Source organism: Bacillus sp. UNC322MFChir4.1 (assembly GCF_000746135.1).
In the GTDB taxonomy this organism is placed as follows: domain Bacteria; phylum Bacillota; class Bacilli; order Bacillales; family Bacillaceae_G; genus Bacillus_A.
This window is the reverse complement of record NZ_KN050813.1, coordinates 1-57,671: the sequence shown is the minus strand read 5'-3', so window position 1 is coordinate 57,671 and position 57,671 is coordinate 1. Positions and strand designations below refer to the sequence as shown.

48 protein-coding genes, 2 riboswitches and 1 other annotated feature (1 of these 51 running past the window's edge) are annotated in these 57,671 nt (G+C 36.7%); of the genes, 34 read left to right on the top strand and 14 right to left on the bottom strand.

The features are described 5' to 3' along the window. The 3 genes from BR72_RS23325 to BR72_RS23315 all read left to right on the top strand — a co-directional run. Nucleotides 1-785: the 3' portion of an ATP-binding protein gene (locus BR72_RS23325; protein WP_035437694.1), read on the top strand. The gene continues 451 nt to the left of window position 1, outside the view; only the last 785 of its 1,236 coding nucleotides appear in the window; its start codon lies off the left edge, out of view; the stop codon is at nt 783-785. 322 nt (nt 786-1,107) lie between these two features. Continuing rightward, nucleotides 1,108-2,220 carry a PRK06851 family protein gene (locus BR72_RS23320; RefSeq protein ID WP_035437693.1) on the top strand — a complete coding sequence of 371 codons (1,113 nt, stop codon included), beginning with the start codon at nt 1,108-1,110 and terminating at the stop codon, nt 2,218-2,220. Between the two features lie 362 nt (nt 2,221-2,582). Next, nucleotides 2,583-3,359, top strand: a complete 777-nt coding sequence (locus BR72_RS23315) for a nucleotidyltransferase domain-containing protein (RefSeq protein ID WP_035437692.1) — start codon at nt 2,583-2,585, stop codon at nt 3,357-3,359. Nucleotides 3,360-3,571: 212 nt separating this feature from the next. Here the strand turns inward: BR72_RS23315 and BR72_RS23310 are convergent, their stop codons facing one another. Next, nucleotides 3,572-5,098, bottom strand: coding sequence for an FAD-dependent oxidoreductase (locus tag BR72_RS23310; RefSeq protein ID WP_035437691.1), 1,527 nt, complete (start codon nt 5,096-5,098; stop codon nt 3,572-3,574). Nucleotides 5,099-5,630: 532 nt separating this feature from the next. Between BR72_RS23310 and BR72_RS23305 the strand changes: the two genes are divergently transcribed. Continuing rightward, nucleotides 5,631-6,710 (top strand): Delta(10) desaturase DesB, encoded by a 1,080-nt coding sequence (locus BR72_RS23305; RefSeq protein ID WP_035437690.1) that lies wholly within the window; start codon nt 5,631-5,633, stop codon nt 6,708-6,710. Between the two features lie 171 nt (nt 6,711-6,881). Here the strand turns inward: BR72_RS23305 and BR72_RS23300 are convergent, their stop codons facing one another. The 5 genes from BR72_RS23300 to BR72_RS23280 form a co-directional block, all read right to left on the bottom strand. After that, nucleotides 6,882-7,568: an amino acid ABC transporter permease gene (locus BR72_RS23300; protein WP_035437689.1), complete on the bottom strand. Its 687-nt coding sequence runs from the start codon at nt 7,566-7,568 to the stop codon at nt 6,882-6,884. A 339-nt stretch (nt 7,569-7,907) separates the two neighbouring features. Next, nucleotides 7,908-8,693 carry an ABC transporter substrate-binding protein gene (locus BR72_RS23295; RefSeq protein ID WP_035437688.1) on the bottom strand — a complete coding sequence of 262 codons (786 nt, stop codon included), beginning with the start codon at nt 8,691-8,693 and terminating at the stop codon, nt 7,908-7,910. Nucleotides 8,694-8,710: 17 nt separating this feature from the next. Continuing rightward, entirely contained in the window at nt 8,711-9,433 is a 723-nt protein-coding gene (locus BR72_RS23290; RefSeq protein ID WP_035437687.1) for an amino acid ABC transporter ATP-binding protein, read from the bottom strand. A gap of 656 nt (nt 9,434-10,089) precedes the next feature. Beyond that, nucleotides 10,090-10,470, bottom strand: coding sequence for a VOC family protein (locus tag BR72_RS23285; RefSeq protein ID WP_035437686.1), 381 nt, complete (start codon nt 10,468-10,470; stop codon nt 10,090-10,092). 305 nt (nt 10,471-10,775) lie between these two features. Then, complete coding sequence (locus BR72_RS23280; RefSeq protein WP_081904987.1) at nt 10,776-11,945, bottom strand: MFS transporter; 1,170 nt, start codon at nt 11,943-11,945, stop codon at nt 10,776-10,778. A 373-nt stretch (nt 11,946-12,318) separates the two neighbouring features. Here BR72_RS23280 and BR72_RS23275 point away from each other — a divergent pair, with 373 nt between their 5' ends. From BR72_RS23275 to BR72_RS27390, 14 genes are all read left to right on the top strand, one after another. Further along, entirely contained in the window at nt 12,319-13,593 is a 1,275-nt protein-coding gene (locus BR72_RS23275) for an aspartate aminotransferase family protein (protein ID WP_035437684.1), read from the top strand. Beyond that, entirely contained in the window at nt 13,590-14,537 is a 948-nt protein-coding gene (locus BR72_RS23270; protein ID WP_035437681.1) for an inositol monophosphatase family protein, read from the top strand. The genes BR72_RS23275 and BR72_RS23270 overlap by 4 nt, the downstream gene beginning before the upstream one ends. Continuing rightward, on the top strand, nt 14,515-15,561 hold the full coding sequence (locus BR72_RS23265) for a zinc-dependent alcohol dehydrogenase (RefSeq protein ID WP_035437679.1): 1,047 nt from the start codon (nt 14,515-14,517) through the stop codon (nt 15,559-15,561). Before BR72_RS23270 ends, BR72_RS23265 begins: the two co-directional genes overlap by 23 nt. 536 nt (nt 15,562-16,097) lie before the next feature. Continuing rightward, nucleotides 16,098-16,547, top strand: a complete 450-nt coding sequence (gene argR, locus BR72_RS23260) for an arginine repressor (protein WP_035437677.1) — start codon at nt 16,098-16,100, stop codon at nt 16,545-16,547. A 649-nt stretch (nt 16,548-17,196) separates the two neighbouring features. Further along, nucleotides 17,197-18,429, top strand: a complete 1,233-nt coding sequence (gene arcA, locus BR72_RS23255; RefSeq protein ID WP_035437675.1) for an arginine deiminase — start codon at nt 17,197-17,199, stop codon at nt 18,427-18,429. Between the two features lie 30 nt (nt 18,430-18,459). Continuing rightward, nucleotides 18,460-19,458, top strand: coding sequence for an ornithine carbamoyltransferase (argF, locus tag BR72_RS23250; RefSeq protein ID WP_035437673.1), 999 nt, complete (start codon nt 18,460-18,462; stop codon nt 19,456-19,458). A gap of 84 nt (nt 19,459-19,542) precedes the next feature. Then, entirely contained in the window at nt 19,543-20,958 is a 1,416-nt protein-coding gene (arcD, locus tag BR72_RS23245) for an arginine-ornithine antiporter (RefSeq protein WP_035437671.1), read from the top strand. Nucleotides 20,959-20,994: 36 nt separating this feature from the next. After that, the gene (gene arcC / locus BR72_RS23240; protein WP_035437669.1) at nt 20,995-21,936 is read left to right on the top strand and encodes a carbamate kinase; all 942 of its coding nucleotides are present in this window, start codon (nt 20,995-20,997) and stop codon (nt 21,934-21,936) included. Between the two features lie 265 nt (nt 21,937-22,201). Further along, nucleotides 22,202-22,891, top strand: a complete 690-nt coding sequence (locus tag BR72_RS23235; protein WP_035437667.1) for a Crp/Fnr family transcriptional regulator — start codon at nt 22,202-22,204, stop codon at nt 22,889-22,891. A 305-nt stretch (nt 22,892-23,196) separates the two neighbouring features. After that, complete coding sequence (locus BR72_RS23230) at nt 23,197-24,861, top strand: glycoside hydrolase family 13 protein (RefSeq protein WP_035437666.1); 1,665 nt, start codon at nt 23,197-23,199, stop codon at nt 24,859-24,861. A 193-nt stretch (nt 24,862-25,054) separates the two neighbouring features. Next, on the top strand, nt 25,055-26,695 hold the full coding sequence (locus BR72_RS23225) for a PTS transporter subunit IIBC (protein ID WP_035437665.1): 1,641 nt from the start codon (nt 25,055-25,057) through the stop codon (nt 26,693-26,695). Between the two features lie 3 nt (nt 26,696-26,698). Next, nucleotides 26,699-27,490: an endonuclease/exonuclease/phosphatase family protein gene (locus BR72_RS23220; protein WP_035437664.1), complete on the top strand. Its 792-nt coding sequence runs from the start codon at nt 26,699-26,701 to the stop codon at nt 27,488-27,490. Between the two features lie 258 nt (nt 27,491-27,748). Then, complete coding sequence (locus BR72_RS23215; RefSeq protein WP_035437663.1) at nt 27,749-30,385, top strand: YhgE/Pip domain-containing protein; 2,637 nt, start codon at nt 27,749-27,751, stop codon at nt 30,383-30,385. A 55-nt stretch (nt 30,386-30,440) separates the two neighbouring features. Continuing rightward, entirely contained in the window at nt 30,441-30,575 is a 135-nt protein-coding gene (locus BR72_RS27390) for a hypothetical protein (protein ID WP_256217134.1), read from the top strand. 36 nt (nt 30,576-30,611) lie between these two features. On the opposite strand, the gene BR72_RS23210 is transcribed toward BR72_RS27390, so the two are convergent. Beyond that, nucleotides 30,612-32,801, bottom strand: a complete 2,190-nt coding sequence (locus BR72_RS23210) for a DNA topoisomerase III (RefSeq protein WP_035437661.1) — start codon at nt 32,799-32,801, stop codon at nt 30,612-30,614. A gap of 414 nt (nt 32,802-33,215) precedes the next feature. Further along, nucleotides 33,216-33,325, top strand: a riboswitch (TPP riboswitch). A gap of 71 nt (nt 33,326-33,396) precedes the next feature. On the opposite strand from BR72_RS23210, the gene thiM reads away from it, so the two are divergent. Then, nucleotides 33,397-34,203 (top strand): hydroxyethylthiazole kinase, encoded by an 807-nt coding sequence (gene thiM, locus BR72_RS23205; protein WP_035437659.1) that lies wholly within the window; start codon nt 33,397-33,399, stop codon nt 34,201-34,203. Between the two features lie 18 nt (nt 34,204-34,221). After that, nucleotides 34,222-34,878 carry a thiamine phosphate synthase gene (thiE, locus tag BR72_RS23200; RefSeq protein ID WP_035437657.1) on the top strand — a complete coding sequence of 219 codons (657 nt, stop codon included), beginning with the start codon at nt 34,222-34,224 and terminating at the stop codon, nt 34,876-34,878. A gap of 53 nt (nt 34,879-34,931) precedes the next feature. On the opposite strand, the gene BR72_RS23195 is transcribed toward thiE, so the two are convergent. From BR72_RS23195 to BR72_RS23175, 5 genes are all read right to left on the bottom strand, one after another. Then, nucleotides 34,932-36,245 (bottom strand): anaerobic C4-dicarboxylate transporter family protein, encoded by a 1,314-nt coding sequence (locus BR72_RS23195; protein ID WP_035437655.1) that lies wholly within the window; start codon nt 36,243-36,245, stop codon nt 34,932-34,934. 437 nt (nt 36,246-36,682) lie between these two features. Beyond that, nucleotides 36,683-38,212, bottom strand: a complete 1,530-nt coding sequence (galT, locus tag BR72_RS23190; RefSeq protein WP_081904984.1) for a UDP-glucose--hexose-1-phosphate uridylyltransferase — start codon at nt 38,210-38,212, stop codon at nt 36,683-36,685. Then, the gene (locus tag BR72_RS23185) at nt 38,209-39,378 is read right to left on the bottom strand and encodes a galactokinase (RefSeq protein ID WP_035437653.1); all 1,170 of its coding nucleotides are present in this window, start codon (nt 39,376-39,378) and stop codon (nt 38,209-38,211) included. The genes galT and BR72_RS23185 overlap by 4 nt, the downstream gene beginning before the upstream one ends. A gap of 88 nt (nt 39,379-39,466) precedes the next feature. Beyond that, nucleotides 39,467-40,498, bottom strand: a complete 1,032-nt coding sequence (locus tag BR72_RS23180; protein ID WP_035437652.1) for a galactose-1-epimerase — start codon at nt 40,496-40,498, stop codon at nt 39,467-39,469. Between the two features lie 20 nt (nt 40,499-40,518). After that, nucleotides 40,519-41,967, bottom strand: a complete 1,449-nt coding sequence (locus BR72_RS23175) for a glycoside-pentoside-hexuronide (GPH):cation symporter (RefSeq protein WP_035437651.1) — start codon at nt 41,965-41,967, stop codon at nt 40,519-40,521. Nucleotides 41,968-42,210: 243 nt separating this feature from the next. Between BR72_RS23175 and BR72_RS23170 the strand changes: the two genes are divergently transcribed. From BR72_RS23170 to BR72_RS23120, 11 genes are all read left to right on the top strand, one after another. Beyond that, nucleotides 42,211-43,116 (top strand): AraC family transcriptional regulator, encoded by a 906-nt coding sequence (locus tag BR72_RS23170; RefSeq protein WP_035437650.1) that lies wholly within the window; start codon nt 42,211-42,213, stop codon nt 43,114-43,116. A 50-nt stretch (nt 43,117-43,166) separates the two neighbouring features. Then, nucleotides 43,167-43,269, top strand: a riboswitch (TPP riboswitch). 106 nt (nt 43,270-43,375) lie between these two features. Further along, the gene (locus BR72_RS23165; RefSeq protein WP_035437648.1) at nt 43,376-43,696 is read left to right on the top strand and encodes an MTH1187 family thiamine-binding protein; all 321 of its coding nucleotides are present in this window, start codon (nt 43,376-43,378) and stop codon (nt 43,694-43,696) included. Next, entirely contained in the window at nt 43,644-44,444 is an 801-nt protein-coding gene (locus BR72_RS23160; RefSeq protein ID WP_035437647.1) for an ABC transporter permease, read from the top strand. Before BR72_RS23165 ends, BR72_RS23160 begins: the two co-directional genes overlap by 53 nt. Beyond that, nucleotides 44,441-45,433, top strand: a complete 993-nt coding sequence (locus tag BR72_RS23155) for an ABC transporter substrate-binding protein (protein WP_035437645.1) — start codon at nt 44,441-44,443, stop codon at nt 45,431-45,433. The genes BR72_RS23160 and BR72_RS23155 overlap by 4 nt, the downstream gene beginning before the upstream one ends. After that, nucleotides 45,430-46,179: an ABC transporter ATP-binding protein gene (locus BR72_RS23150; RefSeq protein WP_035437644.1), complete on the top strand. Its 750-nt coding sequence runs from the start codon at nt 45,430-45,432 to the stop codon at nt 46,177-46,179. Before BR72_RS23155 ends, BR72_RS23150 begins: the two co-directional genes overlap by 4 nt. Nucleotides 46,180-46,591: 412 nt before the next feature. Continuing rightward, on the top strand, nt 46,592-48,130 hold the full coding sequence (locus BR72_RS23145; protein ID WP_035437643.1) for an ABC-F family ATP-binding cassette domain-containing protein: 1,539 nt from the start codon (nt 46,592-46,594) through the stop codon (nt 48,128-48,130). 156 nt (nt 48,131-48,286) lie between these two features. After that, entirely contained in the window at nt 48,287-48,658 is a 372-nt protein-coding gene (locus BR72_RS23140; RefSeq protein WP_035437642.1) for a DnaJ family domain-containing protein, read from the top strand. Between the two features lie 200 nt (nt 48,659-48,858). Continuing rightward, nucleotides 48,859-49,107, top strand: a complete 249-nt coding sequence (locus tag BR72_RS23135) for a hypothetical protein (RefSeq protein WP_197059968.1) — start codon at nt 48,859-48,861, stop codon at nt 49,105-49,107. Nucleotides 49,108-49,469: 362 nt separating this feature from the next. After that, nucleotides 49,470-49,613 carry a hypothetical protein gene (locus tag BR72_RS23130; protein ID WP_035437640.1) on the top strand — a complete coding sequence of 48 codons (144 nt, stop codon included), beginning with the start codon at nt 49,470-49,472 and terminating at the stop codon, nt 49,611-49,613. 79 nt (nt 49,614-49,692) lie between these two features. Then, nucleotides 49,693-50,277: a TetR/AcrR family transcriptional regulator gene (locus BR72_RS23125; protein ID WP_035437638.1), complete on the top strand. Its 585-nt coding sequence runs from the start codon at nt 49,693-49,695 to the stop codon at nt 50,275-50,277. A gap of 64 nt (nt 50,278-50,341) precedes the next feature. Beyond that, nucleotides 50,342-51,538: an MFS transporter gene (locus BR72_RS23120; RefSeq protein WP_035437636.1), complete on the top strand. Its 1,197-nt coding sequence runs from the start codon at nt 50,342-50,344 to the stop codon at nt 51,536-51,538. A 240-nt stretch (nt 51,539-51,778) separates the two neighbouring features. On the opposite strand, the gene BR72_RS23115 is transcribed toward BR72_RS23120, so the two are convergent. Then, on the bottom strand, nt 51,779-53,065 hold the full coding sequence (locus BR72_RS23115; protein ID WP_035437634.1) for an MFS transporter: 1,287 nt from the start codon (nt 53,063-53,065) through the stop codon (nt 51,779-51,781). Nucleotides 53,066-53,161: 96 nt separating this feature from the next. Further along, the gene (locus tag BR72_RS23110) at nt 53,162-54,475 is read right to left on the bottom strand and encodes an alkaline phosphatase family protein (protein WP_035437632.1); all 1,314 of its coding nucleotides are present in this window, start codon (nt 54,473-54,475) and stop codon (nt 53,162-53,164) included. Nucleotides 54,476-54,606: 131 nt separating this feature from the next. On the opposite strand from BR72_RS23110, the gene BR72_RS23105 reads away from it, so the two are divergent. From BR72_RS23105 to BR72_RS23095, 3 genes are all read left to right on the top strand, one after another. Then, the gene (locus tag BR72_RS23105) at nt 54,607-54,882 is read left to right on the top strand and encodes a YesK-like family protein (protein WP_035437630.1); all 276 of its coding nucleotides are present in this window, start codon (nt 54,607-54,609) and stop codon (nt 54,880-54,882) included. A gap of 104 nt (nt 54,883-54,986) precedes the next feature. Beyond that, nucleotides 54,987-55,191 (top strand) — a binding site (T-box leader). A gap of 44 nt (nt 55,192-55,235) precedes the next feature. Beyond that, complete coding sequence (gene proS / locus BR72_RS23100; RefSeq protein WP_035437787.1) at nt 55,236-56,666, top strand: proline--tRNA ligase; 1,431 nt, start codon at nt 55,236-55,238, stop codon at nt 56,664-56,666. Nucleotides 56,667-56,915: 249 nt separating this feature from the next. Beyond that, nucleotides 56,916-57,671: SH3 domain-containing protein (locus BR72_RS23095; RefSeq protein ID WP_035437628.1), on the top strand; the 756-nt coding region annotated here is incomplete at its 3' end.

Sequence of the window (57,671 nt, the reverse complement as noted above, 5' to 3'; positions counted from 1 at the left end):
CACCGATTGTAATTGTACCTATTGTGCTATGTGTAAGTTTTGCGATGATTGCGTTTATTCTGTTAACACGTTTTCAATCGTACGTACGTACAATTAAAAACATGTTTGAAGAAGCGCAACAAGTTGAAAAATTAGCAGTCATCGGAAAAATGTCAGCTACGATTGCACATGAAATACGCAATCCGTTAACATCATTAAAAGGCTTTACGCAGTTGCAGAGAGAAAAACACCCTGAAGATGCAAAGTGCTATAACATCATGGTGCAGGAGATCGAACGTATAAATGCGATTGTTAGTGAATTAATGGTTCTTGGAAAACCGAAACAAAGACACTACGCATTACATAATATAAAAGATATTTTATATTATGTGATTTCGATTGTAGAACAATCAGCTTCTCAACATGGGATTACCATATTGGCATTTTTTGCTAAAGAATTACCTTCTATACAGTGTGATGAGAAACAGATGAAACAAGTATTTCTTAACATTATTAAAAACGCGATCGAGGCTATGCCTAGCGGCGGTAATATTAGTGTGGAAGCGAATGTAGTTCATAGTGATCAAATTGTAGTGAGTGTGATTGATGAAGGGTGCGGGATGGACCAAGAGAAAGTAGATAAAATAGGTGAAGCTTTTTATACGACAAAGGAAAATGGAACGGGTTTAGGTTTAATGGTTACACAAAAAATTCTTGAAGAACATCAAGGTGAAATGGAATTTGAAAGCAAACTTGGTATCGGGACAAAGATCAATATTAAGCTGCCGATAGGAGAAGTGAATTAAATATACGTGGAAAAACTCTATTTTGGAAAAGATTAATCAAAATAGAGTTTTTTTGTTGTTTTATAATTGATATTCACATAAATATATCCGTTTTACTCTTTCAACATCTAGGGCTCTGCTATGCAGAATAAAACATGATTCTCGTTTGCTTTGTCTTTATGTTTTAACGTTGCCCGTGGCAGAAGGCCCTAACCGCATCTATGCATGGCTAGGTGCTCTCGCCCATCTAAAAAGAAAGAGGTTTTGTGGGTATTCACCTATTGCTTCTTACTTGCATATCGTAACTTATGTAGTGAAACTGCTTACAAGGGAGTGAAAGGCAGTGACAGGAAACATAAAAAACTATTATGCCGGCGGTAATACAGCAAGGGGATTTTACAGTTTGTATGAAGAGAATGTAACGGGATTAGACCGATTGTTTATTCTAAAAGGTGGGCCTGGAACGGGAAAATCTTCACTGATGAAGGTGATTGGCCGTGAGTGGGTACAGAAAGGGTACGATATTGATTTTTTACATTGTTCATCTGACAATCATTCAATTGATGGTGTAATTATTCCGTCGTTAAAAGTAGGGATTGTTGATGGAACAGCACCACATGTGATTGAACCGACAATGCCAGGTGTTGTTGAAGAGTATGTAAACTTAGGTAGTGCTTGGGACTCTGCTGAGCTTAGGAAACATAAAGGTGAGATTGTAAACTATACATCAGAAGCGACTAAGGCGTTTCAGTCAGCTTATGCGTGTTTTAAGACGGCGCTAGAGGTTCATGACGAATGGGAGAAGTTTTATATCGATCACATTGATTTTGAAAAAGCAAATGAATTAACAAAACAACTTGTGCAGCAACTTTTCACTGATAAAACGTGTACGAAAAAAGCGAATGTGAAGCATCGTTTTTTAGGAGCAGCAACGCCGAAAGGAGCAGTTGATTTTGTTCCGAATTTAACAGAGGATGTACCGAAGCGTTATTTTATAAAAGGAAGACCTGGTTCTGGGAAATCGACAATGTTAAAGAAATTAGCGGCGGCAGCTGAAGAGAAAGGTTTTGATGTTGAGATTTATCATTGCGGCTTTGATCCAAATAGTCTTGATATGGTTATTGTTAGAGAACTTGGGTTTGCCATTTTTGATAGTACAGCACCGCATGAATATTTTCCAACTCGTGAAAGTGATGAAATCATTGATATGTATGAGCTTATTATTGAGCCGGGAACAGATGAGAAATATGCAGTAGAAATTCAAGATGTATCGAGACGCTACAGAGAGAAAATGAATGAAGCGATGTCCTATTTAGCAAAGGCAAAATCTGTGCGTGATAAGCTAGAGAAAATTTATATTGCGGCGATGGATTTTGAAAAAGTGGATGCATGCAAAGAGGAGATTCAAGCTGAGTTTGAGCGGATTGCAGAACTTGTTGCTGAGCAGCAAAGTTAATCCAAAAGGCACATAAGTGCCTTTTGGATTAGTGCTTTTTTCCGTTATCGACCGTTCTTTGGAATATATCGGCGCTTTTCACAATATATCGACCACTTTTTAGAATATATCGACGCTTTTCACAATATATCGGCGATTCGACACAATATAAAGACACCTCGATGATATTCGACATACAGGTGGTCGATTTGCTGAGTTGAATCATACCGAAAAGTGGACTTTTTAGTTAGCCTCTTTTTAAAATCGTACTTTCTTCTAAAGTTGTCGATAATGGAGTTGTATACGTTTTTAAATAAGACAAAGGAATCTTATTATATTTGTCGAATTTCCAGGGAAATGATCAGAAAATGAGAGTGATACATATGAGAGAAACAATCCAGTTAGAATTAAAAAGAATTGAGAAAGAGAATGATGTAAAAATCTTGTTTGCAGTTGAATCAGGGAGCCGTGCGTGGGGATTTCCATCAAAAGATAGCGATTATGATGTGCGCTTTGTGTACGTACATCGATTGGAATGGTATTTATCAATTGAGCAGAGGCGGGACGTTATTGAGTATCCAATTAACGACGCCCTTGATATAAGCGGTTGGGAACTCCGCAAAGCACTGCAGCTATTTTCTAAATCGAATCCGGCTTTGTTAGAGTGGATCAATTCACCAATTGTATACATGAAGGCATCAGATCTTTCGGAGCATTTGCAGGAAATGAGTAGTCAGTTTGATCCAAAAGCAACGGTATATCATTATTTACATATGGCATCTAAAAACTATCGCGCATTTTTGCAAGGTGAAGAAGTAAAGTTGAAGAAATATTTTTATGTATTACGTCCGATACTGGCGTGCAAATGGTTAGAAAAGAAAGGGATACTGCCACCTGTTGAATTTGAAAGATTGGTGAATGAATTAACATTAGATGCCGCACTGTTACAAGAAATCGAGGAACTGCTTAAGAAGAAAAAAGCGGGTATCGAGCTGGATGTAGGCCCGAGAATTACGTTACTAAATGAATTTTTAGAAGAACAGATTACCTATTATGAAGAGTATGTAAAAAGTCTAGAAAAGAAATCAGTTATAGATATTGAAAAGTTAAATGTACTGTTTCAAGATATGTTACATGAAAGTTGGAAAGAGCACGGATAATTCGTGCTCTTTTTTATAAGAGAAATGTTCTTTAGTTCATTCTTAGATTTTCGACATACAAATTGCTGTTAAGAAGAAAAACCGTGCCGCCACTTGCTTGTTCCTTTTGTTTAAAACCTCGCATGTGGCAGAAAGAGGACTTGACCGCTTCTATGCACGGCTAGATGCTCTTGTCCTCCTCAAAAAGGAAGGGGGTTTTTATGCCTTTTATATTATATATCCTCAATTCTTTTTAATGCTTCATCTGCTGGCCCTTCAATTACCTCTCCTTCAATTGAAAAACGTGAACCGTGACAAGGACAATCCCATGTGCAGTCACCGCTATTCCACTCCACTTCGCAACCTAAGTGTGTACAAGTTGTATCGACAATGTGAAGTTTGCCGTCGTCATCTTTATATGCGCCGGCACGTTTTCCGTTTACATTTACAACAGAACCTTCTCCGTTTACGAGATCTTCTGGTTTGCGAAGAGCAAATTCCAGTTTTCCTTCAATTAAATGTTTTGCTACGTCGAGGTTTTGTGTAACAAACGTTTTTAAATCTGGATTCGTATGGAATCGTGATGGTGCGTAAAGTTCTTTATAGGGACTATCGATTTTCATAATGGATGCTTTTAGCAATAAAGCTGCTGCGACTCCATTTGTCATACCCCATTTGCGGTAGCCGGTTGCTACAAAAATATTAGGGTTACTTTCATTAATGTGCCCGACATAAGGAACTTTATCGAGTGTAATTAAGTCTTGTGTTGCCCATCTGTATGGAATTGCCTCTATACCAAAGGTTTCTTCGCCGAATGTTTGCAGCGCTTCGTAATGGTTCATCATGTTAATGCCTTGTCCCGTTTTATGACTTTCACCACCAATTAACACGAGTTTTTCGCCATTCATTGTGGTGTAGCGGAGGGATCGTTTTGGGTTATCGACGCTTATATACATTCCTCCTGGATACTCTTGCTTTGTTTTTACGCCAAGGACATACGAGCGTTCTGCGTACATTCTAGCGAAGAAGAAGCTGTTTGCATCATAAAAAGGAAAGTGAGAGCAAGAAATAATGTAACTACAAGTGATTCGATGTCCAGCTTTTGTAATCACTTGCTGATAAGATCCTTTTTCTACATCAATTGCATTTGTATTTTCATATATAACGCCGCCATGTTCAATGAACTGTTCGACAAGCGCTGCTAAGTAGCGAAGCGGGTGGAACTGAGCTTGATTCTTTATAACAAGTGCCGCCTTTATAGGAATGGGAAGTGGGATACTTTCTACGTATTCGCCAGGAATATCAAGCTTTTTGTATGCCTCTAATTCTGTTGTTAATTTGTGTAGATTATCGGTTTCGTTTGTATATAGATAAGCATCTTCTTCCGTGAAATCACATTGGATATTGTGCTGCTGAATGGTATCTTTTATAAATTGCAGTGCTTCATTGTTTGCCTCGTAATACAATTTTGCTTTTTCTTCTCCAAAGTGATCAATGAGTTCATTGTAAATAAGATCATGCTGCGTTGTAATCTTTGCGGTTGTATGTCCGGTAGTTCCGTTTAAAATGTTGCCTGCATCAATTAAAGCAACTTTGATTCCTTCTTTTGCGAGCAGGTAGGCTGTTGTGATGCCGGTGATGCCTGCTCCGACAATGGCAACTTCAGTTTTTATGCTCTCTGTTAGTTTTGGGAAGGTAGGCAAGTGAATAGAATCACGCCAATATGGTTCTGGAAATTTTGGGAGTTGGTTATATTCCAAGAAAATGCACCTCGTATTCTAATAAGTTTATATTACTTAATTTTTCCAATAACGAGAATTTCATGTGCTAAAAATAAATTATTTTAAAATAGTTTATTAATGGGGTTTTTAGATAGGGATTTCATTTGGGTTTGGCTGACATCATGGCAGATAAATAAGATAGAGTATAGTATTTTTCACAGAATGGAATAGTAAGCGAAGTGAAGATGCTGGAATGATGGGAAGTATAAAAGGTGATAAATAAGCGTTTTTTCTTTAGTAGCATAGGAAGTAATTATGAAAGTATAACCAACTTTTATGACCTAGTAATAAAATCTATTGACAATATAGAAAGCGTACTGATATGATTCAACTTGTGGAAAGGTTGATAAAGGGTAAAAAGAGAAATGTTTTTCAATGAATAATAATTGTAAGAGTGAGTGAGCATAATTTTCTGTGAGAGAGAAAATTTATAATAATAGTATTATCAATCTGGAAACACCAATCGTTATATGCAAAGTGCGTAAGCGCGGCAAGAGAAGGGGGCAAAAGAATGAAGGATCTTCATACGTTTGGCTGGTATGCAGCACGTGTATCACCGCATTTGCCAAAAAAGGCATTTAAACCAGTTCCGGCTCGTTTGTTTGGCGGACTAGCCTACTTATTGATTACGGTAGCAGGTTTTTTGGCAATTGGCTTATTTAATTTGAATGCGTGGGCTAATCTTGGAATTGCAATCGTTTTAGGGTTGTGTTTTGCTTCTATGGGATTTCTTGGACATGAAATTTTGCACGGTACAGTAGTAAGAAAAGCTTGGTTACGAGATTTTCTTGGGGCAATCGCGTTTATGCCATTATCAACTGGACCGAAATTGTGGAGAAAGTGGCATAATTTGACTCACCATGTACATACACAACATGAAGAGCATGATCCAGATGCGTGGCCAACGATGGATAAGTTTAAGAAAAGCAAATTTTTACGATGGGTATATCGCCTTCCGTTACATGTTCGTTCCTTCTTTAGCTTTTTGTCGTTAACACTTCAATTTACAGTGCATTCGTCTCGTATGTTTTTCCTTTTTATCAAGGAATTTAAGCCATCAACTCAAAAATCTGTATGGCTTCAGCTTCTTTTACCATGGACAGTGTGGATTAGTTTATTGTTTATTATGGGTCCTGCAAAATGGTTTTTTGCTTATGTTATTCCATTATTAATTGCAAACGCTATTGTAATGGGATATATCGCAACAAATCACCGTTTGAATCCAATTGTTCCTGTAAACGATCCGCTTGCAAACTGTTTATCGGTAACAGTGCCGCGCTGGGTAGACGTATTACATTTTAACTTTTCATATCATACAGAACATCACTTGTTCCCAGGTATGAGCTCGAAATACTATCCATTAGTAAAAGAGAAAATTAAAGAAATGTGGCCGGAGCGCTATCATGAAATGCCGATGGGGAAAGCATTAGCTGCGCTTTGGAATACACCGCGTGTGTATTATCAAGGTAGTGAGTTAGTTGACCCGCATAAGGCGCATGTATATGGCTCTTTAGGGAATGGGTTAGATCCTGCGAATATTGAATATCGCCAGGAAAAGATAGAAGATTCAAAAGTTGTGAAGAACGGCTAAAATATAAGTTTTAAGTATGATATAAAAGCCCCCTTTTTTAGGAGGACGAGAGCACCTGGCCGTGTTTAGAAGCGGTCAGGTTTTGCTTTGTATTGCAACGATATATAATATAGAACCTTCATGTTTTTTATAGAATGATAAAAGCACGAGCTCGTAGAGAGTTCGTGCTTTTTACATAGGAATCTCTTTTTGTTTCCCGGCTTGTGTGTAATTCGTATTTTTTCGTGCTAATTTTTTTTCAAGAAGATGTACAAAGTACGTGAAGAGAAGGACAAGCGAAAGGTAATAGACGCTGACAATCATATATGTGTCGAGCTGCTGAAAGTTTGCGGCAGCTTCAGAAAGCCCAGTGCCCCATAGTTCTGACATTCCTACATAAGCAACGAGAGAGGAGTCTTTTAAACCAATAATAAACTGATTGCCAAGCGGCGGAAGCGATAAACGGAACGCTTGTGGCAAAATAATTCGCCGCATTGCTAATGGATATGCCATTCCTAAAGAGCGGGCTGCTTCAAGTTGACCGCGGTCCACGGATTGAATAGAGCCTCTAAAAATTTCTGTAATATAAGCACCGTTATGGACAGCAAGAGCAATTGCCCCTGCCCAAAAAGGCGATAATACAATAATAGATGTAATTCCAAAATAGAGGATCATAATTTGTACAACTAGCGGTATCCCGCGAATAATTGCAATGTATACATGGGCGATTCCATTTAAGACTTTACTATTGGAAATACGAAAAAAGGCAAATAATAATCCAATTAAGCATCCAAGTAATAAGGACGTTATGGTTAGTTGCAGTGTAATGACAACTGCTTTTAGGAACGTTGGATATGTAGATATGAAAATATCAATCATCGTTATCACCTCTATATCGTTTTTTTTACTATGGTAACCATGCCCCACTGAAAGATGTGGGGCACTATTTGTAAAAAATCTAGTAACTACTCAGCCATACATTTCATTTAGAAGTTTGGTAAGGGATATGATTCCAGCGAAAATACGTCCTTTATTACTTATAATTGCTGCCATGAAGATAAAAATGGACCTACACCTCGCTGTCTTTCTTTGTTTTAAAGCTTTGCGCGTGGCAGGAAAAGGCACTGACCGCTCCTATACATAGCCAGGCCCTCCTAGACCATTTAAAAAAATGCTTTTCTGCCTTTTTTTCATAGAGTGACTGAGTAGTTATAAGATCTATTTCTCTTTCTCACCTAAAATGTTACGGCCAAACCACTTTTTACTGATTTTTTCATAGGTGCCGTCTTGAATGATTTCATCCAGTGCTTTATTTAATTTCTGTAGTAATTCTTTGTCGTCTTTCCGAACAGCAATGGCCATTTCATCAAGGGATAATGGTTTTCCAGCGTCTTTTATATTTGCTTTTCCTTCTTTCATCATGCGAAGACCTACCATTTGATCTGTTACAACAGCATCAATTCGTCCTGGTTCTAAGTCCATAAGAGCGGTAATATCACTATCGTATTCGGTAATTTGGTCTGTTTGTTTGGCAATAAGTGTTTTGAATGTACTTGCTTTCACAACACCTACTTTTTTTCCTTTTAAATCTTCAGCGGAGGAGATGGATTTGTTCGTTTTTGTAACGAAAATTTGGGCGCCGGAACGATAATACGGATTTGTAAAGTTAACTGCTTTTAGACGATCTTCTGTGATGGCCATACTTCCTAAAATCACGTCATATTTTTTTGCTTGCAATCCTTGGATTAATGTTTCCCAAGGATTTGTGACAGGAACAGCCTTCATGTTCATTTTCTTAGCAAGAGCTTCACCGATTTCGACGTCAAAACCGACAAGCTTACTATTTTCTTTATAGTTAAATGGTTTATACAAGCCGCTCATTGCGTAGCGAAATTCTTTCTTTCCATCAGTTGATGAAGTACTACTTTCTTTACTACAGGCTCCTAATAATAAAGAAGCGCATAATGTAATCGCCGCGATCATTTTAAACATATTTCGCTTCATAAAAGCACCTCCATTTTTTATAAAATGTTTCGTAAAAATTGCTTCGCACGCGGATTTGCCGGAGCGGTGAAAAATTGTTCTGGGGCTGCATCCTCTACGATTTGTCCGTCATCCATAAAAATAATGCGGTCAGCTACTTCACGGGCAAATCCCATTTCATGCGTGACGATAATCATCGTCATACCTTCTTTGGCGAGGTCTTTCATAACTTGTAGTACTTCTCCGACGAGTTCAGGATCGAGGGCTGAGGTAGGTTCATCGAATAACATAATTTTTGGATTCATTGCGAGTGCTCTTGCAATAGCAATTCGCTGTTTTTGACCACCAGATAAAAGATCGGGTGTTACATTCGCTTTATCTTTCAATCCAACCTTTTCTAGTAATTCGTAGGCAATGTTTGTTGCTTTTATTTTATCTAACTTTTTGACGTGAATAGGAGCTTCAATGATGTTTTCTAATGAGGTCATATGAGGAAATAAGTTGAAATGTTGAAAAACCATACCGACATTTTCACGGACTTTGTTTAAGTTTGTATGTTTCAGATGAATTTGTTCTCCCTGTATCGAAACTTCTCCATTATCATACACTTCCAGGAAGTTTAAACAGCGGAGTAATGTACTTTTCCCTGAACCACTCGCACCGATTAAGACAACAACTTCCTTTTCTTCTACGTGTAAATTGACGTTTTTTAATACGTGTAAAGACCCAAAGGATTTTGTAAGATTTTGAACTTGTATCATGCATCCCCCTCCAACGAAATATAGATGTATAAAAATAACTTATTTCTGTTAATTAGTCATAAATTGTCAAATTCCTTTATTTTTGTAAAAAAATCAAAAGGCTATCGGTTGTCGCATATAAATAGAAAACAGGAAAATTTGTTATTTTTGAAAGTAGAAGTGAAGAATAACTCGACTAATAGTATTTATATAGAAAGTTTAGATGTGATGAGGATGAAAAGAAAAATGAGGAATTAAAACGAAGAAGAAAAAGCGATTAAATTGTCAAATTTAGAGAGCATATGTGAAGCCCTAGAATGTTAACCAGGTGACATTCTAGATTATAAGAACTTAAATCGAGGGGAATATATCACGATGCCCTCTCAAGCTAAGAACGTAATAAAACAACCTTTTCAAAAAGGGTGATGACATAAGCCTCAAAAGCACAAGTCAACATAAAGTAATGAATTAAAGTTTATATACGTAAAAGGCTTTCGGTTATTAAAAAACAATTTCATTAATTATCGTAATGCCTCTTATCAGCAGCCAAGGTGTGCAACAACTAAAAAAGGTCCCTTAGACGCGTTATAAAGGGACCTTTTTTAGTTTTCATAGTTGTTTATAAAAATTCATCTCATGTTTTGTGAAATTCTAAGTTGATGAGCATGATGCGAACCTTAGATTGTTATTTCAATTTGATTTCCTTCTGGATCACTTACTACACTTTCATAGTATCCATCGCCAGTAAAACGAGGTTCACTTAATATAGGATAGCCAGCTTCTCTTAATGTTCCCGTTAATTGATTTACGTTATTCTTGTTTCCGGCAGAAAAGGCTAAATGAGCATATCCAGTAACTTCATTTTTCGGTTTATTCTTTACTCCTTTCTTTCGCATAATTTCTATACGTGCCCCCGTTTCAAATGTAATAAAATAAGATTCAAATTGTTTTGTTTCATTACGATATAAATTATTAGCTTTACCTTTAAAATATTTAGTATAAAATGAGCGCATTAATTCTAAATCATTTACCCAAATAGCTATATGTTCAATCTTCATTATCTTCACCTTTCAATTCAAAGTCTTATTTTGATTTTCTTATAAAAGAAGGAAATCAAAAAATGCCATAAGTGGAAAATTAAATTTCTAATCCAAAAAAATTGTTCGTTTTTTTACACTTGGGGGCAAGGGATTTTCTCAAGTTGATGGGCATGATAATTAAGGGAGTAATTCTTTTATTTCGATACTAATCACGTATATCTCTTAAGAATTTACTCGCAGGGACTTTTATTTTCTTTTTATTTATTAAAGCCATATTTAAGATTATAAAACTTAATTAAGACTAATAAACAAATTTTATATGTTTAACCTTTATGGTTTTGGTCTAATTCTTTAATAAAGGATAATTGCTTAGTTCCTAATAATTGTATACCAATTATTAGCATTAGCATTATGAACATGATGCTGGCAAAAAACCAAAAAGAAATATGGACAGGATAAGTATCCATGCTGTGTCCAATCATAACAGGGATTACGGATCCGCCAAATCCGTTCATAGCTAATAATATACTAGTTGTTTTTTCTGTCTGACCTGGAAAATATTTATTGGTAATAATTAAAGCAATAGCAAACATTGCTGCCATACATAAACCTAGTAAGAAGCAAAGAAAGAAGCCAATCCAAATATTGTTATTTAATCCGAAGGCTATAAGAACTAATAAGCCCCCAATATTTATAAATAGTAAGAAAGAATTATAGGTAAATTTTTCTGAAATGCTCCCCGTTAATGCACGTCCTATTACCATTGCTAGCCAATAAATTGTTACAGTCACGGTGGCCAGTGAATTTGAAATACCCCATTCCTCTCTAAATATTGAAGGTAAAAAATGAACAATAGATACCTCACTCCCACCATAACAAAAGAAATAGATGGCTGAAAATATAATAATGGGAACGGTCTTTTTTGTGTAAGAACTGATCTTCTGATTAATGGGGGAGGCATCCTTTTTATTTTTAATAAGATACCCATTAATTGTGCCAAAAGATGCGAGTTTCCAACCAAGCATAACAAGAAAAGAAGAAATACCTAAGAGGAAGAATGCATATTCCCAGATACCGTTACTTATTAGAAAGCTAGAAAAAAGAGGCATGAATAGTGCTCCCAGTCCAAATGCAACTTCTAGTTTTCCCATTGCCATAGCTTGTTTTTCTTGGAATGTTACTAAAATAATAGTACCGATACAAGATTCGGCTAATCCAGCACCATATCCTGCTAATGCAACGAGAGGGAAGAGCAAATGCCAATCTGGTAAAAAAAATATAAATAATTCAAGGCTAATTAGAAATAATCCAATGACTACAACATGCTTCCTCCCTAGTTTCTGAACTAAAAAGGGCATGCTAATTACCCCAAGCAGAAAACCAATGAATTGACTAAAAATAAGTACACCGCCATTACTATAGTTTTGTTTATAGTGAGTTAATATTTCAGGTAGCAGTGCACCAATGACAACTAAAGTAAATGCAATTATCATGTAAGAAAAAAAGCTAATCCATAACAAACGATTTTTCAATTATACCGCCTCCTTAGTAACAAGCATATTTTGATAAGATTGTGAAACTAATACGGTTAATTATTTAACAATTTCTAATTATACTAAAAAATAACAAAATATTTTAATTATTTTATCGATTGTAACTTTCTCAATATGTTTACGTTATTTTAACTTGTGATGGAATAATTTACAGTATATTATAATTTTGTTATTTAATAACATTTTTAAAGTTGTAGCACTTATGAGATGCAATCATACTCAACTATTGGTTCGTTAGGAGGGCCCCCTAACGTAATGAGTGTGCTCATGATTATTATTTTGACATTAATAAAATAATAGGAGTGTTGTAAAGATGAATGGAAAAGTTAAAAATCCAACAAGTCCTGATAGCCTTTACTATAAAGTTGATGATGTTGTTATGGAGAGAGGCGAAGGAATCTATCTTTATGATCAGGATGGGAGTAAATATTTTGACTGTGCATCAGCTACATTTAACTTAAATTTGGGCTATAGCAACAAAGAGGTAATTGATGTAGTGAAAAATCAAATGGATAATCTTATACACGTTACTTCTTCGTATCAGACAGATGCTGTAAACACATTAGCACAAAAACTTGTTGAAATCGCTCCTAGTAATCTAACAAGGGTACACCCAAAGGTTAGCAGTGGTTCAGCAGCGAATGAGGGTGCTATTAAAATGGCACAATATAATACTGGTAAACGTGACGTTATATCTTTATTTCGAAGTCATTTGGGACAAACTTACATGATGTCAGCACTTTCAGGTAATGCTTTTCGAAGAGAACCGTTTCCACCTCAATTTTCATTTGGGTTACAAGTTCCAGACCCTTATTGCTTACGTTGTTTTTATAATCAAAAATCAGATTCTTGTGGCATGTTATGTGTTGAAAGAATTAACGATTTTATTGAATATGCCAGCACAGGAAATGTTGCTGCAATTATAGTTGAACCGATATCCGGTAATGGCGGGAATATAGTTCCTCCTAAAGGCTATTTTCAAGCACTGAAAAAGTTATGCGAAGAGCGTGATATTGCATTAATTTTTGATGAGATACAAACTGGATTTGGCAGAACAGGTAAAATGTTTGCTGCTGATTACTTTGATGTCCAGCCAAATATGATGACTGTAGCAAAAGGGTTAGGTGGAACCGGATTCCAAGTAGCGGCAATTCTTACTGAGGAAAAGTATGGAGGTATGCCTGGACATCATCACTCATTTACGTATGGTTCGAATGTAATGGCCTCTGCAGCAGCATGTACTACAATTGAAATTCTACAAAGACCTGGTTTCTTAGAAAATGTAACTGTGGTGGGGAATTATATCATGGGGCGTTTAGAGGGAATGAAAGAGAAATTTAAGTTTATTGGAGATGTAAGAGGAGTCGGGTTAATGATTGGGGTTGAAATTGTGAAAGATAACAATGAACCTGATGTTGAGCTGACTAATCATATTGCCAAACGTGCTATGGATCACGGCATAATTATTAGAACATCAAGATATGGCAATGGAAATGTATTTAAAGTTCGTCCACCTCTTACTATTACTTTGAGTGAAGCAGAAGAACTATGCTATAGATTAGATAGACTACTGGAGGAAATAAAATGAAAAACTACATTATTGAGTTGGGGAAATACGTATACAATCAAATAAAAAATCAAAAGGGAACTTTAAAGAACCGCATAGTAAATGGGTACTCACCGGGTGGAGATGCCCAATTTAATATTGACGAAGCAGCAGAAAAAGCAGTTCTTGATTATATATTAGAAAAAAAAGAGCCTGTTGTATTTTATACCGAGGATGGTGGATTGAAAACTTTTGGGGAGAATCCAGAATACATCCTAATTATAGATCCAATTGATGGTACTCGTCCTGCAGCAGCAGGTTTGGAAATGTCATGTATATCAATTGCATTAGCGAAGTACAAAGATAATGCGAAAATTAAAGATATTGAATATGCTTTTTTAATGGAACTTAAAACAGGAAATTATATGTACGGTGATATTTTTTCGAATTCGATAGAATTTGAAGGATATAATAGCCAATTACCAAATTTAAGCCAAGACAAAGAAATTAAAAATATGTTTTGGAGTTTTGAGTTTAACGGTCATCCTACTAAATTAATGATAGAATCCTATGGTCATTTAATTGATGAATCTGCAAACAATGGCGGAGTATTTATATTTAATAGCGCGTCATATTCTATTTCAAGGATTATTACAGGACAGATGGATGCATATGTTGATATTGGAAACAGACTGCTTAAAGATTCCCCAGAATTATTAGATGATTTCCAAAGAGTAGGAAATGGTCAGGTATTACATTTATTTCCATATGATATAGCCGCAAGCGTATTTTTAGCAAAAAAGGCAGGAGTAATGATTACTGATGCATATGGGAAATCTTTAGATGAAACATTGTTAACAGACCTTAGTTATAGTAATCAACAGTCATGTATAGCGGCTTCTACCAAAGAATTACACCAAAATCTATTGGAACAAATTAATTGGAAACGGAGCGAAAAAAAATATGAAGGCATTGGTATGGACTGAAAATAAACAATTAGAATATAAGGAAGTAGAAGAGCCAAAAATACAAAAAAATAATGACGTAAAGGTCAAAATATATGGGACTGGAATATGTGGAACTGATCTAAATGTATTAAAGGGAAAAATGTATGCTGCACCAAACATGGTTATGGGGCATGAATCAGTTGGTGTAGTAGTTGAAGTAGGAGAAAACGTAAAAAATGTAAAGGTAGGGGATCGCGTAGTAATTGATCCTACTCAATTTTGCGGAAAATGTTATTTTTGTAGAAAAGGATTAACATGTTATTGCGAAGAATTTGATGATTGGCAATTGGGAATTGGTTCTCATGGAACATTTGGAGAATATTATGTTGGAGAAGATAGATTTATTTATAAATTGCCTGAATCAATGGAATGGGAAAGAGCAACTCTAATTGAACCTCTTGCTTGTGTTCTTAGTGTTATAGAAAAAGCAAACATAAAGCCCCATGAATCAGTTTTAGTCTTAGGATCAGGACCAATAGGGTTGTTAGTTCAATTAATTGTGCGAAAGCTTGCTAGAATTACAGTCGCAACAGAAATTGGTCATTTTAGAGCAGAGGCAGCAAAAAAAATAACTAAATATGTGTATCATCCTCAAGACCTGTCTTTAGAAGAGGTTCTTCGTATTAACCAGGGAAGAAAATTTGATGTAATTTTTGATGCGATAGGCAATCAACTTGAATGGGCATATCCACTGATTGAAAAGGGCGGGAGACTGATACCTATGGGGTTTGATGACACTTATGAGTTTACAGTCAAACCTTTTGAACTCTTATCAAAAGGCATTACAATTATAGGGACAGGGGAAGCTCATCACATGATGGAAAAAGCTTTGTCATGTGCAATAGATTTACCTGAATTATCAAGTTTAATTACAGATAAAGTACTACTTGAAGATTTTAATAGCGCTATTGGAGATCTAATAGGTATTGATCCAATTACTAATGAAAGAAAAGATATTCAGTCTATAAAGACTATCTTAGTCTCCGAACCTGGTGTTATATAACCGGTTAGAATAAAAATAGTAAAAAGAACCTAGCAAAAGGTTCTTTTTTTAGGTTTCTTTCATGGTAGTTGAACTGTATTTTATCTTTGATTGGTATAGCTTTGGAGCAATCCATATAATTAGTTGGTTCTTAATGAACTTTATAATTAACTAACAAAACGAGGGTAAGCAACGGAGCTTACTTTGAAAGAAGCGACAGAAAATATTATGGAAGTAGCAATCTCTGAAGAAATCCCAGCAAGAACACAGGAATTTGTTTGTGTAATGATGAAACAATCTGAAAATATGATATGATCAGCTATCAAGAGATTTAGAGAAACGCGCAGTAGAATTAAAAAAGACAATTGCGCAGTTTATGGTATAGGGAAGAATGAGGATTGTTCTTCCTTTTTATTTTGTTGGAAGTGTATCAAATTTTGATACATTATATAGAAAAGTAAAAATATGAACGTTTCCGTAACATTTACCTCTATCCCTTTTAGATGGAAATTATAGCAAGATATAATAAAGCTATAATATTAGAGGGAGTGTCTTTCATGAAAAAAGAGAAAAGACAACAACTAATTAAACAATTGGTGAGAGAGAATGAAATAGATAGACAAGAAAAATTGGTAGAGTTGTTAGAGGAACGGGGGGTATCTGTTACACAAGCAACGATTTCTCGAGATATTCATGAATTAAATGTAGTAAAGGGATCTTCGGCAAAAGGACAAGTTATATATAAGATTTTTACAGACGAGAAGAGGAGGGCAGATATACAGTTAAAGAAAAAGTTAAAAGAAGTTGTTATACAAATCGATTATATAGAACAGATGACTATTATTAAAACTTTGCCTGGGAATGCTCATGTTATTGGGGCCTTATTAGATGAACTAGATTGGAAAGAAAAAATAGGATGTATATGTGGGAATGATACATGTCTTGTAATTTCTGGATCAAAAGTAGAAAGGGAGATTTTAAAAGATAGATTGAATTTGATTATGTAGGTACAAATTAAAAAACGATATTAAGATTCCGTTCTTTTTAGGTAACGGATATATAAAGTGAAACTTTAATCAGTGGGGGTTTTTTCATCCCCCACTGATTATCAGCCCTCACCAATCGGGCTTTTACGGGCAGTTTATCTCCTACCTAACTTCTTAAGAAAAGCGGAAGCGGCTCGTTCAGAATCGCAGGACGCCCACGCCCCTGACAGAGAGGCGCTTTTTGCCTCGTCCGAGGGGGCGAAACGGCCGGAGATTCTAGCCGCTAGAGCTGGACAATGCTTTCGCCAAATTTTGAGGTGGGAGTATTACTGCCCACGAATAGCGGGATAAAATGAATACATAAATGAGAGGGCTGTTTCTAATGAATGTTAGAACAGCCTTTTTGTTTATATTGAGGTTTATGCAAATGCGAGATAAAAAATTTTTAATAAAAATAGGAGGCTATTATACAGCTAATATGCGTGATATTTCACCTTATTAGTTAATTATGAAGTGAAATATCTTATAAAAATACAATTACATATCGTTTTTAAAAAATAATTTGTGAAATATTCCACTTAGTAATGTTAGCGTTTTCACAAATCTGTATATGCATTCCGTTTATTATGTATTTGTAGACAACAAACAAATTTAAAAGGAGGTACAACAAATGAAACATCCGATCCATGTTACTTCAGAAATTGGAGAATTAGAAACGGTTTTACTAAAGCGTCCTGGTAAAGAAGTGGAGAACTTAACGCCAGATTATTTGCAACAATTATTATTTGACGATATTCCATATTTACCAATTATTCAAAAAGAGCATGATTATTTTGCGCAAACGTTACGCAATCGGGGTGTTGAAGTTCTTTATTTAGAAACACTAGCAGCTGAGGCGTTAGCTGATAAAAAACTTCGTGAAGAATTTGTTGATCGTATTTTAAAAGAAGGACAAGCTGATGTAAACGGTGCGTATCATAATTTAAAAGAATATTTACTTTCCTTTTCAAATGAAGAAATGATTCAGAAGATTATGGGGGGCGTACGGAAAAACGAAATTGAAGCTAGTAAAAAGACCCACCTGTATGAATTTATGGAAGATCATTATCCATTTTATTTAGATCCAATGCCAAATCTATATTTTACTCGTGACCCAGCAGCTAGTATAGGTGGCGGTTTAACAATTAACAAAATGAGAGAACCAGCACGGAGACGTGAATCATTGTTTATGGAATATATCATTAAACATCATCCACGCTTTGCGAGTCACAATGTACCAGTTTGGTTAGATCGCGATTATCAGTTTCCAATTGAAGGCGGCGATGAGCTGATCTTAAATGAAGAAACAATTGCGATTGGCGTATCGGCTAGAACATCGGCTAAAGCGATTGAACGTTTAGCGAAAAATTTATTTAGTCGTCAAAATAAAATTAAGAAAGTACTAGCAATAGAGATTCCAAAATGTCGTGCATTTATGCATTTAGATACAGTATTTACAATGGTTGATTATGATAAATTTACAATTCATCCAGCTATTCAAGGTCCAGAAGGAAATATGAATATTTATATTCTGGAAAAAGGAGAGAGTGAAGAAGTTCTTAAAATTTCACATCGTACTTCTTTAACTGAGGCTTTAAAAGAAGCATTAGGTTTGAGTGAATTGGTACTTATTCCTTGCGGAGGAGGAGATGCGATTGCTTCTGCTCGTGAACAATGGAACGACGGATCTAACACACTAGCAATCGCACCAGGCGTAGTTGTTACATATGATCGTAACTATGTATCCAATGCTTTATTACGAGAGCATGGTATTGAGGTTGTGGAAGTATTAAGCTCAGAATTGTCTCGCGGCCGTGGGGGTCCACGTTGTATGAGTATGCCGATTGTCCGAAAAGATATTTAATTTAAATAGAGAAGAAAGTAGGGATGAGTGATGATGATGACAAAACCAAACTTAAAAGGAAGAAGTTTTCTTGCTGAAAAAGATTTTACAGAGGAAGAATTATTATATCTTATTGATTTAGCGGCAGAATTAAAAGAGAAAAAGAAAAATGGTATCCCGCATCATTATTTAGAAGGTAAAAATGTTGCCCTACTATTTGAAAAAACCTCAACTCGTACCCGTTGTGCATTTACAGTAGCATGTACAGATTTAGGGGCAAGTCCTGAATACTTAGGTAAAAATGATATTCAGCTAGGAAAGAAAGAATCTGTTGAAGATACAGCAAAAGTGTTAGGACGTATGTTTGACGGTATTGAATTCCGTGGATTCTCCCATGCAACAGTAGAATCACTAGCGAACAATTCAGGTGTACCAGTATGGAACGGCTTAACAGACATGTGGCATCCGACACAAACACTTGCTGATTTGTTAACAATAAAAGAGCACCTCGGAGAATTAAAGGATAAGAAGCTCGTCTATGTCGGCGACGGACGTAATAATGTCGCAAATAGCTTGTTAGTTGGCGGCTCAATGGTCGGAATGGAAGTGCACATTTGTACCCCAGAATCATTATTCCCAGCACAGGAAATCGTTGATATCGCGAAACAATATAGTGACCGGGTAATGGTAACGAGCAACGTAGAAGAAGCTGTTGCAGGTGCTGATGTTATTTATACAGATGTATGGGTATCTATGGGCGAAGAAGATAAATTTGCTGAACGTATTGAACTTCTTACTCCATATCAAGTGAACATGGAAATGATTAAAAAGACCGGAAATGAAAATATGATTTTCTTACATTGTTTGCCTGCATTTCATGATGTAGAAACATTGTATGGAGAGGAAATATATGAAAAATATGGCATAAAAGAAATGGAGGTAAGTGACGAAGTATTCCGCAGTAAGCATTCAAAAGTATTTGATCAAGCGGAAAATAGAATGCATACAATTAAAGCGGTTATGGCAGCTACTTTAGGAAATATGGAATAAAGAAGGAGGAGATTCCTCCTTCTTTATCCCTCTATTGGTAAAAGTTTCACTGTATTCCTATCTGATAAAAGAGAGGTGAGTGTAGTGGGGGACGAAAAAAAATTAGGACTGTTTACTTTGACCGCTCTTGTTGTAGGCTCGATGATTGGTGGCGGAGCATTTAACTTAGCGAGTGATATGGCAAAGGGTGCAGGTGCAGGGGCAATTATTATTGGATGGATTATAACAGGTATCGGAATGGTTTCTCTTGGATTATCATTTCAAAATTTAACAGTGAAAAGACCGGATTTAGATGGTGGAATTTTTAGTTATGCAAAAGCTGGGTTTGGTAATTTTATGGGGTTTAATAGTGCCTGGGGATACTGGTTATCCGCTTGGCTCGGAAATGTAGCTTACGGTACGCTGTTATTTTCCTCAATAGGTTATTTCATTCCTGCCTTTGAAGGGGGACAAAATGTAGCATCCATTATTGGAGCAAGTGTATTACTTTGGTGTGTTCATATGATGATTTTACGGGGTGTACACTCAGCAGCACTTGTAAATTTAGTCACAACAATTGCAAAGTTAGTACCTGTCTTTGTATTTATTATTGTCGGGATATTTGCTTTTCATATTGATATTTTCGTAGATGGATTTTGGGGGCAAGGTGCTACTTTCTCTTGGGCGGATGTAGGAAGTCAAGTAAAAAGTACAATGCTTGTCACACTTTGGGTATTTATTGGGGTAGAAGGAGCTGTCGTCTTATCAAGTCGTGCAAAAAGTCGAAGTGATGTTGGGAAAGCAACTGTTATTGGATTAATAGGAACTCTCATTATATACATTCTTCTGACATTATTATCATTAGGAATTATGAAGCAGGCGGACGTTGCGAATTTGAAAAATCCAGCAATGGCCTATTTATTTGAAAGCGTTGTCGGAAAATGGGGGGCTATCTTTATTAACTTAGGTTTAATCATTTCTGTATTAGGTGCTTGGTTAGGCTGGACGTTGCTAGCATCTGAAATTCCTTATTTAGCTGCAAAAGACGGCGTATTTCCAAAATGGTTTGGGAAGGAAAATAAAAATAAGGCTCCTGTCAATGCATTATGGTTAACAAATGGTCTGATTCAAGTTTTCTTATTGACATTTGTTGTTTCAGATCAAGCTTACCATTTTGCATTTTCACTCGCTTCTTCGGCGATTTTAATTCCTTATGCTTTTTCAGCATTCTATCAATTTAAGTATAGTTTGCAGTCCGGGGAGAAAGATCGTACAAGAAATATTGTCATTGGTTTAGTTGCGAGTATGTATGGGATTTGGTTAATTTATGCAGCAGGTTTAAATTATTTATTGCTGACTATGACATTATATGCACCAGGAATTTTTATCTTTTATAAAGTTCAAAAGCAAACAAATCAAAAACAAATCTTTACTCGTGTCGAGCTTATTTCTTCGGTAATTATCGGAATTTTAGCACTGTTTGCAATTTATCAATTGGCTACAGGCGGTATTACTCTTTAAAAAAACTCTTTTGAAAAGAAATAGGAGGGTTACAAGATGACAAGAAGAAAAATCGTCGTTGCATTGGGCGGAAATGCAATCCAATCTGGAGATGCTACTGCACAGGCACAACAAGAAGCGTTAGAAAGAACGGCAGAACAATTGGTTAAAATCATGGAAAATAATGTAGACGTTGTCATTGCACACGGGAATGGTCCACAAGTAGGTAACATCTTATTGCAGCAAAAAGCAGCGGAAACGGACAAAACACCTGCTATGCCACTAGATACTTGCGGGGCAATGAGCCAAGGAATGATTGGGTATTGGATGGAAAATGCAATTGAAAAGGCTTTGAAAAAACGGGGTATCGAAAAAGATGTAGTAACGGTGATCACGCGGGTTGAGGTGGATAAGGATGATGAGGCATTCGAAAATCCAACAAAACCAATTGGTCCCTTTTATACAGAAGAAGAAGCACGAAAGTTAATGGAGACAACAAAAGCTACGTTTAAAGAAGATGCAGGACGTGGCTGGCGGCGTGTTGTACCATCGCCAAAACCGGTAAGTATTCACGAGCATAAAGTGATTAATGCATTAGTGGAGGACGGTGATATTGTCATTGCTGTTGGAGGCGGAGGCATCCCTGTTATTGACTCGAAAGATGGATTAGTAGGAACGGAGGCTGTTATTGATAAAGATTTTGCTGCTCAAAAATTAGCTGAATTAGTAGATGCTGATATTCTCGTCATTTTAACTGCAGTTGATTATGTGTATGTAAACTTCAATACGCCAACTGAGAAAAAATTAGAGAATGTTACAGTTGCTGAACTAGAGAAATATATACAAGAAAATCAATTTGCACCTGGAAGTATGCTTCCGAAAATTGAAGCAGCTATTAACTTTGTGAATACAGATCCAAAACGAAAAACGATTATTACTTCATTAGAAAAAGTATATGAAGCGTTAGAAGAAAATGCGGGAACCATTATTTCAAAGTAAGAGTTATAAATATTTGAACAGAAAGGGAATGAAGTGACAGGCTTCATTCTTTTTCTGTTCAAGTAAGTTCATAAAGTATTCATGATAAAGGAAAAAAATTAACGCTTTATTATGATAAGATAATTTTGAAAACGCTTTCCTTATACTACATAACAATTACAGACCCTCACCTCAAGATGAAAAGAGAAGCAAAAAAAAATAGGCGGAGGATGAAGAATCCTAAGCTGATGGAAGTTTCACTTTATAGAAAGAGAGAGGACATTTCATGCAAAAACGTAATATAGTTGAAGATTTAAGGAAATTTGAATTATTTGCTGACTTAACAGATACGAAATTAAAAAGTCTAGCACAGTTTGTGTATTGGCGAACCTATAAAAAGGGTCAATATTTATTTTTAGAAGGTGATTCAAGAGAAAGAATTTACTTTATGTTAGATGGATTTGTCAAATTAGAGCGAGTGAATCAAAGCGGAAATTTCTTATATGAAGATTACGTAAAGCGTTTTTCCATTTTTCCTTATTGTGGTATGTTTACAGATGCGTCATATAATTATACGGCTATAGCAATGACGGACGTTGATGTGTACTATATTCCCACTTCTATTTTTGAGGATATGGTGAAATCGAATCGACAGCAGCTCATGCATATTGTTCAGGAACTGTCTTCTATACTGAAAATAAATGAAAAGCGTGTCCAAAATATTACTACTCCAAATGCACAAGACCGCGTTATACAAACATTAGGTTACTTGATGAACGATTTAGGAGAAGAAGCGGGAAAAGAAATTTTAATTTCATGTCCTCTCACAACCATTGAAATTTCTAAAATATCCGGGACATCTCGCGAGACTGTTAGCGGGGTATTAAAGCAACTAAAAAATGATTGTATTGTTACAATTCTAGATAAAAAAATCACAATACATAATCCGGCTTATTTTGAAGAAAGTGCGATGTGAAAAATTAGATAGTAGGGAAATGAGTAATAATATTAATGAAGTTAATTATTAACTATATAGTCTATTGAAGTTCTTTATATGTGTATAAAGAACTTTTTTCACGTTATCCAATATAAGGATTTTAAGTTGGAAGCAGCAAATTATAACCGCTATTTGGATAAAATTTTCACTTTGTTTCAGACTAATCATACACATATATTTAGTACGAATGTAAAAATTTATCGTTGCAAACTCTGTATATTTTGATATGATAGTGTTACGAAAACGTTTGCATAACAAAATTGTGCAAAAGGAGAGATGAGATTATGAACAAAACGTGGTGGAAAGAAGCTGTAGCTTATCAAATTTATCCGCGCAGTTTTATGGATTCAAACGGTGATGGTATCGGTGATTTACAAGGTATGATTTCAAAGTTAGACTATTTGAAAGATCTAGGCATTGATGTAATTTGGATTTGCCCAATGTATAAATCACCAAATGATGATAACGGTTATGATATTAGTGATTATCAAGATATTATGGACGAATTTGGTACGATGGCTGATTTTGATGAACTATTAGCAGAAGTGCATAAACGTGATATGAAGCTAATTATTGATTTAGTTATTAATCATACAAGTGATGAGCATCCGTGGTTTATTGAATCGCGTTCTTCTAAAGATAATCCAAAGCGTGATTGGTATATTTGGCAGGATGGAAAAAATGGGAAAGAACCGAATAACTGGGAAAGTATTTTTAACGGATCTGCTTGGGAGTACGATGAAACAACGGACCAATATTACTTACATCTGTTCTCACGTAAGCAACCAGATTTAAACTGGCAAAATGAAGAAGTGCGCGAGACTTTATATAGTACGGTGAATTGGTGGCTTGATAAAGGAATTGATGGCTTCCGTGTTGATGCGATTAGTCACATTAAGAAGGAAGAAGGATTTAAGGATATGCCGAATCCGAAAGGGTTAAAGTATGTGCCTTCTTTCGATAAACATATGAATGTAAATGGCATTCAGCCACTTTTAGAAGAGTTAAAAACAAACACGTTTGCCAAGTATGATATTATGACTGTCGGCGAAGCAAATGGTGTGAAAATTGAAGATGCTGAGCTTTGGGTTGGAGAAGAGCAAGGGAAGTTTAATATGGTATTTCAATTTGAGCATTTAAGCTTATGGGATGCAGAAAAGAAAAAAGATCTCGATGTTGTAGGGCTTAAAAAAGTGTTAACAAAGTGGCAAAAAGGGTTAGAAAATAAAGGTTGGAATGCGCTATATATTGAAAATCATGATAAACCTCGTATTGTTTCTACTTGGGGTGATGACAAACAATATTGGCACGAAAGTGCAACAGCTTTAGGAGCAATGTATTTCTTTATGCAAGGTACGCCGTTCATTTATCAAGGACAAGAAATCGGGATGACGAATGTTCAGTTCCCGCGTATTGAAGACTATGATGATGTGGCGATTAAGAACTTATATCGTCAAAAGATTGAAGAGGGAGTACCTCATCAAGAAATTATGGAGATTATTTGGGCATCTTGCCGCGATAACTCACGTACACCGATGCAGTGGAGTAACGAAGAAAATGCTGGTTTTACAACAGGTACACCTTGGTTTGGAATGAATCCAAATTATAAAGAAATTAATGTAGACGCGCAGCAAACAGACGCAAATTCTATTTTAAATTTCTATAAAAAGATGATTGTGCTGAAAAAAGAACATGAAGTGTTTACGTATGGCACGTACGATTTACTGTTAGAAGATCATCCGCAAATTTATGCGTATACACGTACGTTACATGATGAAAAAGTTGTTGTAATGAGCAATGTATCAAAGAGTGAAGCTGTATATGATGAGACTGCGTTCGAGCTAAAATGCAATCGTTTGCTTTTAAATAACTATGAAGTAGAAGAGCATGATGCAGTGACAACAATTAATTTAAAACCATATGAAACAAGGATTTATCGTGTTTATTAATAAAAAAAGATGCTTATATAGCATCTTTTTTTATATAAAAATTGTATTTTTAATAAAATTGTTATTGCAATATGAAAACGCTTTTATTAAAATAAATTTATGAAAACGATTGCGTAAAACGTTTTCGCGAGGGGAAATGCAATTATTATTTATACATGAGGGATTGTAATTTAGAAAAAGGAGGAACAAAAAAATGAAAAAACTTGCATCTTTTGATTTTTGGCAAAAGTTCGGAAAAGCTTTATTAGTAGTAGTAGCGGTTATGCCAGCTGCTGGTTTAATGATTTCCATCGGTAAATTAATTGGTATGTCTGCGGGCGATGTATCTGCCGTGCAAATAATTGCTAGAGTTATGGAAGATATCGGTTGGGCAATTATTGTAAACTTAAACATTTTATTCGCTGTAGCAATTGGGGGATCTTGGGCAAAAGATCGTGCGGGTGGTGCATTTGCAGCATTGCTAGCATTCGTATTAACGAACCGAATTACAGGAGCAATTTTTGGTGTAAACGCTGTAATGTTAGCGAGTTCAAAAGCAAAAGTATCTTCCTTATTAGCGGGAGATTTACTTGTAAAAGATTATTTCACTTCTGTTCTTGGTGCACCAGCACTTAACATGGGAGTTTTCGTAGGTATTATTTCAGGTTTCTTAGGAGCTACGCTATACAATAAATATTATAACTATAATAAATTACCACAAGCATTAGCTTTCTTTAACGGAAAACGTTTCGTACCATTTGTAGTAATTGTTGGTTCTACAATCACTGCTATTATTTTATCGTTCGTATGGCCATTCATTCAAAGTGGATTAAACGAATTTGGACGCTGGATTGCAGCTTCAAAGGATAGCGCACCAATTGTTGCGCCGTTTGTATATGGAACATTAGAACGTTTATTATTACCATTTGGATTGCATCATATGTTAACGATTCCGATGAACTACACAGCGCTTGGCGGATCGTACACAATCTTAACAGGTGCTAAGGCAGGACAAATTGTAGCGGGACAAGATCCATTATGGCTTGCATGGATTACAGACTTAAATAGCTTAATAACGAAAGGTGATATGAAAGCATATCACGATTTATTAAATAATGTTGTTCCAGCACGTTTCAAAGTAGGACAAGTTATCGGTTCAACTGCATCATTAATTGGTATCGCATTTGCGATGTACCGTAACGTAGATGTAGACAAGCGTCATAAATATAAACCAATGTTCTTCTCAGCAGCATTAGCAGTATTTTTAACTGGGGTTACAGAGCCGATTGAATTTATGTTTATGTTTATTGCCCCAGTATTATATGTTGTGTATGCGATTATCACTGGTGTAGCATTCGCATTAGCAGATTTAATTAATTTACGTATCCATGCATTTGGTTTTATTGAGTTATTAACTCGTACACCAATGATCGTAAAGGCTGGATTAACAAGAGATCTTATTAACTTCTTTGTTGTATCAGCTATCTTCTTTGGATTAAACTTTACAATCTTCAACTTCTTAATTAAAAAGTTCAATTTACCAACACCAGGACGTGCTGGTAACTACATTGAGAATGAAGATGGTGCTGAAGAAGCAGCAGTTAATGTGAAAGAAGGTTCATTAGCGACAGTGGTTATCGCGCTGTTAGGCGGGAAAAACAACATTGCAGATGTAGATGCTTGTATGACACGTTTACGTGTGACAGTAAAAGACTTAGATATCGTTGCAAAAGAAGCGGATTGGAAGAAGAACGGAGCGCTTGGCTTAATTGTAAAAGATAAAGGTGTACAAGCTGTGTATGGTCCAAAAGCTGACGTATTAAAGTCTGATATTCAAGATATTTTAGGGATATAAGAAATGAAATTATTAACCCTAAATTGTCATTCGTGGCAAGAAGATGAGCAACTTGCAAAGATTCATTATTTAGCAAAAATGATTCAAGAAAATGACTATGACGTCATCGCATTGCAAGAGGTAAGTCAGTCAATTACGGCTCAAAATATATCCGGTAACATGAAAGAAGATAATTTTGTCCGCTTATTACAAGTAGAACTAGAAAAGCTTGGCGCGGCAAAATATGACGCTGTATGGGACTTTGCTCATATCGGGTACGATGTGTATGAAGAAGGTTTAGCCATTTTAACAAAACATGCAATTCAAAAGAGTGATTCCTTTTTCGTATCAAACAGTACAGATACAACATACTGGAAAACAAGAAAAATTGTCAGTATAACTGTTTCTTATTACAACCAGCCGGTGACATTATATTCTTGTCATCTTGGCTGGTGGAATGACGAAGAAGAACCATTTCAAAATCAAGTCGATCATTTACTGCATCGTGTAGATAAAGATGAATTGTCGCTCTTAATGGGTGACTTCAATAACAATGCACGTTTGCAAAATGAAGGCTATGATTATCTCATGCAAAAGGGTTTATATGACACGTATCAATTAGCAAAGCAAAAAGATGAAGGAACAACTGTACAAGGAAAGATTGCTGGATGGGATGAGAATAAACAAAATTTACGTATCGACCTTATTTTAAGCAATCAACCTGTACAAGTTACTTCTTCCAAAGTAATTTTTAATGGGATAAACCGAGAAGTAATATCGGACCATTTTGGCGTTGAAGTTCAAATTAACATGTAATGAAAAGGCAACCACCGTGCAAAATACGGAATGGTTGCCTTTTTTATTACATTTCATATATAATCTTCAATATTGAACGTAAAACTAAAACGGTCAATTTGTTTGTATATTTCATGAAAAGTATCATATAATGATGTATACAGTTTTCAGGAGTGATAGGTCATTTCAGTTAAATTTTTCAAAAAACAATGTTATAATGGCGAAATGCATGTATGAATTCGGACGAAAGAAAAAACATATGATTAGGTGATTAATAAAATGAAACAAATATGGCGTATTTATACGACAGACATACGGAATGTAGCAAGGCACTGGGCTGCAATTGTTATCATCATAGGGCTTACGATTTTACCATCGCTCTATGCATGGTTTAATATTGAGGCCTCGTGGGACCCTTATGGAAGTACGAAAGATGTTCCTATCGCAATATCTAATGAAGACAAAGGTTCAAATTTACGAGGGAAAGACATTAATATAGGGGAAGAAGTCGTGAATTCCCTAAAAAACAATAAAAACCTCGGTTGGAAGTTTGTTGATAAAAAGGAAGCAATACATGGCGTGAAGCATGGCGAATATTATGCAAGTATTACCATTCCGAAAGACTTCTCAGAAAAAATTGCAACGGTATTAGATGATAATCCGCAAAAACCAGAAATTCAATATTATGTGAATGAAAAGGTAAATGCCATTGCACCAAAGATTACTTCAAAAGGCGCGTCCGGTATTGTTGAGGAAATAGGCAAAAACTTTGTCAAAACCGCAAATGGTGAGATTTTTAAAATCTTTAATGAACTTGGAATTGATCTAGAAACAAACTTACCAAGTATCGAAAAAGTAAAGGATCTCGTTTTCAAATTAGAAACGCAAATGCCAGAAATCAATAAAGTGGTAGATACAGCATTAACGGATGCTGGCACGGCGCAAGATCTTGTCAAAACAGCACAAGATACGATGCCAAAGGTTGAAAGTATCATTCATGATAGCCAGCAACTAACGAAAGATTTAGATTCGTTCTTTGCCGCAAATGATCAAACGCTGGATGAGGCACCAGCAGCTATTAAGAGAGACTTAACGTATGCGAAAAAAGCTGCTGATGGTACGGCGCAGATTACGGATTTATTAAAAGATCCATCGATGAATATAAATAAGGAAACGCTGAAAGAGAAAATTAAATCTGCGCAAAATACAGCAAATACAATAAAGGAAGTTTCGCAAAAGATTTCTGGTTATACAAATAAGGCAAGAGAAGAACTAAATAAAGTTGATCCGGCAAAGGTCAAGGAAAGTGTCGAAGGAATAGAGAAATTATCTGCATTTGGTATTGAACAAACTGAGTTACTCATGAAAATTGTGCAAAATTCTAACATTCCTCAAAAAGATGAGCTTATGAGTAACCTAACTGTCCTTAAGGAAGGGCTTACTACAATTAACGTAGATGCAAAAAAGGCAGTAGAAGCAGCGAATGATCCCGACAAGAATAAACGGACCATTGAAAATAATTTAAATCACATTGGTAGTGCAGCAAAACAGGTTGAAGGACTTACAGATAGTTTTATTAATGATACAAATAAAGCAATAAATATCATTGATAACGGTGTAGGTGATAAAGGAATTTTAGAGCCGATGAAACAAGGGCTATACGATGCTCAATCACAGTTTCAAAAGGGCATTAATTTGATAGATGACATTATTCCAGTGTTAAATGATGTAGATAAGCTTGCTGGTCATGCCGGAAAAACAACAAATATTCCTGATACTGTAGCGAATTTAAATGATGCAAAAGCAAAAATGCAAAAGGGAATTAATGCAACTAATAAGGCGCTTGATTTCATTAATAGCGGGAAACTACCATCAAAAGATGATATAGATGGTATAAATGCAGCTGCTAAAGATGCATCCAGCACATTAGGTGATATCTTAGCACGATATGACTCTGAAATTGTCCCAAGTTTCAACGATGCAATTGCTAAAACGAAAAAAATAAACAAAGATGCAGCGGATGTTTTAAATACAGCGAATCAAAGTCTACCTAATGTCAAAAAACTACTAGAAGATGCATCAAAAGGATTAACTGTTGGCAAAGAAGAAGCTGAAAAAATAAAAGCAGAGCTTCCTGAAGCTGAGAAGAAAATTAAAGAAATTGCTAATAAAATTCGCGAATTTGAATCAGAAGAAGATTTAAAAGACATCATTCGTCTATTAAAGCATGATGTAGAAAAACAAAGTGATTATTTCGCAAATCCAGTAAACTTAAAAGAGAATAAATTATACCCACTTCCAAACTACGGTTCAGCAATGTCACCGTTCTACACAGTGTTAGCATTATGGGTAGGGGCATTGCTCATGGTGTCATTATTAACAGTAGAAGTACATGAGGAAGATGCGGAATATAAAAGTTATCACATTTACTTCGGCCGTTTCTTAACATTCTTAACGATCGGTCTTGCTCAGGCATTTATCGTAGCGATGGGAGATATGTTCTTATTAGGCACGTATGTGGTTGATAAATTCTGGTTTGTCCTATTTAGCATGTTAATTGCTGGAGTGTTCGTTTGTATTGTATACTCACTTGTTTCTGTATTTGGAAACATCGGTAAATCCATGGCAATCGTGTTACTTGTATTACAAGTTGCTGGTTCAGGTGGAACATTCCCAATTCAAATGACGCCGAAGTTCTTCCAAATGCTATATCCATTCCTGCCGTTCACGTATGCAATTCGTATTATTCGTGAGACAGTAGGCGGTATGCTTTGGGATATTGTCTGGAAAGATCTTCTCGTATTATGTTTATGGGTAGGTGTAATGCTTATTATTGCACTAGTATTGAAAAAGCCAATTAATAAGTCGAGCGAAAAGTTTGTAGAAAATGCAAAAGGAAGTAAGATAATTCATTAATAATAAAGGTTCCTGCCGGTGGGTAGGAACCTTTTGTTTATGAGGAGCGTTGAGTATGTCGAACATCGTCGAAGAGTCTTTATATCATGTCGAAGCGCTGATATATTATAAAAAGTGGTCGATATATTATAAAAAGCGCCGATATATTGTAAAAGTCGCTGATATATTGAAAAAAGCGCCGATATATTAGCAGGCATGAAAAAAAAGAGTTGGTAAACCAACTCCTTTAATCAAACTTCAATTTCTTTAATGCTTCTGCTAATGCATTATTCAGAGGTTCTTCCTGCTGTTGTTGCTGTTTCATGTATTTTTGAACAGCACGTTTATCTGCTTTGTTACCTGATTCTTTTTTACGACGGTCTTGGAATGAAGAAAGTTTCTCGCGATAGCCGCATTTACATGCGAAGATTTGGCCTTCTCCTTCACCGCGAAGTTCTAGTTTTTTCTTACATTGCGGGCAGCGTGCGTTTGTCGCGCGGGATACATTTTTGCGATGACCACATTCACGATCTTGGCATACAAGCATTTTTCCTTTTTTGCCGTTTACTTCTAGCATTGGTTTGCCGCAGTCTGGGCAAGTTTTTGTGGAAATGTTGTCGTGCTTATATTTTTTATCGCTCGATTTAATTTCAGAAACAATTTCTTTTGTGTAGTTTTTCATTTCAGAAATAAATACTTCTTTTTTCAACTTGCCTTTCGCGATAGCCTCAAGTTTTTGTTCCCACTCAGCAGTTAGCGTAGGTGATTTTAATTCTTCTGGTACTAAATCTAGTAATTGACGGCCTTTTGATGTAATGTGAATGTCTTTGCCGCGTTTTTCAATTAAGAATGAATTGAACAATTTATCAATAATGTCGGCGCGTGTCGCAACTGTACCTAGTCCGCCCGTTGACTTTAATGTATTAGCAAGCTGTTTGTTTTGCGTATCCATATACTTTGTTGGATTTTCCATAGCCGAAAGTAATGTTGCTTCATTAAAACGCGCAGGTGGCTTTGTTTGACCAGATGTCCCTGCAATTAGTTTCACGTTTAATGCATCGCCTTTTTCGATGCGAGGTAAGATTTGTTCTTTTAAATCGTCCACTGCATCGTCATCTTCAAAGCGATTTTCATAAACTTCTTTCCAGCCGGAATTCATAATTGTTTTGCCGCGTGCGACAAAGTTTTCATCACCGATTTTAGCGCGTAACGTTAGTTGCTCGTATTCAAAAGCAGGGAATAAAACTGCTAAGAAACGTTTGACAACTAAATCATAAATTTTGCGCTCTTTATCTGTGAAAGCTGAGAAGTTTACATAGCTTTCTGTTGGAATGATTGCATGGTGATCACTTACTTTACTATCATCAACAAAAGATTTGGAAGCTTTGATTGGTTTCGTTAAAACTTTATTAGCTAAAGAACGATACTCACCTATTCCGCAAGCTTTCAGACGTTCTGGAAGTGTTCCAACGATGTCAGATGAGATATAACGTGAATCTGTCCGCGGATATGTTAATACTTTGTGCTGTTCATACAGTTTCTGCATAATATTTAACGTTTCTTTTGCGGAATAACCAAAGATTTTATTTGCATCACGTTGTAATTCTGTTAAGTCGTAAAGACCAGGAGCAAATGACTTCTTAGCTTTTTTCTCAATTTCAACTACAGTCGCATTTTGGTTTCCTAATTTTTTTACAATCGCATCAATTTTTTCTTTATCAAAGCTGCGGCTATTGCCTTTCGCATCTTGCCAAGTGAGCTTTAATCTCTCTGTTGTTTGTGCTTCAATGCCATAGTATGTTTGTGCTTTGAAGTTTTTAATTTCATCTTCACGTCCTGCGATAATTGCTACAGTAGGTGTTTGAACACGACCGCAATTTAATTGTGCATTGAATCTTGTAGTTAATGCACGTGTTGCGTTAAGACCGATATACCAGTCAGCTTCCGAACGGGCAACAGCTGAAGCATATAAATTGTCGTATGCTTTACCAGGTTTCAAGTTTGCAAAACCATCTTTAATCGCTTTATCGGTAACAGATGAAATCCATAGACGTTTAATCGGTTTATTAATTCTCACTTTATCAATAATCCAACGAGCTACTAATTCTCCTTCGCGACCAGCGTCTGTAGCTACGATGATTTCATTTACATCATTTCTAGTCAATTGACTTTTCACAGCATTAAATTGCTTGCCAGTTTGCTTAATCACCGTTAATTTTAAACGTTCCGGAAGCATTGGAAGATCTTCAAGATTCCACTTTTTATACTTCACATCATAACTTTCAGGATCTGCTAATGTAACGAGATGCCCTAAAGCCCATGTAACAATATATTTACTTCCTTCAATGTAACCATTTCCTTTTTTATCGCACTTCAATACACGCGCAATATCACGTGCAACAGAAGGTTTTTCAGCAATTACAACACTTTTTGCCATATTTCAAACATCCTTTCAATTTCCGTAAGTTAACTATAGCATACATCCCTTTCGGATTCAGTTATTCCGAAGATTCGTATCCGTTGTTATGAAATATAAGTGTTCCATTTTTAACTAGCTTCAGAAATGCCTTAAACACCGCCTGTGACCGCTCTAATACATGGCCAGTTACTCTCGCCATCCTAAAAAAAGGGGTCTTTTATGTTTTTTCTTTATGTAAAATTTCGGCAAGGAAAATAAAATATACCCAGCACTCGCTGTCTCCCTTTGTTTTAAACGTTGCCGTGGTAGGAACAGGTCCTGACCGCTCAAATACACGGCCAGTTGCTCTCGCCCATCTAAAAAAGGGGTTTTTACATCTTTTTTCAACTTGTTATTTCAACAGAATCAGAGTAGACTCTGAAGTAAATGAATAAGAAAACACATGGGAGTTTGCGGATGCAAACTGAGAGTACGGCTACTCCGTCGTTGACCATTTGAACCTGTTGGATAATGCCAGCGTAGGGAGAGTGTAAGAGCACATTATGAAGACACTTTGCATGCGCAAAAGTGTCTTTTTTGCTATATCTCCCATTATAAAAAAGGAGAGATACATATGAAAATGAAAGAAATTGCCCAAGTAGTTGAGACAGTACGAGAAAGAAATCCGCTCGTTCATAATATTACAAATGTCGTCGTGACAAATTTTACTGCCAATGGATTACTGGCATTAGGTGCATCGCCTGTGATGGCATACGCAAAAGAAGAAGTAGCTGAAATGGCAAGTATTGCGGGAGCACTCGTTTTAAATATGGGGACACTTCGCCAAGAAGAAGTAGAGGCGATGCTTATTGCTGGAAAGTCAGCAAATAATCATAATGTACCAATTATATTTGATCCCGTCGGTGCTGGGGCAACTTCGTATCGAACAGAAGTGGCAAGGTATATTCCAAGTGAAGTAAAGCTAGCAATCATCCGTGGCAATGCAGCAGAGGTTGCAAATGTTATTGATGAGAGTTGGGAGATTAAAGGGGTTGATGCAGGGGGAGGAAATGGTGATGTTGTTTCCGTTGCGAAACAAGCAGCAAGGCAGCTACGTAACATTATCGTTATTACTGGAAAAGAAGATGTTATAACTGATGGGGAAAGAACGTTTATTCTTCGTAATGGTCATCCTATTTTAACGAAAGTAACAGGAACAGGGTGTTTATTAACATCTGTTATCGGAGCGTTTACGGCAGTTGAAAAAGATTACGTAAAAGCAGCTGTTGCGGCGGTAGCATTTTACGGTGTAGCGGCAGAAATTGCGGCAAGTAAAACAGCTAAGCAAGGACCGGGAAGTTTCCAAATTGAATTTCTAAATCAGTTAGCAAACGTTACTGCAGAAGACGTTGAACGATATGGAAATGTTGAAGAGGTTTGATAAGGAAGGATGAGAGAAATGGCACGGATTGATAAACAACGTATGTCTGAGTTACTACAAGTGTATTTTATTATGGGAAGTAATAATTGCAGCAAAGATCCATTACAAGTTATGAAAGAAGCTCTTGATGGCGGAGTTACCCTTTTTCAGTATCGTGAAAAAGGTGACGGAGCATTAACGGAAGAAAACCAGTATACATTTGCAGGGCAGCTACAATCATTATGTAAAAAGTATCATGTTCCATTCATCGTAAATGATGATGTGGAATTAGCAATAGCGTTAGATGCAGATGGTGTTCATGTTGGGCAAGATGATGAAAACATTCAGATCGTACGTGGAAAAATGGGCGATAAAATCATTGGTGTATCCGCTCATACAATAGAAGAAGCTCGTTTTGCGATTGAAAATGGTGCCGATTATTTAGGAGTAGGACCGATTTTTCAAACAAACACGAAAAAAGATGCAAAAGCGGTACAAGGAACGGCAGGATTGCGTTTTTTCCGTGAAAGTGGCATTGGAATTCCGATTGTCGGTATTGGTGGGATTACAATTGAAAATGCTGCTTCTGTCGTTGAAGCAGGGGCAGATGGTGTTTCGGTGATTTCAGCGATTAGTTTAGCGGAGTCTCCTTATAATAGTGCGAAGAAATTGGCTGAGCAAGTGAAAAAAATTTAAACAAACGTTTGATTAAAAAGAGCTAGTCCTTGTAAAGACTAGCTCTTTCTTCATTAAAACATCAGTGAAACGAGAAGCATCCCTATTCCAATTGATGTAATTGTTGCGACCAGACCTGGGATCATAAAGCTATGATTTAACACATATTTACCGATACGAGTTGTACCTGTACGGTCAAAGTTAATTGCCGCGACGATTGTTCCGTAGTTTGGAATAAAGAAATATCCGTTTACAGCTGGGAACATTGCGATCAATAGTACCGGTGAAATGCCAAGTGTTAATCCAAGTGGTATTAATGCACGTACTGTTGCAGCTTGGCTATATAACAAGATTGATAGCACGAATAGTGCAATTGCAAATAACCACGGTGCACTCGTTACGAGTCCTTGGATAGAACCTTGAATTATTTGTAAGTTACCGTTAAAGAACGTATCTCCCATCCAGGCGATACCGAAAATTGCAACAACTGCTGTTGCTCCTGCTTTAAAGACGTTACCAGATACGATGCTTTCCACATTTGGTTTACAAAAAATAATAATAAGTGCTGCGATTGTTAGCATAACCATTTCAATGGTGTTTGGCATCGAAAGACGTACAAGTTTTCCGTCTATCATCCAGCCAGGACGTAATGCTTCAAAAGATCCAAGAAGAACAACTAAAACTGTTGCCAATAAAAAGAGGATAACAGACAGTTTTGCACCTTTTGGAACAATAAATTCTTTCTTTTCTTCTAGTTTTGGAATTACGCCTTCTTGTAATCGCTTTAAATATTCTTCATCTTCGTTTAGCTCTTTCCCCATTTTGCTTGCTACGAAAGCAGCTAACATACAAGCGATAAAGGTAGATGGAATACTAATTTTTAAAATATCTAATAGTGTAATCTTATAGTCAGCAAGCATAGCGAGAAGTGCAACGGTTGCTGCTGAGATTGGACTGGCCGTAATCGCTTGCTGCGATGCAATAACAGCAATTGACATTGGACGCTCTGGTCGAATTCCTGATTCACGCGATACTTCAGCAATGACAGGAAGAACTGAATAGGCAACGTGTCCTGTTCCTGCGCAAAACGTAAATAAATAAGTGACGATAGGGGCAAAGAACGTAATCCATTTCGGATTTTTACGAAGCGCCTTTTCTGCAATATGAACAAGATAGTCCATTCCCCCAGCAGCTTGCAACGCTCCAGCAGCTGTAATAACTGCTAAAATCATAAGCATAACATCAATTGGGGGAGAGGTTGGTTGTAAATGGAAGAAGAAGACAAAGATTGCCATCCCAACACCACCCATTACGCCAAGGCCAACACCTCCAAGACGTGCACCGACGAAAATGCAGAGTAATAAGATGGTAAACTGTAGCCAGAACATAGTATGCACCTCCGAGATAATAATTAATTGCTATTATCAAATAATTTACCCTGTTTCATGATTCGAAAGTTGAATCCTAAAATGAATCTATAAAAATGGCTTTTTTTAATTATATAACACATCAAAAACATGACCCGCTCTGTTTGTTAAAATTATGTTACAAAAGGGTTATTTTGGTATTTTTATATTTGTATGTATAAATAAATGGTTAATCAAATTGGATGTTGTAATCTGTGGAAACATAAGGTTGTAAATAAAACTGCACTAGAAATTTCACCTTTTCTAGTGCAGTTCTTTTTCGAATGTTTTAATACCCTTCTCGATGACTATGATACCATTTCCATTCTGTAGCGATAATATCCTTAATAGAAATATATTTTGGTTTCTAACCAAGAACTTCCTTGGCCTTCAAACTTGATGCAATTAACGCATCTGAATCATCTGGTTGAGGCGCATCGATTCGTGCTTTGTAATTCTTTGATAAAGCGATCAAACCCTGCCTTGCCATCTTTATTCATCTTATAGACACCAGCATCTTCTAAGACACGTTCAAATTTTTGGGCAACTTCAGTTTGAAGAAATCTTTGGATGGTCTCTTCTGTATAGCCGCCCTTGGCTTTTAATTCATCTGCCCATTTTTTATGGATTTCAGGAACAGTGGCTTCCTTATCTAATAAGTACAGTTCAACTTCATGGAGCTCCTCAATCAAACGTGGAGGGAGAATCGCAAGGCCCATGACTTCAATAAGCCCGATATTTTCTTTCTTAATATGCTGTACATCTGGATGTGGGTGAAAAATTCCATCAGGGTATTCCTCACTCACATTATTATCACGCAGGACAAGATCAATTTCATACTTTTCTTCATGGCGCCGCACAATTGGTGTAATCGTATGATGATTTATGCCATCTTTTGATTCTGCACGAATTTGTAAAGATTCATCTGAATAGTTCTTCCAACTTTCATGGATATAGGCGCTGGCATGAATTAGTTCTTCTTTGTTTAAAGAAGAGAGGCGAATTACACTCATTGGCCAGTTGACAATACCGCAAGAAATATTCGGGTAGTCAGATAGTTCGAATGTTTTAAGAACTTTAGCCTTTGCCATTGGAAAGTTATGGCGTCCAGATTGATAGTGATCATGACTTAGAATCGATCCTCCTACAATAGGTAAATCGGCATTTGAACCAATGAAATAGTGTGGCATGATTTCTACAAAACTGAGTAAACGAGAGAATGCCTCACGAGAAATTTTCATTGGCCGATGCTTCTTAGATAATACGATGGAGTGTTCGTTAAAGTATGCATATGGTGAATATTGAAAACCCCATTCTTCTCCATCTAGCTTGAGGTCAATGATTCGGTGATTGCTTCTGCCTGGATGGTTTAAGCGACCGAAATATCCTTCATTTTCAATACAAAGCAAACATTTTGGATAATTGCCCCTCGGTGCATTTTTAGCCGCCATGATCTCTTTTGGATCTTTCTCTGGTTTGGACAAATTAATAGTAATCTCAAGTTCACCATATTTTGATTCTGCTAAATAATGAATATTTTTTGCAATCGCACAGGTCTTTATATAATCATTTCGTTTACTTAGTTCAAAGAAATAATCCGTTGCTTGTTCGGGGCTTTTGCGATATGCCTTCAGGAAATTTGCATTGACCTTGGAGGGAAGTGGGGTAATTACATTCATTAAAAGCGCTTCGAACATATCATGATTGGCCCCGTGTTTAGAGATCATAAGATTTTCCGTCGCTTTATCCATAAGCGTATCCAACAGCATATGTGGGTCTGTTTCAACTCCGCTGGTAATCTCTCCCATTTCCGATTCGCCAATCAAACGTAATAGCTGATTGTGCATATAAATTCGGTCACTTTCCTCAATGGCTCCATTCTCAATTGCAAGTGTAGTAAAATCGTAAATTGCTTGACATGTGTTCATCGTTTCCACCTCACTCATCATCCAATCACTGTAGTTCCACTACCAATGTGTGCTACATAAAAGATAGGTGCATATCCCACAACTTTGATATATTCATCATAAACATTGTTTTTAAAAGTGTTGGTTTCACTCTCTTTTACTAATGCGATGGCGCATCCCCCAAATCCTGCTCCAGTCATCCGGGCTCCAAGTGCACCCTTTTGTTTTTGCGCAGCGGCCACCAATGTATCTAATTCAAGTCCGGTTACTTCATAATCATCTCTTAAAGATGCATGAGAAGCATTTAATAGCTTTCCGAACTCTTCTAAATCACCTGCAGTAAGAGCTGCTTTGGCTTTTTTTGTACGTTCATTTTCGTAAACTGCATGCTTCGCGCGTTTCATTAGGATTTCATCCCCAATAAGACTTTGATTTGCATCAAATTCTGTTTTGCTTAGTTCTCCAAGCGCATGAATCTCTAGCTTCGTTTGAAGACGTGCGAGTGCTTCTTCACATTCAGCACGGCGCTCATTATATTTTGAATCTGCTAGTTCACGACGTTTATTCGTATTCATAATTACAATAGCATAGTCGTCCAAAACAACTGGAACCATTTCATACTCTAACGTATTGGTATCAAGGAGAATCGCTTTGTCTTCCTCACCAAATCCAATAGCAAATTGATCCATAATACCAGAATTTACACCAATGAATTCATTTTCAACTTTTTTACCCATTTTCACTAATTCAAGTCGCGTTACGTCTAAGTTAAACAAGTCTTCTAATACTACGCCTACAAGTAATTCAAGTGAAGCACTACTGGAAAGTCCCGCTCCATTTGGAATCGTTCCTTCAACTAATAACTCAAAACCACAATCTATTTTATGACCTGCTTCTTTCAGTGTTAAGATAACTCCTTTTATATAATTTGCCCAATTCGCATGTTTATCATAATCTAGTTCATTCAATGTGAAACTTATTACTCCGAGTTCTTCAAAGTTCGTTGAGTAAACGAATACTCTATCATCCTCACGACGTCTAGCTACTCCGTAAGTTCCATAAGTAATAGAAGCGGGGAATACATAGCCACCATTGTAGTCTGTATGTTCTCCAATTAAGTTGATACGTCCTGGAGAAAAGTATTGAGTTGTTTCTTGAACGCCAAATACCTCAGCAAATTTTAAAGCTAGCTCACGTTTCTTTTCCATAAGTATAAGCCTCCCTTTTGCATTCATTTCAAATAAATTCTGATAGCAGTACATATTTCATATTTAAAGAGACTATCTAAAATGACTCTCAAATAATATGAAATTCTGTCATCGTATGATAAGTTGAATCCGCTCTAAGAACGATATCCCCAAAATCGGGATACTGTTCAGCACCCGGAGAAACCTGTGTTTCAAAGGTAATTCCGCCATGGTTTGCAAGTTGCTTTTCATGCATGAGAGGGGTATTCTCACCAAAATTTGCCGTAAAGATGACGACGCTTGGTTCTTTTGTGGCTATTTCAATAGTAACCACTTCATCCGGGCTAATGAGTTTCACTGAACGATTTGATAGTTCAGGTCGGTTCAAGAAAAATGGGTGATCAATTCCATCCACTAATTCTTTTTGATCAAAAGTACTATTGAAGGTTTCCTTAAGTTTAACTGGCTTTCGAAAATCAAACGCAGTTCCTTCTACAGGCAACTTTTCACCAATTGGAATACTTTTAGGGTCAAGTGGTGCAAATCTATCACTATCCACCCATAATGTGTGTTCATTTACAGGCTGCGTTACATCACCAGTTAAGTTGAAGTACACGTGATTTGTTGGATTAAACAAAGTATCTTTGTCACTTGTCGCCCTAGTTTCTACTTTCCAAACATTCGTGTTTGTTAACGTGTAACGTATCTCAACATCAAGATTCCCCGGAAAACCATTTTCACCATCTGGACTCACCGTGTGAAATATGACTGAAGCCTCATCATTATTATCGATAACTTGATATTGCCACTTTTTACCTTCGAATCCTGGGGTACCGCCATGTAAGGTGTTGCCGGTTGTCTCATCAATTTGTACTTTATAGATATCCTTATCAATTTGAAAAGTTCCATTTTGAATTCGTCCAGCTACTCGTCCAATTGAGGCACCAATATATAAATCTTTTTCAAAATATTCCTTTGCTGTATCAAAACCAAGCACGAGCTCACGTAGACCATTCGTTGTCGGTACCTTTAAACTCGTAATGCGAGCACCTAAATCTGAAACAGTTAATTGCAAGCCGTTCAGATTGTTAATCGTGATCATCGTATAACCTGCACCGAAATCTTTTGTTGTAATATTCATTTTGACTCTCCTCTACTCCTTTATTTAGAATGAGCAAGTGCAGCACCTTCAGTTGCTTCCTCGCCATGATTTAGCTTTGCTTCTAGTTCTTTGACGATTTGAGCATGTTTTTTCTCAGTTAATGTGATCTTCCATGCGAAAATGATAGCAGAGAAAATCATGAGTGCTGCTGGGAGGTAGAACGCATACAGATGAAACGTTGAAATACCGTCTGCAGTAATGTCTGCTGCTGTGGCATTGCCAGTCATCCCAGAAGCAACAGCTACAAACCCAACGATTCCGTTTGATAAAGCTCCGGCAATTTTATCGAGTAATGGACGAATTGATAAAGTCACAGCTTCGTTTCGGGTACCATTTTTCCATTGTCCATATTCAACTGAGTCGGTAATAGTCATCAAAGCTGAAAGAAAAATGAGCTGCTGAGGGAAGTAGAAGAGCACCAATCCCACAATAACCATTGGTAGACTTGTACCAGCTAAGCCAAAACATACGTATGCCAAAAGCATCATTACAATCCCGCCAATATAGACAAAACGTCTTGAAATTAATTTCGTGAGCGTTGGGAAAAGTGGAACGGCAATTAAGCCTAATACAGCTGCAATTAATCCCACAATCCAGAACTCACCTGAATTTCCTAGAATATATTTGAAGAAGTAGAATAACACAGCAGTAGTTGCAACATTGGCAATCGCATATGCAATATATGAAAGTGCTAACCACATCAACTGATCGTTTTTAGCGATGGCTTTGAAAATATCTTTAATGCCTGCCTTTTCTTGTTGTTGACGAATTACGCTATCATTTTCTTTTGTACCAAGTGCTGTAATAATTGCTGTTCCACCAGAAATAACAGCAGCAATCACGCCAAACCAAAACCAACCAGAAGCCCCCTGAGAATGTTCACCAGTCATCAAGAAAGTAAAGAACGTAACGATTGGTACAACTGCTAGTGTAGTCCCGTTTGCCCCAAGTGATGATCCAAGTCGCGCAAATGTTGCCAATTTTTCTCGTTCCTTAGTTTCAGTGCTTAACGCTGGAATCATCGACCAAAAAGCAATGTCCTTAAATGAATAAAAACTATCGAGCAAGATATAAACAATTGCAAATAAAATGATGAACAGTGTAGTATTATGAATTGCAAGACCGAAGAAATTAGTAAATATACATACAAGAAGGATAGAACTAACTAAACCACCAATGACTAACCAAGGCTTAAATTTCCCGAATCTCGTTTTTGTGTTGTCAATTATTCCTCCAATAATCGGATCAAAAATAATTTCTACCAATCGGATTACTACGACTAAACTCGTAATAATTCCAATCATTTTTGCAGTCGTTGCTTTATCAGCTCCAGTGAACATCGCACTCGTAACAAAGACCATAAAATAGGTGCTCAAAGTTACATAAAATATGTCATGACCAAATGCACCTAAGGCATAGGAAACACGTTGTTTTAATTGTCCATTCATTTTTATTCCCCTCTTTTTGAAAAAAAATTTTAACAACAATTAAGAAAGCGCTTGCAAAGTTAAGTGTAAAAAACTAACGAACTCCATTCATGTCCTTTCGGTGGTTTTCTTTTTCATGTATAGTTTAACAAGAAAACGCTTTCCGTTTTATATCGTTTTGTGACCTTGATTTAACCTTTTGTTGCATTTCTTCCTTCAAAAGGCAGCTTAGGTTATAGTAATCACGAAGAGGGGGAGAAGCTCATGGAACAAGCAATCTTTATTAAAAAAGAACAGCATCACTTCTCAGGCGAACTTTATTTTGATTTTTGTGGTTTTTCAAAAACACTGCCTTTTCATACTTTTGGACCAGCTGTACGTAACAGCTACATTATTCATGTCGTGTTGGATGGAAAAGGAACGTACTATATAAAAGATGAAAAATATTCATTGCAGAAAGGAAATATTTTTCTCATTCCTCCAGGGGAGTCGACCTTTTATCGCTCGGATGGAGAAGAACCATGGTTATACGCGTGGCTGTCATTTGGCGGGAAGGTCGCAGAGGAAATTATTCATTATTCGAGTTTTAAAGAAGATAACTACTCTGTTACCGCAACTAACATTCAACAATATTCGGATATTATCTTGGAGTGTATGAATTACTCCCAGGGTACATTAGAAGATGAATTAAAGTTGAATGAGCTGACCTATCGTTTTTTAAGATTATTACTTACAGATGGCGGCGAATTCTCACCATCTGTAAAACAAAAATTTTCACGACTCGCGATTGAAGCGATGACATATATTGGAGAACACTATGTAGAGGAAATTACAGTAAGTGATGTGGCAAATCATCTTGCGGTCAATCGAAGCCATCTTTCGCGGGTCTTTCACAGTCATTTCGGGATGAGCATGAAGGACTGGCTTTTAAGGGTGCGCATTAATCACGCAGCGTATTTACTTTCAATGACAAATGAATCGGTAGAAAACATTTCTTATCAGGTGGGTTTTCGCAGTTTAGTAGTCTTTAGCCGCATATTTAAAAAAGTGACTGGAGAAACACCTACGCATTATCGAAAACGTATGTCGAAAGAGAATTTCCAAACAATCTCTTTATCAAGCTTGAAGTTCTTACTTGATGAACAAGAAATTATTTCACGGGCCACTTAGGAAAAATAAATTTGTTTGTTCATAAAAATAATCCATGCTACAATGAAAACGAATTGAAACAGGGGAGCCTATGTGGCTGAGAGGATGTAACAATACATCGACCCTTAACCTGATCTGGATAATGCCAGCGTAGGGAGTTGTATCAAGAATCGTAGCAATTGTTATTCTATGATAACTTGTATATAAAGCTTTCCTGCTTTGCGGCAGGAAAGCTTTTTCTTTTTGTATGAAATTTATTTAATATGGGGAGGAATTTAGTATGTCACAGCAAGTTACAGTTTCATTTTCAGTTGTACCACAAGCGAAGCATAAAGATGTATATGCGGTTGTAGATAAAGCGATTGAAGTTGTTCAGCAGTCAGGTGTGCGCTATGAAGTTGGCGCGATGGAAACGACAATGGAAGGGGATTTAAACGAGCTTCTTGATATTATTAAACGTGCGCAGCAAGCTTGCATCGATGATGGGGCAGAAGAAGTGGTTACTTCTATTAAAATCCATTATCGCCCAAGCACAGGCGTAACGATTGATGAAAAAGTATGGAAGTATCGTGAAGAATATGAAAAAACAGAAGAAATCTAATATAGCAATTACGACAATTTGGCTGTTCCTTCTCATCGCAATATGGGAAGGAGCAGTTTCGATATTCCATATTGAACCGTGGATTTTGCCGAAGCCGTCTGCAATTGTACATGAACTTATCGACATGAAAGATTTACTACTTCCCAATACAGTGCAGACTTTGCAAGAAGTACTTATCGGGTTATTTTTTGCCATTATACTTGGAACGAGCATTGCAATTATTATGGATGTGATTCCGTTATTCCGTGTGTTAATCAATCCGCTATTAGTAATTTCACAAACAGTTCCGATTGTTGTACTTGCACCTTTATTTATTATTTGGTTTGGCTACGGAATGCTGCCAAAAGTAATGGTTGTTATTCTCGTATGCTTCTTTCCCGTTACACTTAGTATTTTAGAAGGTTTTCAAACGGTAGATCAATCCATGCTAAAGCTGCTGCAAACCATGAGGGCAAGTAAGTGGCAAGTCTATCAAAAAGTAAAATTTCCAGCAGTATTGCCATACTTTTTTTCGGGATTAAAAATTGCTGTTACATATAGCGTAATGGGAGCCATTATTGGGGAATGGCTTGGTGCAAGTGAAGGTCTAGGTGTTATGCTGACAAGGGCAACAAAATCCTTTTTAACAGCTCGTGTGTTTGGAATTGCTGCTGTTATTGTCTGCGTGACGCTACTGTTGTATTTTATTGTTGAATTTATGGCAAGACTAACAGCACCGTGGGTTTACAGAAAGGATGGGAGAAAATGAAAAAAGGGTTAAAAGTGTTATTAGCAGCTTCGTTATTATTTACATTTGCAGGCTGCTCAGCAGGCAAGAAAGAAGAAAGTAAAGAGAAAAAAGTAACAGTAGTATTGGATTGGTTTCCAAATACAAATCATACTGGTTTATATGTAGCAAAGACGAAAGAGTATTATAAAAAACAAGGGTTAGATGTAGAAATTATTCAGCCAGGTGAAAATACGTCTGCTGAACAAATGGTAGCATCAGGTAAAGCTGATTTTGGTGTAAGTTATCAAGAGAACGTAACAACAGCAAGGGTTGAAGATATTCCAGTTGTATCAATTGGTGCGGTTATTCAACATAATACATCTGCATTTGCATCTTTAAAAAAGGATAACATCACATCTCCAAAAGCATTTGAAGGAAAACGATATGGCGGTTGGGGAGCACCGGCTGAAGAAGCGACATTAAAAACAGTTATGGATAAGCATCAAGCAGACTATAATAAAGTGCAAAAAGTTGTGCTTGGACAAACAGATTTCTTTAAATCGATTGGCCGTGATGCTGATTTTGAGTGGATCTATTATGGCTGGGATGGTATTGAAGCGAAGAGAAAAGGCATTGAGCTGAACACGATTATGTTAAAAGATTTAAATCCAGCATTAGATTATTATAGTCCTGTTATTATTACTAGTGAAAAACATGTAAAACAAGATAAAGACTTTGTGAAGAAGTTTATGAACGCAACAACAGATGGCTATAACTTTGCAATTAAAGAACCGAAAGAAGCAGCGGATATTTTAATTAAAAATGTACCGGACATTAATAAAGAGCTTGTACAAGAAAGCCAAAAATGGTTAAGTACGAAATATCAAGATGATGCGAAAGCGTGGGGAGTACAGAAGGAAGAAGTATGGACGAATTATATGAATTTCTTATATGACAATAAAGTCATTAAAAAGAAAATTGATGTGAAAGCGGCCTTTACGAACGAATTCCTTCCGAATGAAAAATGAGCGGACTACAAGTAAAAGACGTTACGAAAACATTTGATGAGAAAACAGTGCTAGAGCATATGAACGTTGTGGTTCAAGAGGGTGAATTCGTTTCTTTTGTTGGACCAAGTGGTTGCGGAAAAAGTACGTTATTAAACATTATAGCTGGCATTGAACAAGCAAATGATGGAGATGTGATTTACGAAAACCAATCCGTTATGAATCGAAACATTGTGAGCTATATGCCGCAGCAAGATCTCTTGCTTCCATGGCGTTCAGCCCTTCATAATATTGTATTACCGTTAGAAATTGAAGGACAATCGAAAAGAAAGCGATTAGAAATTGGTATGGAAGCATTACGGCAATTTGGACTTGATGAATATGCAGATCATTATCCAGACGCGTTATCAGGTGGAATGCGGCAACGTGTTAGCTTCTTACGGACGTATTTATGTGATAAACCGATTATGCTTCTTGATGAACCCTTTGGAAAACTAGATGCATTTACAAAAATGGAAGTGCATAGCTGGTTATTAGAGTCATGGCAAAAAGGGAAACAAACGATCATAATGGTTACGCATGACCTAGACGAAGCGATTTTGTTATCAGATCGCGTCTTCATTCTGTCACAGCAACCTTCAACAATTGTCGGCGAAGTGAAAGTGAACTTGCCGCGCCCTAGAACGATGGACATGTTAACGTCAGAAGAATTAAAAGAAGATAAAACAGAGATATTGAAAATACTAGCTCCTTATATGAGGAAATAAAGCATTACCCCTTAACGGTTTTTGATACTATTAACTGTTAAGTGGTTTTTTGTTAGATTCTAAGCAGGAATTTTAACAAATTTGCAGAATTTAGCATATGATAGAATAAATGTATGATTTTTGTTTATTCTATATACAAATAATAATTTCTAAAGAGGTGAAAGGATAAGATGACTTTATCAACTGTTCTTCAAATGGTTTTGGCTTGATAAGGGAGTAGTCTGCCCATTTTTTGAGTAAAAGCCAACCGAAAGACAGTAGATAAAGAACCTTATTCCTTTTTTACGATAATAATTTGTAATGGATAAGGTGTGTTTACCTTATCCATTTTTACGTTTAGCGAATTGAATATTGTTTTTTTGTACTGTTCTCTCGTTTGGCTTTAGATGTAAAGCGAAAAGGAGAGAGTAAAATGAGTATGTTATCAGTTGAAAATCTTACCCATATGTATGGGGATAAAATAATCTTTCAAAATATTGGTTTTCGATTACTTCGAGGTGAGCATGTTGGTCTTGTAGGGAGCAACGGAGCGGGAAAATCAACGTTACTGCGTATATTATCAGGAGAGTTACTTCCTGATAAGGGAGCGATTGAATGGTTTCCTCAGATGAAGATCGGTTTTTTACAGCAACATATAGATTTGCAGGCTGGCACAACGATTATGCAGTATTTACAAAGTGCCTTTGCTCACTTGTATGATATCGAGAATAAGATGCTGCAAATCGCAGAGAAAATGGCAACATGTGATAACCTGGAACAATTGTTAGTGAAATACGGAGAATTACAAAGTGTACTTGAGCATTCTGATTTTTATCATGTTGAGGAAAAAATCGAAATGATTGCTACGGGATTAGGAATTTTAGAACTTGGTATGGATCGCGATGTGGCACAACTAAGCGGCGGCCAACGCACAAAACTGTTATTAGGAAAATTATTATTAGAAGAGCCGCACGTTTTATTACTCGATGAACCAACAAACTATCTTGATAACGTGCATATTGAATGGCTTATGGGTTATTTGAAACATTATGAACACGCTTATATTGTCGTTTCGCATGATGAAAGGTTTTTAAATGAAATTACGAATGTCATTTATCATTTAGAACATAAAGGACTGAAACGCTATATCGGCAATTATCAATCATTCATAACAAACTATGAGCAACATAAACAGCAATTACAAGTCGCGTATGATAGGCAACAAAAAGAGATGGAAAGACTAAAGAACTTTATTCAAAAGAATAAAATTCGTAAAGCGAAACAAGCAAAGAGTCGTGAGAAAGTATTAGCAAAAATAAATCAAATCGGAAAACCAACTTCTGCACTGCAACCGCGCTTTATGTTTCAGGTGCACTTGGATCCAGTTAGCCGAATTTTAGAGACTAAAGATATGCAGATTGGTTATAAAGAGCCTTTATTCAGCCCCATTGATTTACAAATAAAGCGCGGTGAAAAAATTGCAATCGTCGGCTATAACGGGATTGGGAAAACAACAATGTTAAAAACAATGCTTGGGTATTTGCAGCCGTTAAGTGGCACGGTGCAAATAGGAGAGCGAGTAAACCCGGCGTATTTTGCACAAGAGGAATTTGCTACGGAGCAAACACCGCTTGAGGAAGTATGGTCACTGCGGCCGGATATGACGCAAAAACAAATTCGGCAATCATTAGCAAGATGCGGCTTAACAGAAGAGCACATTTTACAGCCGCTTTGTTCTTTAAGCGGCGGAGAACAAACGAAAGTACGTTTATGTGAGTTAATGTTAACAGAAAGTAATGTACTTGTTTTAGATGAACCGACGAATCATTTAGATGTTCGGGCAAAAGAAGCACTGAAGCAAGCTCTTATGGAATATGAAGGCACAGTGCTACTCGTTTCTCATGAACCAGATTTTTATGAAGAATGGGTGACGCAGGTTTGGACTGTGCAGGACTGGTGCAACCGCACTTAATAGTGAGGAAAGTGTTTCTTGTTAGTTGAACCAATCGGGCTTTTACGGGCAGTTATACCCCCACCTATCTTCTTTGCTTCTCTTCCAATCTTGAGGTGGGGGTCTTACTGCCCGTTAATGCGGGATAAACTGTAAATAAGGGGAGGGGGTGGTGTTATGGATATTTTTTCGATTCTTGCGGAGGAACGTATTCGGCAAGCGCTGAAAAATGGTGAATTTGAAGACCTGCCAGGGAAAGGGAAACCTCTTGAGTTAGAAGATTTATCGATGATCCCAGAAGAACTTCGCATGAGTTACAAAATTTTAAAAAATGCTGGTATGATCCCTGAAGAAATGCAGTTACAAAAAGAGATGTTAAAAATAGAAGATCTAATTGCTTGTTGTCATGATGAGGAAGAGAGACAACAATTACAAGAAGAATTAACGGCGAAATCACTTCGTTTTCAACAACTGATCGAAGAGCGAAAAATGAAAGGAACAGCTTCATTTGGTATATACCGCGATAAGATATTTCGAAAACTTTTGTAAGGAAGATCGTATGATTTTGAAGTAAATAAGAGAGAACGATTGTTATCTGTACAATTAGCTCGAAAATTATCCTAATTTAGGTAAAAATGTAATTTTATTAGAGGATATGGAGAGAGTTTTGGCGAAATATTTAGTTGTGATTGTTTTCCCTGAAAAATATAAATCGAACTCTAGCTGAAGAGTGAAAGGGGGATTTTAGGATGGAAATGGAAATGGTAGTAGGCGTTATGTTTTTTATTTTACTGTTTGCAATTATTGTAAAAGCAAATGCATCGAGTGGAAGAAAAAAGGGACGAAGCCGATACAATTCCGATTCAACGGATAGTACAGGATATAGTACAATATTTTTTGCAGACTCTAGTGATAGCTCAGGAGATTGTGGAAGCTCTTTTGGCGGAGATGGTGGCAGCTGTGGCGGTGGAGATGGCGGCGGCGGAGGTGGAGATTAACACAGAAATGCGCCTGAAGTGGCGCATTTTTTATTGTTCTGAAATTTAAACAAACGTTTGATTAGTTGGGGGAAAGCCTTGGGAAATGTATTAAACAAACGTTTGATTAATGGGAGTAAAGCGCTGTGAAAAGCTGGAAACATGACATGAAAAGCCCTTTCTTTTTAGGTGGGCGAGAGCATCTGGCTGTGCATGGAAGCGGTCAGTTTCTTTTCCTGCCACGTGCAAGATTTAAAACAGAGGGAACAAGCAAGTAGCTGGCATGCTGTATTCTACATAGCAGCGACTTATGTGTTGGAAAATCAAAATATATTCATATAAATAAACACCTGATTAATAAAGAGATAAAGAGGGAATATGGAATGGAAAAAAAGCCGAAATTGAAAAACAAAGGGAAAATGATTGCATTTGCTGTAGTGGGGGGTGGGTTTGTTTTATTTAAGATTGCGTTAAAACTTTGGAAAGTGTATGCGATTCATAACTGGATTGATAAGATGTTTTCATAAATAAGGAAATTTCCTCTTGTAAGAAAGAGGAACTTTTTGTTAAAATTAGACTGAACGGTCGGTTTAGTGAGGTGCAATAATGAGAAAGAGTGCTGAAGAAATTAAGAGAGAAATTGCTTATAAAGCAAAAGAGCTATTTTCAAAAACAGGGTATGCAGCAACATCTATGGAAGACATTTGTGAAGTTACTGAGCGGAGTAAGGGCAGTATTTATTATCACTTTAAAAGTAAAGAAGAATTGTTTTTATTTGTAGTGAAGCAGCATACGTACGATTGGCTGGAAAAATGGGCCGAAAAAGAAAAGCAGTATCAGACAAGTACAGAAAAGCTGTATGGTCTTGCTGAATATTTTGTGGACGATGTCCAAAACCCAATTTCTAGTACAATTGAGGAATTTTTAACGAGTCAAGTTGTAAGGAAAGATATAATGGATGAAATGATTGCCTTAACTCGTGAAACGTATGGGATTTTCAAGAAGCTAGTCGAAGAAGGAATGGCATCAGGTGAATTTCGCCAAGATGATGTAAATGATCTCATGTACGTTGTGAACGGTCTATTAGCTGGACTTGGTCCACTATATTATGAAATGAATGTAGAAGAAATGAAACGGATTTATAAGAAAGCAATTGATGTTTTATTACAGGGAATGGCAGCTGGATCGTAATATCAGTAGCTTTTCTTTTGAAACTAATTAGACTGAACGGTCGGTTTAGAAAAGGGGAGATATGATGAATGCTTTGTTAAAAAATCGAGTGTTTCTGCTTGTAATTGCTTCTGATATATTACAACAACTTGCGATTTGGATCCGAAATATGGCGCTTTTGTTTTTTGTTATGGAACAGACAAATAATGATCCCGTTTCTGTTTCTATATTGTCTGTCATGGAATATGCTCCTATATTTATCTTTTCGTTTGTTGGAGGTGCCTTGGCTGATCGGTGGAATCCAAAGCGCACAATGATTACAGGGGATATATTAAGTGCGCTATCTATCGTTATGATTGTATCATTGTTAAATGTTGGGTATTGGCAAGCGTTATTTGCTGCAACATTTGTGTCAGCAGTCGTCAGCCAATTTTCACAGCCAGCAACTTCGCGCGTTTTTAAACATCATGTCGAAGAGGAACATGTTAGTGCAGCCATTGCAATATCTCAAAGTTTACAAGCATTATTCCTTATCTTTGGTCCAGTTGTCGGAACATTTGTATATACGCAGCTCGGTTTATCCGTATCATTGTACAGCTTAATCATTCTTTTTGCTTTATCAGCCCTTTGTCTTTCATTGCTGCCAAGGTGGGAGAAAGCGGTAGAGATGACGCAATCTTCATTATGGAATGATATAAAAGAAGGTTGGTTGTATGTGTTACGTTCGAATCCTCTGCTAATGTTGACTGCTGCTTTTTCAATCATTGGTTTAGCATCGGGGTTAGTACAACCGCTTGAAATCTTTCTCGTTGTGGAGCGGTTAGGAATGGAGAAAGAAGCTGTCCAATATTTAACTGCAGCTGATGGCATTGGAATGTTAATTGGGGGCGGCATAGCAGCTATGGTTGCTACAAAAGTAAAGCAGAAACATTTGCTCGTTTTTGGGATGCTCGTTTTAGCCGTCTCATTTGTTGTAGAAGGATTTTCGACTTCGTTTTGGATTACAGTGTGCATGCGTTTTATAACAGGAATTTGTTTAGCTTGTGTAAATATCGTAATCGGAACGTTTATGATTCAACTTGTAGATGAAAACATGATTGGCCGGGTAAACGGAACGGTATTACCGCTATTTATGAGTACATTGTTAATCGGTGTTTCACTAGGAGGAGTATTGAAGGAGACAACTTCGCTCGTAATCGTATTTAGTATAGCGGCAGTATTAGGTTTAGCAGCTGTTTTACCGATACTTCGAATGAAAATGACACAAAAACAAGAAGGATAAAAGATAAAAACGGAGCTGACTTGGAAAAGGACGAATGTCAGCTCCTTTTCGGGCATTTAGAATGTTGAACATTGTCGGATCGTCTTTAAATCGTGTCGAATCGCCGATATATCGAAAAAATCGCCGATATATTGCAAAAAACGGTCGATATATTTGAAAAATCGCCGATATATCAGTGTACATATAATAAGGAGCTGGTTCAAAAGACATTTACATCTCTTTTGAGTCAGCTCCGTTTCATTATAACGTCTCTGGTTTTTGAGAAGGCTCTGTTACAGAAGTCGAAGAACCCTCTGGTACACGTGTTAACAGAAATCCTCCTATTATAAATAGTACGATAATACTTAACACACCAGCGTTTGTTTTACCAGTTAACTGCGTTGTGACACCGACGAGAACAGGACCCATAATGGCTGCGAATTTACCAAATATGTTATAAAAGCCGAAGAATTCGTTTGCGGATTCTTTCGGAATAAGCTTTGCAAAATAGGAGCGGCTTAACGCTTGAATACCACCTTGTGAAGTAGCAACGAGCATCGCTAAAATCCAGAAATCTAACGTTGTTTTTATGAAGTAAGCGTACGTACAAATAATAATATAAATAATAATACCAACATATAGCATTTTCTTTCCGGTAAATGTTTCAGATAACTTGCCATATAATAGTGCAAATGGACAGGCGACAATTTGTGTAACGAATAAAATAATGATTAAATTTGTTGCGCTAATGCCAAGGTCTGTTCCATATGCTGTTGACATTGTAATGATTGTGTCGACTCCATCAATATAGAAGAAATAAGCAAGGAGGAAGAAAAAAACGGTTCGATATTGACGGATATTTTTAAATGTATAAGCAAGACGTTTAAAGCTTGTCACAACAGGATTTGGATCACGTTCGATAAAATAGTGTTGTTCAACATTTTTTAACATAGGGATTGTAAAGAGTCCCCACCAAAGCGCTGTAATTGCGAATGAAATTTGGCTTGTCACGCCGACTGATAGTGGGATGACACCTTTTTGTGAAAGAATAATAAGAGCCATGCAGCCGATAAATGGAATCGTGCTCCCGATATAGCCAAGAGCAAAGCCGCGCGTTGAAATACGGTTCATTCGGTCCTCTGTCGTCACATCTATTAAAAACGCATCGTAAAAAATATTGGCTCCTGCAAATCCAATTAAAGCAAACATATAACAGCCAAGTAAAAGAATCCACTGCGAAGTTGGTACTGCTGCCAACATCCCTGTAAAAGTAATGCCTAATAGGAAAAAGAATGTGAAGAACCGTTTCTTAAATCCTTTATAATCAGCAATTGTACCGAGAATGGGAGCAAGTATAGACACCATAAGTGTCGCAAAGGAATTGGCATACCCCCAATATGCAGTTGATGTTGTACCTGCAAGTCCAGCTTCTTTAGCGGCTGCTTTAAAGTAGATTGGAAATATAGCAGTTGTAATCACGAGTGAATATACCGAGTTTGCCCAGTCATATAATATCCAGCTTTTTTCTTGCCTGGACATTTTTTTCATATACGTTCCTCCTCTAACTAATGTAATGTTATTGTACATAAAGACGTACGTAAAAAAGATAAACTAACTGAATATTTACATATTTTTTACGGAACTTTACAGTTCTAATAAATCTTCAATAACTTTCCCGTCTGTTTCACCAAGGTGTAACCCAAGTAATCTTGCAATTGTAGGACCTTCATCAATCAGTCGCATGTGCGGAATAACCGCGCCTTGACGAATTCCCTTACCAGCTGCCATGAAAATCGTTTCATAATTTGGTTTTGACGGGGAATAGCCGTGAGTACCAAACGTATATTTTTTATTAGATGTTACATCTTTTCTTGTAATCTCTCTTATAAAGTCTCCAGTATGATTTTCTAAAAAGTAATAGCCTTCTCTTGCTTCTAGCATAAAGAGGCAATTTCCGTCGGCTCCTAAATCTTTTGCTTCCTCATCGGTTAATAGAAATTCTATGCCGCTTTGTTTATCTTGTATGAGCTCTTGCAATAAACGGTGTAAGTCTCCAATTGTTTCTGTATCATTTTTATCTTTTACGTATATATATGCTGAGCCGTCACAGCTTTGACAATATGCTTTCCAATTTGTTACTTCCCCTTTTTGATTCACGTTAAGAAAGCCTTTTTCACGCAATAGGACGTTTAATTGAATAGCCTTATTCTCGTCTAATGCGCTATGATCTCCAAGTGCAATGATCGTCGCCCTGTCATACATGCCGCTTTCGCGGAGCGCATCGACAATTGCACCTAGACGTTTGTCATGGCGATGAATCGCAGCGACTGTTTCCTCAGAAGAAAATCCATGGTAATGGCGCTGCGTATCTAAGTCAGTGAAATGAACAAACATAAGATTTGGCTTTTTCGTTTGAATTGTATGTACTGCAGAAGCAAGGACAAAATCATCAAGCTCCGGTTGTGACAAACCATTTCTAATGTGACCAAAACGCTGATTTAACTCTAGTTGATACAATGGGCTCCCACTGAATAAGGAGACGAGCACTTGATTTTGCCAGGGACGATTTGGAAAAATTTCCGGCATGTTGTAGTCAATTTTTGCTCTTCCTGTTACAGGCCATAGAAGTGAAGCTGTTTTTAAGTTTGCTTTTCGCGCTTCATCATAAAGGGTTGTTCCTTGAATCGAGCGGCGGTACCAGTGCCAATCCGGTGATTCTTTCCCAGGTTGTAGCAGTGTATTGCTTACAACCCCATGCTTCGCAGGATAATTTCCTGTCACAATCGTTGTATGAGATGGGTATGTAACAGATGGATAAATACCTTCAACTTTTTCAGCGTATGCACCGCGTTCTAGTAAAGAGCGAAAGTGCGGAAGGTTTTGTAATATAGGAAAATCTAAAGCTGATAAACAATCAAAAGATAAGATAATGACATGTTTTGTAGCAGGTTTGTTCATAGAATAATACCTCCAAAAGTTCTACAACTTATTTTTATATATTACTATTAATACTTGGTAATAAAAATACTGATAAAATGAAAGTTTTTTTAGAATTTTTAGTTTATAATATAATTAAGGGAGTGAAAAGAATGGAATTTTTTCTAATAAGCAGCATAATCACAATGATTCTTGTTTTTTTGATTTCGTTCACATTACGCAAAAATTTCCCAAATCGTTCGCTTGATATTACGTTCGGACTTATTATGAGTATCATTTTCTTGGGTTGCATTATTTGTACGTTATTTTTCAGAGATGGATGGGAAGGTATGGCATATGGTTTTCTCTGTTTTTTTATGTTAATTGGAACAGTTACTGGGATGTTACTTCATCAAATCGTGAAATTTTTTCGAAAGAAATATATGTAATACGAGTATAAAACAAAGTAAATTGAAAAGAATATATAAAAATCAAAAAATTCCCTATTGCGTTATAATTGAGTGTGTATTATGATAATCAACAAATTTATATTGTTATGACGATGAAAAAGGATTAGTACATATTCAATCTTTTCGCAGAGAGAGAATCCAGTGGCTGAGAGATTCTTAAAAGAAAATATGGAACCTACCTTTGAGTTCTGCATATGCAGCGGGATAGTCCCGTTATAAAGCAAGAGAGCATATACATGTTGTATATGAATCAGGGTGGTAACGCCGGCAAAAAGCTCGGTCCCTATTTTAGGGATGCGGGCTTTTTTTATTTTGAGAAGGAGGAAAAGAAAATGAAAAAAGAACAAGTACAAGCCATTACAAAAATGGAAGAAGATTTCGCACAGTGGTATACGGATATCGTAAAAAAAGCGGAACTTGTTGACTATTCAAGTGTAAAAGGATGTATGATTTTACGCCCTTATGGTTACGCCCTTTGGGAAAACATTCAAAAAGTAATGGATGAAAAGTTAAAAGAAACAGGTCATGAAAATGTATATATGCCAATGTTTATTCCAGAAAGTTTACTTCAAAAAGAGAAAGACCATGTAGAAGGTTTTGCGCCAGAGGTAGCGTGGGTAACGCACGGCGGGGATGAGGAATTAGCTGAGCGTCTCTGCATTCGTCCAACATCTGAAACGTTATTTTGTGAGCATTTCTCAAAAATTGTACAGTCGTACAATGATTTACCAAAGCTATATAATCAGTGGTGCTCTGTTGTCCGTTGGGAAAAAACAACACGTCCATTTTTACGCACAACTGAATTTTTATGGCAAGAAGGTCATACGATTCATGAAACAGCGGAAGAATCACAGCAAGAAACGCTTAACATCTTAAATATATATGCGTCGTTTTGTGAGGAGTATTTAGCGATTCCAGTTATAAAAGGACAGAAGACGGAAAAAGAAAAATTTGCAGGGGCAAAAGCGACGTACACAATTGAAAGCTTAATGCATGATGGAAAGGCATTACAAACGGGTACATCGCATAATTTTGGCACGAACTTCACGGAAGCGTTTGATATTAAGTTTCTCGATCGAAATGGGAAGTGGCAATATGCGCACCAAACATCTTGGGGCGTATCAACGAGAATGATCGGCGGTCTTATTATGGTGCATAGTGATGATAATGGACTTGTATTACCACCAAAGATTGCACCAACGCAGGTGATGATTGTTCCAATTGCTCAGCATAAAGAAGGCGTGTTAGAAAAAGCTGCTGAACTGCAATCTCGTATTCAAAAAGTTGCGCGCGTGAAAATGGATGCAAGCAACAAAACACCAGGCTGGAAGTTTAATGAATATGAGATGAAAGGTATACCAGTTCGTTTAGAAGTAGGGCCGAAAGATATTGAAAAAAATCAAGTTGTCCTTGTACGCCGTGACACGAAAGAAAAAGAATTTGTAGCTATAAATGAATTAGAAGAACGTATTACAAAGTTACTTGAGGATATTCAGCAGTCTCTATTTGAAAAAGCAAAAACTTTGCGTGAAGAAAAAACGTATGTAGCTACTACTTTTGAAGAGATGAAGCAAGTATCAGCAGAAAAGCAAGGATTCATTAAAGCAATGTGGTGTGGAAGCCTTGAATGCGAAGAAAAGTTAAAAGAAGAAGCGGGCGTTACATCACGTTGTATGCCATTTGAACAAGAAGAATTAGCTACGCATTGTGTGTGCTGTGAGAAAGATGCGAAGCATATGGTGTATTGGGGTAAGGCGTACTAAGAATGAGAAGGAGCTGATTGATCAGCTCCTTTTTGTGCATTTAGATTATTGAACATTGCCGAATCGCCGATATATAGAAAAAGCACCGATATATTAGTCGACATATAAATCTGTATATGTACATGATCGCATGAATTCTTGACAATCCTCAAACAAGGGAAGCGATGGCAATTATGTTATAATATGAGATAAGAAAATAAGGGAAGGAAGTGACTTGGGAATATAGACATCTTTATATTCTAGTGAGCTATGAAACGAACAACAAAGCAAATAATAGCTGGTACATTTTTAGCGACGGTAGCATCTCTTACTTCTACAAATGCTTTTGCACAAGAAGAAACCACAGCTACAGTAAATGCCACAAATTTAAATATACGTCAACAACCAACAACACAAAGTAAAATTGTCGGAAAAGTGAAACAAGGAACAACTGTAAAGGTATTAGAAATACAAAAAGACTGGGCAAAAATTTCTTACGATGGTAAAGAAGGCTATGTTTCACTGCAGTTTTTAAAGATAGCAGGAGCAACGCCTACAATAGAATCGAAGCAACAACCAAGTATTAATAGCGGACAACATGAAACAGGTGTTGTAACAGCAACACGTTTGAATGTTCGTAATAATCCTGGTGTAGGTAGCACTCTTCTTGGAAGTGTTCAAAAAGGAGAGACAGTTACTATTATAGGAAAAGCAAATGGCTGGGCGAAAATTTCGTACAAAGGAAAAGAAGGCTACGTTTCGCTAGAGTTTGTGAAATTAGGGGATAAGGAAACAGAACAGATTGAGTCAGGCCCGCAAGAAACAGGAACAATCACAGCGACAAGTCTGCGAATAAGAAGCGCAGCGAACACAAATAGTACGATTCTCGGATACTTAAAGCAAGGCGAGAAGATAACAGTACTAGGAAAAGCGAACGGCTGGGCGAAGATTTCGTACAAAGGAAAAGAAGGTTATGTTTCGCTATCGTTTGTGAAAGTAGAGGGTAAGGAAACAGAACAGATTGAG

Coding starts and splice junctions, on each gene's coding strand:
- BR72_RS23290 (WP_035437687.1), bottom strand. CDS start 9,433: ATGATACAAGTTCAAAATCTTACAAAATCCTTTGGGTCTTTACACGTA.
- argF (WP_035437673.1), top strand. CDS start 18,460: ATGATGATGACAAAACCAAACTTAAAAGGAAGAAGTTTTCTTGCTGAA.
- BR72_RS23210 (WP_035437661.1), bottom strand. CDS start 32,801: ATGGCAAAAAGTGTTGTAATTGCTGAAAAACCTTCTGTTGCACGTGAT.
- BR72_RS23285 (WP_035437686.1), bottom strand. CDS start 10,470: ATGAAGATTGAACATATAGCTATTTGGGTAAATGATTTAGAATTAATG.
- BR72_RS23110 (WP_035437632.1), bottom strand. CDS start 54,475: ATGAACAAACCTGCTACAAAACATGTCATTATCTTATCTTTTGATTGT.
- BR72_RS23120 (WP_035437636.1), top strand. CDS start 50,342: ATGAATGCTTTGTTAAAAAATCGAGTGTTTCTGCTTGTAATTGCTTCT.
- BR72_RS23235 (WP_035437667.1), top strand. CDS start 22,202: ATGCAAAAACGTAATATAGTTGAAGATTTAAGGAAATTTGAATTATTT.
- argR (WP_035437677.1), top strand. CDS start 16,098: ATGAAAAAAGAGAAAAGACAACAACTAATTAAACAATTGGTGAGAGAG.
- BR72_RS23280 (WP_081904987.1), bottom strand. CDS start 11,945: ATGATAATTGCATTTACTTTAGTTGTCATTGGTGCACTGCTACCTGAA.
- BR72_RS23130 (WP_035437640.1), top strand. CDS start 49,470: ATGGAAAAAAAGCCGAAATTGAAAAACAAAGGGAAAATGATTGCATTT.
- BR72_RS23230 (WP_035437666.1), top strand. CDS start 23,197: ATGAACAAAACGTGGTGGAAAGAAGCTGTAGCTTATCAAATTTATCCG.
- BR72_RS23225 (WP_035437665.1), top strand. CDS start 25,055: ATGAAAAAACTTGCATCTTTTGATTTTTGGCAAAAGTTCGGAAAAGCT.
- BR72_RS23175 (WP_035437651.1), bottom strand. CDS start 41,967: ATGAATGGACAATTAAAACAACGTGTTTCCTATGCCTTAGGTGCATTT.
- BR72_RS23180 (WP_035437652.1), bottom strand. CDS start 40,498: ATGAATATTACAACAAAAGATTTCGGTGCAGGTTATACGATGATCACG.
- BR72_RS23300 (WP_035437689.1), bottom strand. CDS start 7,568: ATGATTGATATTTTCATATCTACATATCCAACGTTCCTAAAAGCAGTT.
- BR72_RS23135 (WP_197059968.1), top strand. CDS start 48,859: ATGGAAATGGAAATGGTAGTAGGCGTTATGTTTTTTATTTTACTGTTT.
- BR72_RS23270 (WP_035437681.1), top strand. CDS start 13,590: ATGAAAAACTACATTATTGAGTTGGGGAAATACGTATACAATCAAATA.
- galT (WP_081904984.1), bottom strand. CDS start 38,212: ATGATGAGTGAGGTGGAAACGATGAACACATGTCAAGCAATTTACGAT.
- BR72_RS23265 (WP_035437679.1), top strand. CDS start 14,515: ATGAAGGCATTGGTATGGACTGAAAATAAACAATTAGAATATAAGGAA.
- BR72_RS23215 (WP_035437663.1), top strand. CDS start 27,749: ATGAAACAAATATGGCGTATTTATACGACAGACATACGGAATGTAGCA.
- BR72_RS23220 (WP_035437664.1), top strand. CDS start 26,699: ATGAAATTATTAACCCTAAATTGTCATTCGTGGCAAGAAGATGAGCAA.
- BR72_RS23305 (WP_035437690.1), top strand. CDS start 5,631: ATGAAGGATCTTCATACGTTTGGCTGGTATGCAGCACGTGTATCACCG.
- BR72_RS23275 (WP_035437684.1), top strand. CDS start 12,319: ATGAATGGAAAAGTTAAAAATCCAACAAGTCCTGATAGCCTTTACTAT.
- BR72_RS23115 (WP_035437634.1), bottom strand. CDS start 53,065: ATGAAAAAAATGTCCAGGCAAGAAAAAAGCTGGATATTATATGACTGG.
- BR72_RS23315 (WP_035437692.1), top strand. CDS start 2,583: ATGAGAGAAACAATCCAGTTAGAATTAAAAAGAATTGAGAAAGAGAAT.
- proS (WP_035437787.1), top strand. CDS start 55,236: ATGAAAAAAGAACAAGTACAAGCCATTACAAAAATGGAAGAAGATTTC.
- BR72_RS23165 (WP_035437648.1), top strand. CDS start 43,376: ATGTCACAGCAAGTTACAGTTTCATTTTCAGTTGTACCACAAGCGAAG.
- BR72_RS23185 (WP_035437653.1), bottom strand. CDS start 39,378: ATGGAAAAGAAACGTGAGCTAGCTTTAAAATTTGCTGAGGTATTTGGC.
- BR72_RS23295 (WP_035437688.1), bottom strand. CDS start 8,693: ATGAAGCGAAATATGTTTAAAATGATCGCGGCGATTACATTATGCGCT.
- thiM (WP_035437659.1), top strand. CDS start 33,397: ATGAAAATGAAAGAAATTGCCCAAGTAGTTGAGACAGTACGAGAAAGA.
- BR72_RS23155 (WP_035437645.1), top strand. CDS start 44,441: ATGAAAAAAGGGTTAAAAGTGTTATTAGCAGCTTCGTTATTATTTACA.
- BR72_RS23195 (WP_035437655.1), bottom strand. CDS start 36,245: ATGTTCTGGCTACAGTTTACCATCTTATTACTCTGCATTTTCGTCGGT.
- arcA (WP_035437675.1), top strand. CDS start 17,197: ATGAAACATCCGATCCATGTTACTTCAGAAATTGGAGAATTAGAAACG.
- BR72_RS23160 (WP_035437647.1), top strand. CDS start 43,644: ATGAAAAAGTATGGAAGTATCGTGAAGAATATGAAAAAACAGAAGAAA.
- thiE (WP_035437657.1), top strand. CDS start 34,222: ATGGCACGGATTGATAAACAACGTATGTCTGAGTTACTACAAGTGTAT.
- BR72_RS23150 (WP_035437644.1), top strand. CDS start 45,430: ATGAGCGGACTACAAGTAAAAGACGTTACGAAAACATTTGATGAGAAA.
- BR72_RS27390 (WP_256217134.1), top strand. CDS start 30,441: ATGTCGAACATCGTCGAAGAGTCTTTATATCATGTCGAAGCGCTGATA.
- BR72_RS23140 (WP_035437642.1), top strand. CDS start 48,287: ATGGATATTTTTTCGATTCTTGCGGAGGAACGTATTCGGCAAGCGCTG.
- arcC (WP_035437669.1), top strand. CDS start 20,995: ATGACAAGAAGAAAAATCGTCGTTGCATTGGGCGGAAATGCAATCCAA.
- BR72_RS23105 (WP_035437630.1), top strand. CDS start 54,607: ATGGAATTTTTTCTAATAAGCAGCATAATCACAATGATTCTTGTTTTT.
- BR72_RS23170 (WP_035437650.1), top strand. CDS start 42,211: ATGGAACAAGCAATCTTTATTAAAAAAGAACAGCATCACTTCTCAGGC.
- BR72_RS23145 (WP_035437643.1), top strand. CDS start 46,592: ATGAGTATGTTATCAGTTGAAAATCTTACCCATATGTATGGGGATAAA.
- BR72_RS23125 (WP_035437638.1), top strand. CDS start 49,693: ATGAGAAAGAGTGCTGAAGAAATTAAGAGAGAAATTGCTTATAAAGCA.